This is a genomic window from Pseudomonas sp. SWRI179 (assembly GCF_014268705.1).
Taxonomy (GTDB): domain Bacteria; phylum Pseudomonadota; class Gammaproteobacteria; order Pseudomonadales; family Pseudomonadaceae; genus Aquipseudomonas; species Aquipseudomonas zanjanensis.
Genome location: NZ_JABWRA010000041.1, coordinates 1 through 57264 on the forward strand (window position 1 = coordinate 1; position 57264 = coordinate 57264).

At 61.0% G+C, this 57264-nt stretch carries 53 protein-coding genes, 1 tRNA gene and 1 pseudogene (1 of these 55 only partly in view); 33 read left to right on the forward strand and 22 right to left on the reverse strand.

The window, feature by feature from the left end:
• Positions 1-208: 208 nt before the first annotated feature.
• Both HU767_RS21080 and xthA read right to left on the reverse strand, forming a co-directional pair.
• Positions 209-1543 (reverse strand): phosphate ABC transporter substrate-binding/OmpA family protein, encoded by a 1335-nt coding sequence (locus tag HU767_RS21080; protein ID WP_186706613.1) that lies wholly within the window; start codon positions 1541-1543, stop codon positions 209-211.
• Between the two features lie 216 nt (positions 1544-1759).
• The gene (xthA, locus tag HU767_RS21085; protein ID WP_186706614.1) at positions 1760-2572 is read right to left on the reverse strand and encodes an exodeoxyribonuclease III; all 813 of its coding nucleotides are present in this window, start codon (positions 2570-2572) and stop codon (positions 1760-1762) included.
• Positions 2573-2749: 177 nt separating this feature from the next.
• Between xthA and HU767_RS21090 the strand changes: the two genes are divergently transcribed.
• The 7 genes from HU767_RS21090 to HU767_RS21120 all read left to right on the forward strand — a co-directional run bounded on the left by HU767_RS21090 (position 2750) and on the right by HU767_RS21120 (position 13980).
• Positions 2750-3394 carry a GNAT family N-acetyltransferase gene (locus HU767_RS21090; protein WP_186706615.1) on the forward strand — a complete coding sequence of 215 codons (645 nt, stop codon included), beginning with the start codon at positions 2750-2752 and terminating at the stop codon, positions 3392-3394.
• An 83-nt stretch (positions 3395-3477) separates the two neighbouring features.
• Positions 3478-5187, forward strand: coding sequence for an autotransporter assembly complex family protein (locus HU767_RS21095; RefSeq protein ID WP_186730405.1), 1710 nt, complete (start codon positions 3478-3480; stop codon positions 5185-5187).
• Complete coding sequence (locus HU767_RS21100) at positions 5184-8870, forward strand: translocation/assembly module TamB domain-containing protein (protein ID WP_186730382.1); 3687 nt, start codon at positions 5184-5186, stop codon at positions 8868-8870. The genes HU767_RS21095 and HU767_RS21100 overlap by 4 nt, the downstream gene beginning before the upstream one ends.
• Positions 8871-9102: 232 nt before the next feature.
• The gene (locus HU767_RS21105; RefSeq protein ID WP_186706617.1) at positions 9103-9576 is read left to right on the forward strand and encodes a MarR family transcriptional regulator; all 474 of its coding nucleotides are present in this window, start codon (positions 9103-9105) and stop codon (positions 9574-9576) included.
• Positions 9573-11042, forward strand: coding sequence for an efflux transporter outer membrane subunit (locus HU767_RS21110; protein WP_186730383.1), 1470 nt, complete (start codon positions 9573-9575; stop codon positions 11040-11042). The genes HU767_RS21105 and HU767_RS21110 overlap by 4 nt, the downstream gene beginning before the upstream one ends.
• Before the next feature lie 15 nt (positions 11043-11057).
• On the forward strand, positions 11058-12257 hold the full coding sequence (locus HU767_RS21115) for an HlyD family efflux transporter periplasmic adaptor subunit (RefSeq protein WP_186730384.1): 1200 nt from the start codon (positions 11058-11060) through the stop codon (positions 12255-12257).
• A 193-nt stretch (positions 12258-12450) separates the two neighbouring features.
• Positions 12451-13980, forward strand: coding sequence for a DHA2 family efflux MFS transporter permease subunit (locus HU767_RS21120; protein WP_186730385.1), 1530 nt, complete (start codon positions 12451-12453; stop codon positions 13978-13980).
• Positions 13981-14108: 128 nt separating this feature from the next.
• Here the strand turns inward: HU767_RS21120 and HU767_RS21125 are convergent, their stop codons facing one another.
• Together HU767_RS21125 and HU767_RS21130 are read right to left on the reverse strand one after the other, a co-directional pair.
• Positions 14109-14858: a UDP-2,3-diacylglucosamine diphosphatase gene (locus HU767_RS21125; protein WP_186706621.1), complete on the reverse strand. Its 750-nt coding sequence runs from the start codon at positions 14856-14858 to the stop codon at positions 14109-14111.
• Positions 14855-15358, reverse strand: coding sequence for a peptidylprolyl isomerase (locus HU767_RS21130; protein WP_053121103.1), 504 nt, complete (start codon positions 15356-15358; stop codon positions 14855-14857). Before HU767_RS21130 ends, HU767_RS21125 begins: the two co-directional genes overlap by 4 nt.
• 248 nt (positions 15359-15606) lie before the next feature.
• On the opposite strand from HU767_RS21130, the gene HU767_RS21135 reads away from it, so the two are divergent.
• The 3 genes from HU767_RS21135 (at position 15607) to HU767_RS21145 (ending at position 19476) form a co-directional block, all read left to right on the forward strand.
• Positions 15607-17304 carry a glutamine--tRNA ligase/YqeY domain fusion protein gene (locus HU767_RS21135; protein WP_186730386.1) on the forward strand — a complete coding sequence of 566 codons (1698 nt, stop codon included), beginning with the start codon at positions 15607-15609 and terminating at the stop codon, positions 17302-17304.
• Between the two features lie 21 nt (positions 17305-17325).
• The gene (gene cysS / locus HU767_RS21140) at positions 17326-18708 is read left to right on the forward strand and encodes a cysteine--tRNA ligase (protein WP_186730387.1); all 1383 of its coding nucleotides are present in this window, start codon (positions 17326-17328) and stop codon (positions 18706-18708) included.
• Positions 18709-19020: 312 nt separating this feature from the next.
• Positions 19021-19476, forward strand: coding sequence for a DUF2214 family protein (locus tag HU767_RS21145; RefSeq protein WP_186706624.1), 456 nt, complete (start codon positions 19021-19023; stop codon positions 19474-19476).
• Positions 19477-19669: 193 nt separating this feature from the next.
• On the opposite strand, the gene csrA is transcribed toward HU767_RS21145, so the two are convergent.
• The gene (gene csrA, locus HU767_RS21150) at positions 19670-19864 is read right to left on the reverse strand and encodes a carbon storage regulator CsrA (protein ID WP_003179932.1); all 195 of its coding nucleotides are present in this window, start codon (positions 19862-19864) and stop codon (positions 19670-19672) included.
• A gap of 247 nt (positions 19865-20111) precedes the next feature.
• Between csrA and HU767_RS21155 the strand changes: the two genes are divergently transcribed.
• Entirely contained in the window at positions 20112-20477 is a 366-nt protein-coding gene (locus HU767_RS21155) for an SPOR domain-containing protein (protein WP_186706625.1), read from the forward strand.
• 131 nt (positions 20478-20608) lie between these two features.
• Here the strand turns inward: HU767_RS21155 and HU767_RS21160 are convergent, their stop codons facing one another.
• Both HU767_RS21160 and HU767_RS21165 read right to left on the reverse strand, forming a co-directional pair.
• The gene (locus HU767_RS21160; protein ID WP_186706626.1) at positions 20609-21298 is read right to left on the reverse strand and encodes an endonuclease I family protein; all 690 of its coding nucleotides are present in this window, start codon (positions 21296-21298) and stop codon (positions 20609-20611) included.
• 5 nt (positions 21299-21303) lie between these two features.
• Positions 21304-21603, reverse strand: a complete 300-nt coding sequence (locus HU767_RS21165) for a DUF1654 domain-containing protein (RefSeq protein WP_186706627.1) — start codon at positions 21601-21603, stop codon at positions 21304-21306.
• A gap of 205 nt (positions 21604-21808) precedes the next feature.
• Here HU767_RS21165 and HU767_RS21170 point away from each other — a divergent pair, with 205 nt between their 5' ends.
• The 8 genes from HU767_RS21170 to HU767_RS21205 all read left to right on the forward strand — a co-directional run bounded on the left by HU767_RS21170 (position 21809) and on the right by HU767_RS21205 (position 29371).
• Positions 21809-22261: a hypothetical protein gene (locus tag HU767_RS21170; protein ID WP_186706628.1), complete on the forward strand. Its 453-nt coding sequence runs from the start codon at positions 21809-21811 to the stop codon at positions 22259-22261.
• 146 nt (positions 22262-22407) lie between these two features.
• On the forward strand, positions 22408-23367 hold the full coding sequence (locus HU767_RS21175; RefSeq protein WP_186730388.1) for a sugar ABC transporter substrate-binding protein: 960 nt from the start codon (positions 22408-22410) through the stop codon (positions 23365-23367).
• Positions 23368-23422: 55 nt separating this feature from the next.
• Entirely contained in the window at positions 23423-24976 is a 1554-nt protein-coding gene (locus HU767_RS21180) for a sugar ABC transporter ATP-binding protein (protein ID WP_186706630.1), read from the forward strand.
• Positions 24973-25950 (forward strand): ABC transporter permease, encoded by a 978-nt coding sequence (locus HU767_RS21185; protein WP_186706631.1) that lies wholly within the window; start codon positions 24973-24975, stop codon positions 25948-25950. Before HU767_RS21180 ends, HU767_RS21185 begins: the two co-directional genes overlap by 4 nt.
• A 3-nt stretch (positions 25951-25953) precedes the next feature.
• Positions 25954-26973: a LacI family DNA-binding transcriptional regulator gene (locus HU767_RS21190; protein ID WP_186706632.1), complete on the forward strand. Its 1020-nt coding sequence runs from the start codon at positions 25954-25956 to the stop codon at positions 26971-26973.
• 23 nt (positions 26974-26996) lie between these two features.
• On the forward strand, positions 26997-27911 hold the full coding sequence (rbsK, locus tag HU767_RS21195) for a ribokinase (RefSeq protein ID WP_186730389.1): 915 nt from the start codon (positions 26997-26999) through the stop codon (positions 27909-27911).
• A complete protein-coding gene (gene rbsD, locus HU767_RS21200; RefSeq protein ID WP_186730390.1) occupies positions 27908-28312 on the forward strand; it encodes a D-ribose pyranase in 405 nt (134 codons plus the stop codon). Before rbsK ends, rbsD begins: the two co-directional genes overlap by 4 nt.
• Before the next feature lie 30 nt (positions 28313-28342).
• Positions 28343-29371: a nucleoside hydrolase gene (locus HU767_RS21205; RefSeq protein ID WP_003203636.1), complete on the forward strand. Its 1029-nt coding sequence runs from the start codon at positions 28343-28345 to the stop codon at positions 29369-29371.
• A 46-nt stretch (positions 29372-29417) separates the two neighbouring features.
• Here HU767_RS21205 and HU767_RS21210 read toward each other — a convergent pair whose 3' ends face one another.
• Positions 29418-29615, reverse strand: coding sequence for a hypothetical protein (locus HU767_RS21210; protein ID WP_186706635.1), 198 nt, complete (start codon positions 29613-29615; stop codon positions 29418-29420).
• Positions 29616-29742: 127 nt separating this feature from the next.
• On the opposite strand from HU767_RS21210, the gene HU767_RS21215 reads away from it, so the two are divergent.
• On the forward strand, positions 29743-30048 hold the full coding sequence (locus tag HU767_RS21215; RefSeq protein ID WP_186706636.1) for a hypothetical protein: 306 nt from the start codon (positions 29743-29745) through the stop codon (positions 30046-30048).
• A 155-nt stretch (positions 30049-30203) separates the two neighbouring features.
• On the forward strand, positions 30204-30518 hold the full coding sequence (locus HU767_RS21220) for an I78 family peptidase inhibitor (RefSeq protein ID WP_186730391.1): 315 nt from the start codon (positions 30204-30206) through the stop codon (positions 30516-30518).
• Between the two features lie 68 nt (positions 30519-30586).
• Here the strand turns inward: HU767_RS21220 and HU767_RS21225 are convergent, their stop codons facing one another.
• On the reverse strand, positions 30587-30799 hold the full coding sequence (locus tag HU767_RS21225) for a cold-shock protein (protein WP_007905882.1): 213 nt from the start codon (positions 30797-30799) through the stop codon (positions 30587-30589).
• Between the two features lie 289 nt (positions 30800-31088).
• The gene (locus HU767_RS21230; protein WP_186706638.1) at positions 31089-31391 is read right to left on the reverse strand and encodes a hypothetical protein; all 303 of its coding nucleotides are present in this window, start codon (positions 31389-31391) and stop codon (positions 31089-31091) included.
• Between the two features lie 370 nt (positions 31392-31761).
• Here HU767_RS21230 and thrS point away from each other — a divergent pair, with 370 nt between their 5' ends.
• The 11 genes from thrS to HU767_RS21285 all read left to right on the forward strand — a co-directional run bounded on the left by thrS (position 31762) and on the right by HU767_RS21285 (position 40771).
• Positions 31762-33684, forward strand: coding sequence for a threonine--tRNA ligase (gene thrS / locus HU767_RS21235; protein WP_186730392.1), 1923 nt, complete (start codon positions 31762-31764; stop codon positions 33682-33684).
• Positions 33684-34235 carry a translation initiation factor IF-3 gene (gene infC, locus HU767_RS21240; RefSeq protein ID WP_169432615.1) on the forward strand — a complete coding sequence of 184 codons (552 nt, stop codon included), beginning with the start codon at positions 33684-33686 and terminating at the stop codon, positions 34233-34235. The genes thrS and infC overlap by 1 nt, the downstream gene beginning before the upstream one ends.
• A 60-nt stretch (positions 34236-34295) precedes the next feature.
• On the forward strand, positions 34296-34490 hold the full coding sequence (gene rpmI / locus HU767_RS21245; protein WP_002553160.1) for a 50S ribosomal protein L35: 195 nt from the start codon (positions 34296-34298) through the stop codon (positions 34488-34490).
• A 30-nt stretch (positions 34491-34520) separates the two neighbouring features.
• Positions 34521-34877: a 50S ribosomal protein L20 gene (gene rplT, locus HU767_RS21250; protein WP_002553161.1), complete on the forward strand. Its 357-nt coding sequence runs from the start codon at positions 34521-34523 to the stop codon at positions 34875-34877.
• Positions 34878-34986: 109 nt separating this feature from the next.
• Positions 34987-36003: a phenylalanine--tRNA ligase subunit alpha gene (gene pheS / locus HU767_RS21255; protein ID WP_186706639.1), complete on the forward strand. Its 1017-nt coding sequence runs from the start codon at positions 34987-34989 to the stop codon at positions 36001-36003.
• A 26-nt stretch (positions 36004-36029) separates the two neighbouring features.
• The gene (gene pheT, locus HU767_RS21260) at positions 36030-38408 is read left to right on the forward strand and encodes a phenylalanine--tRNA ligase subunit beta (protein ID WP_186730393.1); all 2379 of its coding nucleotides are present in this window, start codon (positions 36030-36032) and stop codon (positions 38406-38408) included.
• 3 nt (positions 38409-38411) lie between these two features.
• Positions 38412-38714, forward strand: coding sequence for an integration host factor subunit alpha (gene ihfA, locus HU767_RS21265; protein ID WP_002553164.1), 303 nt, complete (start codon positions 38412-38414; stop codon positions 38712-38714).
• Positions 38695-39051, forward strand: coding sequence for a MerR family transcriptional regulator (locus HU767_RS21270; protein ID WP_003179985.1), 357 nt, complete (start codon positions 38695-38697; stop codon positions 39049-39051). The genes ihfA and HU767_RS21270 overlap by 20 nt, the downstream gene beginning before the upstream one ends.
• Before the next feature lie 89 nt (positions 39052-39140).
• Positions 39141-39217 (forward strand) — tRNA-Pro (locus HU767_RS21275).
• Positions 39218-39371: 154 nt separating this feature from the next.
• Complete coding sequence (locus HU767_RS21280) at positions 39372-39611, forward strand: YceK/YidQ family lipoprotein (RefSeq protein ID WP_186706641.1); 240 nt, start codon at positions 39372-39374, stop codon at positions 39609-39611.
• 119 nt (positions 39612-39730) lie between these two features.
• The gene (locus tag HU767_RS21285) at positions 39731-40771 is read left to right on the forward strand and encodes a zinc-dependent alcohol dehydrogenase family protein (protein ID WP_186730394.1); all 1041 of its coding nucleotides are present in this window, start codon (positions 39731-39733) and stop codon (positions 40769-40771) included.
• Here HU767_RS21285 and HU767_RS21290 read toward each other — a convergent pair.
• The 12 genes from HU767_RS21290 to HU767_RS21345 all read right to left on the reverse strand — a co-directional run bounded on the left by HU767_RS21290 (position 40768) and on the right by HU767_RS21345 (position 56570).
• Positions 40768-42789 carry a DKNYY domain-containing protein gene (locus HU767_RS21290; RefSeq protein ID WP_186730395.1) on the reverse strand — a complete coding sequence of 674 codons (2022 nt, stop codon included), beginning with the start codon at positions 42787-42789 and terminating at the stop codon, positions 40768-40770. The two genes, HU767_RS21285 and HU767_RS21290, sit on opposite strands and share 4 nt — an antisense overlap.
• 229 nt (positions 42790-43018) lie before the next feature.
• Positions 43019-43282, reverse strand: a complete 264-nt coding sequence (locus tag HU767_RS21295) for a hypothetical protein (protein WP_186706645.1) — start codon at positions 43280-43282, stop codon at positions 43019-43021.
• A 60-nt stretch (positions 43283-43342) separates the two neighbouring features.
• A complete protein-coding gene (locus tag HU767_RS21300; RefSeq protein ID WP_186730396.1) occupies positions 43343-44449 on the reverse strand; it encodes a glycosyl transferase in 1107 nt (368 codons plus the stop codon).
• Positions 44440-45549: a UDP-N-acetylglucosamine 2-epimerase (non-hydrolyzing) gene (gene wecB, locus HU767_RS21305; RefSeq protein WP_186730397.1), complete on the reverse strand. Its 1110-nt coding sequence runs from the start codon at positions 45547-45549 to the stop codon at positions 44440-44442. Before wecB ends, HU767_RS21300 begins: the two co-directional genes overlap by 10 nt.
• Complete coding sequence (locus HU767_RS21310; protein WP_186730398.1) at positions 45546-47132, reverse strand: GMC oxidoreductase; 1587 nt, start codon at positions 47130-47132, stop codon at positions 45546-45548. The genes wecB and HU767_RS21310 overlap by 4 nt, the downstream gene beginning before the upstream one ends.
• Positions 47122-48405, reverse strand: a complete 1284-nt coding sequence (locus HU767_RS21315; protein ID WP_186730399.1) for an NAD-dependent epimerase/dehydratase family protein — start codon at positions 48403-48405, stop codon at positions 47122-47124. Before HU767_RS21315 ends, HU767_RS21310 begins: the two co-directional genes overlap by 11 nt.
• Positions 48406-48407: 2 nt before the next feature.
• On the reverse strand, positions 48408-48815 hold the full coding sequence (locus HU767_RS21320) for a GtrA family protein (RefSeq protein ID WP_186706650.1): 408 nt from the start codon (positions 48813-48815) through the stop codon (positions 48408-48410).
• The gene (locus tag HU767_RS21325) at positions 48812-49480 is read right to left on the reverse strand and encodes a methyltransferase domain-containing protein (RefSeq protein WP_346343478.1); all 669 of its coding nucleotides are present in this window, start codon (positions 49478-49480) and stop codon (positions 48812-48814) included. The genes HU767_RS21320 and HU767_RS21325 overlap by 4 nt, the downstream gene beginning before the upstream one ends.
• Positions 49481-49590: 110 nt before the next feature.
• Positions 49591-50613: a glycosyltransferase family 2 protein gene (locus HU767_RS21330; protein ID WP_186706652.1), complete on the reverse strand. Its 1023-nt coding sequence runs from the start codon at positions 50611-50613 to the stop codon at positions 49591-49593.
• Between the two features lie 12 nt (positions 50614-50625).
• Positions 50626-53034, reverse strand: a complete 2409-nt coding sequence (locus HU767_RS21335) for a phospholipid carrier-dependent glycosyltransferase (RefSeq protein WP_238349503.1) — start codon at positions 53032-53034, stop codon at positions 50626-50628.
• Positions 53035-53164: 130 nt separating this feature from the next.
• Positions 53165-55612, reverse strand: a complete 2448-nt coding sequence (locus tag HU767_RS21340; protein ID WP_186730401.1) for a glycosyltransferase — start codon at positions 55610-55612, stop codon at positions 53165-53167.
• Between the two features lie 139 nt (positions 55613-55751).
• Positions 55752-56570 carry an ABC transporter permease gene (locus tag HU767_RS21345; protein ID WP_186730402.1) on the reverse strand — a complete coding sequence of 273 codons (819 nt, stop codon included), beginning with the start codon at positions 56568-56570 and terminating at the stop codon, positions 55752-55754.
• A gap of 186 nt (positions 56571-56756) precedes the next feature.
• Between HU767_RS21345 and HU767_RS28905 the strand changes: the two are divergent.
• Positions 56757-57264 (forward strand): annotated as a pseudogene (locus HU767_RS28905) (ABC transporter ATP-binding protein); its annotated part runs 716 nt beyond the window's last position; the annotation flags it as partial.

A 57264-nucleotide genomic window follows, 5' to 3' on the forward strand; every position in this document is an offset into this window, starting at 1 on the left:
GCAATGGCGCAAGGTGAGGTCGTTCGGTCTTACGCCGAGATTAATGCGATAAACATAAGGCTTTTGTGGCGAGGGAGCTTGCTCCCGCTGGACTGCGTAGCAGGCCCAAGTTTTTGGTTCGACACACAATGCTTGGGGCGGCTGCGCCACCCAGCGGGAGCAAGCTCCCTCGCCACAAAAGCGGGTTAGGCGTTTGATGGCGTCGTTGCTAGTAAACCCAAACCTCCACCCGCCGATTCCTGACCCGTCCTTCATCCTCGCTGTTGGCCGCCACCGGCATCAACGCCCCGAACCCTCGCACTTCCCGCAGCGCCACGCCGTATTTGACCAATTCCCGTCGCACCGCCATGGCCCGCAGTTTGGACAACAGATCGGCCCGCGCCGGGTCGTCCTTGGCGTCGCCAAAGCCCACCAGGGTCACGCGTCGGTCGGCTTTGCCATGCTGCTTTATATAGTCGAGCACACGGCCCAGGTCCTGGTGGGCCTTGTTGTCCAGGCTGGCGCTGCCTTCTTCGAAACGAAAATTCACGGTCAAGCGTTGGGCATGGCGGCTCAGGGCCTGGTAGCCCTCGGGCATCAGTGCATTCGGTGCGACGGCCATGGCTTGGACGGTCTGGGCGATGAAACCGTTGGCGGCGACGATGGCCTGGCCTTTGTCGCTTTGGGTAAACGCCACCAACGCTTCGGCCCAGGGGTTGGTGCCCCAGGGCGGCAGATAGAAAAACAGGCGCCGGGAAAGCGGGTAGTCCTCGGTGGCGATCAGGTGGTTAAGCGGCAGCATGGGCTGGGATGCGCCGTCGACAATGGCCAGCGCCTTGGCCTGGCGCACGTAGGGCAAACCGATGAAACCGATGCCTTGCGGGTCCTGGCTGACCGCGTCGGACAACTGTTCGCTGGATTCGAAGCGTCGCGCTGTAGGATCCAGCCGTTTTCCCTGTCGGCTAAGGACCAGTTCCTTGAAGGTGTCGTAGGTGCCGGACTGCTCATCCCTGGCGTACAGATGAATCGGCCCGCCCGTGCCGCCGACGGCTTCCCAGGTTTTTGCCTCGCCGCTGAATATTCGAGCCAGCTGTACGGTATCGAGCTGGCGCAGTGGGTTGTGGGGATGAAGGATGATCGCCAGGCCATCGATGGCGATGACTTGTTCGGCGGCAGGACTTTTCAGGTCGCCCAGGGACGACAAGTCCTTCAGTTCGCTGTCCTTGATCGGCCGGGAGGATGCCGCCAGGTCGGTGCTGGCCTGTTTAAGGGCAGCAAAGCCGGTGCTGGAGCCGTGGGCCGCGATATCGACCTGCACCCGCCGGCCATCGGCAGTCTGGCCGACGATGCGCTGCTCATTGTCGCGCCCTGTGATTTCGCTGCTGACCCTGAGTAGCCCCTGGTCCTCCATCAATCCCCTGACCAGCGCCGGTCCCAGCGCCGCACCGATGGTATTGGAACCCTGCAGGCGCAAGGCTGGGCCGTGTTCGGGAATGGGCAAATTGCCGGCCCATGCCACGAACGGCAGCCAGAGGCCCATGAAAAAGACAACACACAGCCGCATGCCGACACCTGCTGAACCCGAGGAAGTGCCGGAAGATTAAGTCAGTCAGGTTACTGAAAGGTGACAGGGGTGCTACCTGTTAGCCCGACTCACCACAAATCTCCTGTGGGAGCGGGCTTGCTCGCGAAAGCGGTGTGTCAATCGACATAAATGTTGAATGTGCCGACGCCTTCGCGAGCAAGCCCGCTCCCACAGGGGGATGTGGATGCTTCGGACTTAGCCCAACTGCAACCAGATCGGCGCATGGTCCGAGGGTTTTTCCATGCCCCGCAGCTCGTAGTCCACGCCGGCATCCTTGACCCGTGGCAGCAGGCCGTGGGAGGTGAGGATCAGGTCGATGCGCAGGCCGCGCTTGGGCTCGTCCTCGAAACCGCGGCTGCGGTAGTCGAACCAGCTGAAACGGTCGGTGACGTCCGGGTTCAGGTGGCGGAAGCTGTCCACCAGGCCCCAGTTCTTCAGGCGGGCCATCCATTCGCGCTCTTCCGGCAGGAAGCTGCATTTGCCGGTCTTCAGCCAGCGCTTCATGTTGTCCGGGCCGATGCCGATGTCGCAGTCTTCCGGGGAAATGTTCACGTCACCCATTACCACCACCGGCTGGTCGTTGCTGAAGCGGCTTTCCAGCAGATGCTGCAGATCGCTGTAGAAACGTTCCTTGGCCGGGAATTTGGTCGGGTGGTCGCGGCTTTCACCCTGTGGGAAATAACCGTTCATGATGGTCACCGGCACGCCATTGGCATCGGCGAAGGTGCCCCAGATGAAGCGCCGCTGGGCGTCTTCGTCGTCACCTTCGAAGCCTTTGTACAGGCTCAGCGGCGCCTGGCGGGAGAGCAGGGCGACGCCGTAGTGGCCTTTTTGCCCGTGGTAATGCACGTGGTAGCCCAGGGCCTGCACTTCGGCCAGGGGAAACTGTTCGTCGTGGACCTTGGTTTCCTGCAGCCCGATCACATCCGGCTGATGCTTCTCGATCAGCGCCGCCAGCTGATGGGGGCGGGCGCGCAGCCCGTTGATGTTGAAGGAGACGATCTTCATGGTCGGCTGTCCTGGCAAAACTGCGATGCTAGCTGACATGTGGGAAGGGAGCTAGCGTGGCAGTAGGACAAATGCGCTGCTAATGTCCTTTGCACGTAGGAACGATCACGATCCTATCGAGCTCGTACTCAATAAGAGCAGGGCCTTACCGAGCCTCGCCCCAGGAGATCCAACGCCATGCCTGAAACCGCCATCGCCGACGTCCATATGCTCGACAGTGGTTATTCCCGTGAAGCCCGTTCGTTGCTGTACCAGGCCTATCGCCATGAGCCGACCTTCAGCTACCTGTTCGAATCCGAGCGTCCCGGTTATGAACAGCGGGTACGGGCCACGGTGCGTGAGCTGGTCAAGCAGCATTTTCTCCAGGACCTGCCGGCCATCGGCCTGCTGGTCAACGACCGCCTGATCGGCATCGCCCTGATCGCCCCGCCACAACGGCGCCTGGGCATCACCGAAAGCTGGGCCTGGCGCCTGCGCATGGTCTTGAGCACTGGTTTTCGTTGCACAAGGCGCTACTTGGACTATCACGCAGCGGTGCTGGCCTGCCTGCCGTCCGATGCGGTCCATGTACTGCCGCTGCTGGGGGTGCACCCACAGTTCCAGGGCAAGCATTTCGGCGAACAGTTGCTCACGGCGGTGCATAACTGGTGTGCGGTGGACGAACATTCCCGGGGCGTGGTGCTGGACACCGGTAACCCGCGTTACCTGGAGTTTTATAAACGCCAAGGTTACGAGGAAATCGGGGAAGTGGCGGTAGGACCGATCCGCGAGCATGTGTTCTTCCACGCCAACCCGCAGGTTCTGCAAAGCGCAACGGCATAGTCGGGCGAACTTTTAGGAAATGTCCGGCTCTATCAGGCACCTACGCTCGTGATAGCATCCGCGCCATGAACCGCTCAGGAAGAATGATCAGTGGCGCGCTCTTGCTGTCCCTCAGCTGCGTGGCCCTGGCAAAAAGTGAATTGGAAGTACGCGTCCAGCCGTCCAACGACGAACTAAAGGCCAACGTAGAAGGTTACATCGGTGGCTTGGGTGATCGTGACGAGGAGGCCTTGCTGCGCTTCAGTCGCGGCGCCGAGGAACAGGCGCGCAAGGCCGCCCAGGCGCTGGGCTACTACCAGCCGCAGATCGACAGTGAGGTCAAGGGCGGCAAGGACCCGCGCCTGGTGCTGACCATCGACCCCGGCGAGCCGGTGCACTTGCGCAATGTCACTGTGCGCATCGATGGCCCGGCGGCTTCGCTCAAGGCTTTTCGCGTACCCGGCAACGCCGGCCTGAAACCCGGCGCGGTGCTCAACCATGGCCGTTACGAAGATGCCAAGCGGGTCATCCAGAACCAGGCCTCGCGCTATGGCTATTTCAGTGGGCGCTTTACCCAGCAGAAACTCCTGGTAGACCCTCAGGCGGGCCTCGCCGACATCGAGCTGGTCTACGACAGCGGCCCGCGTTATGCCTTGGGTCCGGTCAGCTTCGAGGGCGACACGCCGTTCGACGAAGACTTGCTGCAACGCATGGTGCCGTTCAAGGCCGGCACGGCGTACGATTCCGAACTCATCGCAGAACTCAACCAGGCCCTGCAATCGAGCGGTTATTTCGAAGGCGTGCGCGTCGATGCCGCGCCCACCGCTGCCACCGATAACGTGATTCCGGTGGCGGTCAAGCTCGACACGCGCAAGCCGCGCACCATGGGCCTGGGCCTGGGCTTTTCCACCGACGTCGGTCCCCGGGCCAAAGCCAACTGGACGCGTCACTGGGTCAACCCCCAGGGCCACAGTTATGGCTGGGAAGCGGAAGTGTCGGCGCCCCGGCAGAACGTCGGCCTGTGGTACGACGTGCCGCTGGACCCGCCGCTGACCGACAAGATGCGCTACGCCGGCGGTTATCAATATGAAGAACTGGCCGGCACCGACAGCCTCAGCAAACTGCTCACCGTGGGCCCGGAATGGCACAGCAAGTTGCCCAGTGGCTGGCAGCGGGTGGTGTCGCTCAAGTGGCAGCGCGAGGAGTACCGCCTCGGCGACGATGCGGGCCTGAGCACGTTGTTGATGCCCGGCGTGAGTTATTCCTACCTGCGCAGCGACAACCGCATCGACCCGCACAACGGCTACCGTTTGCAGTTCGACACCAAGGTCGCCAAGGAAGGCCTGGGTTCGGACAACAACCTGTTATACGGCACCGCCATGGTCAAGGGCCTGACCACCGTGTTCGACAAGCATCGGCTGCTGGCTCGGGCGCAGATCGGCGGGAGCGCCACCAATGGCTATAAATCCATTCCGCCGTCCCTGCGCTTCTTCGCCGGTGGCGACCAGAGCGTGCGCGGTTACGACTACCAGAGCCTGTCTCCGGAGAACTCCGAGGGCGATCGTATCGGTGGTCGCTACATGGTCGCCGGCAGCCTGGAGTATCAATATTCCATCGCGGAAAAATGGCGGGTGGCGACGTTCATCGACCAGGGCAACTCCTTTAATAGCCTGGAGCTCCCGAGCCTGAAGACCGGCGTGGGTGTTGGCGTGCGTTGGGTGTCGCCGGTGGGGCCGATCCGCCTGGACCTGGCCCATGCGATGGACGACGAGGGCGGCATTCGATTGCACTTTTCCATGGGGCCTGAGCTGTGACGCGTGGTTTGAAGAAAACGCTGCTGGCGCTCGCCGGGGTATTGCTGGCGCTCGTGCTGGCCTTGAGCGTGGCGCTGGGCACGGCCTTTGGCAGCCGCTGGGCCCTTGGCCTGGTGCCTGGGCTGAGCGTGGAAAATTTCCAGGGCCGGCTGGGCGGGCAGTGGAGCGCCGATCGGCTGCTGTGGCAGCAGGGCGACAGTCGGGTGGAGGTGGATCGGCTGATATTCGCCTGGTCGCCGCTGTGCCTGGTGCGCATGACCCTGTGCATCGAGCAGCTCAAGGCCGACCAGATCGCGTTGCAATTGCCAGCCTCGGCCGATGAGCCAAGCAGCGGCCCGATCAGCTTGCCGGACCTGGACTTGCCGCTCGCGATCGAACTGGGCGATGTGCAAGTCGGCAGCCTGTCGTTCAACGGCAGCGAGCAGCTCAAGGGCTTGCAATTGGTTGCCCATTGGACCGCCGAGGGCCTGCGGATCGATTCGGTGCAATTACAGCGCGACGCGCTGGGTCTGCAGCTGTCCGGCTTGTTGAAGCCGGGCGGCGACTGGCCATTGAGCGCCGAAGGCCGATTGACCTTGCCGGCGCCAGGTGCGGCGCCCTGGGCCCTGGAGCTGAAAGTCGACGGCAACCTGCTCAAGACCCTCAACCTCAAGGCCGCCAGCAGCGGCTACCTGCAAGGCCAGTTGACCGGTGAGCTGCAACCGTTGGCGGACAACCTGCCGGCCAAGGTGCGCATCACTGCCGACGGCTTCAAGGCCAGCGGCGATCTGCCCGACACCTTGTTGCTCAACCAGCTGGAACTGACCGGCGCAGGCGATCTGAAAAACGGCTACCAACTGCTCGGCAAGGCGACCCTGCCGGCCGAGAAAGGACCGGTGGCGTTGCTGCTACAAGGCACCGTGGATGCCAATGGCGCACACATCGCCGGTTTGGACCTGGACGCTGGCGATCAGCAAAGCCTGAAGCTCAACGGGCAGTTGGACTGGCGCGAAGGCCTGAGCGCCGAGGCGAAAGTCGCCTGGCTGGATTTCCCCTGGCATCGCCTTTATCCGCTGATCGACGAGCCGCAGGTGACCTTGCGCAGCTTCAACGGCGAAGTCTCGTACACCGACGGTAAATACCTCGGCAACTTCCAAGCCGCCCTGGACGGACCGGCCGGAGCCTTCAGCCTGGACAGCCCCTTCAGCGGCGACCTGACGCAAATTCATCTGCCACAGCTCAAGCTCGCCGCGGGGCAGGGCAAGGCCGAAGGGCACCTGAGCCTGCAATTTGCCGACGGCATTGCCTGGGACACGGCGCTGCAACTGTCGGCTATCAACCCGGCGTACTGGCTGGGCGAACTGCCCGGGACCCTGGCCGGGCCGTTGCGCAGCAAAGGAGCGATGAAGAACGACCGCCTCGACCTCGACGCGGACCTGGACCTCAAGGGCAAGCTGCGCGGCCAACCGGCGCAATTCCAGGCCAAGGCCAGCGGTGCCGGCGAGCAGTGGAACCTCAGCGCGCTGGATATCCGCCTGGGAGACAACCGCATCAACGGCAGCGCCAGCCTGCAACAGAAACTCACCGGCCAGATCGACATCAAGCTCTCGCGCCTGGCCCAGCTCTGGCCGCAACTGCGCGGCCAAGTGGTCGGCCGGGTCGACATGGCCGGCACGCTCAAGGCGCCCCAAGGCAAGCTCGGCCTGCAAGGCACGCAGTTGGCGTTGCAGGACAATCGCCTGCAAAGCCTGAACCTCGATGCGACCCTCGACAGCGCCCAGCGCGGCAAGCTCGACCTCAAGGCCAGTGGCATCCGCGCCGGCGAAACGTCGTTAGGCGTGCTGACCGTCAGCGGGCAGGGCGACATCAAGCGGCAATCACTGAACCTGGATTTGCAGGGGCCGCAGCTCGACACGACCCTGGCACTCGACGGCGCCCTCGACCAGGGGAGTTGGCGCGGGCGCCTGGCCAGCGGCGAGGTGCAGGCCGGCGGCCAAGCCTGGCGCCTGCAAGCCCCGGCGAAACTCGAACGCCTGGCCGATGGCACGCTCAACGTCGGTGCCCATTGCTGGCGTTCCGGTGAAGCCAGCCTGTGCGGTGAAGACCAACGGCTGATGCCGGAGCCAAAGCTGCGCTATCACCTCAAGCAATTCCCCATCGAAAGCCTGGCCCAGTGGATGCCCAAGGATTTTGCCTGGCAGGGCCGGCTCAACGCGGACCTGCAATTGGACCTGCCGGCCAGCGGCCCGAATGGCCGCATCCTGGTGGATGCCAGTGGAGGCACCTTGCGGATTCGGGATAAGGCGAGTGATAAACCGCGATGGCTGGACTTCCCGTACCAGACCCTGACGCTCAACAGCCGCCTGACCCCCAAGCGCATCGACACCGACCTGAATTTCGTCGGTGCCAGGCTCGGCGAACTGATGCTCCAGGCGCAAATCAACCCGCTGCCGGCGAGCAAGCCCTTGAGCGGCTCATTCCGCCTGACCGGCCTGGACTTGTCCGTGGCCCGGCCGTTCGTGCCGATGGTGGAAACCCTCACCGGTCACCTGAACGGCAGCGGGACATTATCCGGTGGTTTGCTCGCGCCCCAGGTCAACGGCAACCTGGTGCTCAGCGACGGCGAAGTCTCCGGGCCGGAGCTGCCGGTCAGCCTCGAAGCCTTGCAAGTGCGGGCGATGATCGCCGGCGAAACGGTACGGCTCGACGGCGACTGGAAAAGTGGCAAGCGCGGGCAGGGCAGCCTGACCGGGAACATCGGCTGGGGCGAGGCCCTGTCCATGAACCTGGCCCTCAAGGGCTCGCAACTGCCGGTCACCGTTGAGCCTTATGCGGTGCTCGACGTGGCACCGGACCTGAACATCACGATGCAGGGCGAGCAGCTTTCCATTGCCGGCAAGGTCCTGGTGCCCAAAGGCGAGATCACTGTTCGCGAACTGCCACCGTCCACCGTCAAGGTCTCGGATGATACGGTGATCGTCGGCCACCAGACCGAAGAGGGCAAGGCGCCGCTGGCCATGGCGATGGACATCGACGTGATCGTCGGCCAGGACAAACTCGCATTCTCGGGTTTCGGCCTGACGGCCAACGTCCAGGGCCAGGTGCACATCGGCGACAACATGGACACCCGCGGTGAACTGTGGCTCAACGACGGCCGTTATCGCGCCTACGGGCAACGGCTGACGGTGCGCCGGGCACGGCTGCTGTTCGCCGGCCCCATCGACCAGCCCTACCTGGACATCGAAGCCATCCGCCAGACCGACGATGTGATTGCCGGCATTCGCTTGAGCGGCAGCGCCGAGCAACCGACCACGCAAATCTTTTCCGAACCGGCCATGAGCCAGGAGCAGGCATTGTCCTACCTGGTGCTGGGACGACCGCTGAGCACCACGGGCGAGGACAACAACATGCTCGCCCAGGCCGCCTTGGGCCTGGGGTTGATGGGCAGTTCGGGGGTGACCAGCAGCCTGGCCAATAACCTGGGCATCGATGATTTCCAGCTCGACACCCAGGGCAGCGGCAATACCACCAGCGTGGTCGCCAGCGGCAACCTCTCGGAAAAGCTCAGCCTGCGCTACGGCGTCGGCGTGTTCGAACCGGCCAACACCATCGCCCTGCGCTACAAGCTCAGCAAGAAGGTCTACCTCGAAGCCGCCAGCGGCGTCGCCAGCTCGCTGGATATCTTCTACAAGCGCGATTTCTAACCTCTTCCTGAATCCCCAGCGTCCAATGTGGGAGCGGGCTTGCTCGCGAATGCGGTGTATCAGTTAGCGATTTGTTGACTGACACGCCGCATTCGCGAGCAAGCCCGCTCCCACAGGTTTGTCTGCGTTTCGTCTGTTGGTGAATAGCACGCTAACGATTTGTTTGACATTTGCTGCCTAAGCAGTAATATTTCGACATACATTCACTGCCTAGGCAGCAAACGGTGCCCGGATGAAGCATTTCACCCCTGACGAATTTCACAATTGCCACCTCGGCATGCTGCTCGGCCGCGCCGCGCTGCTCAAGGACCGGATCATCGACACCCACATGGAACCCGTCGGCATCACCGCCGCGCAGTTCAAGGTGTTGATCATCATGGCCCAGCACGGCATCGACACGCCGGTCGAGCTGTGTCGCTACCTGTCCCTGGACAGCGGCTCGATGACGCGCATGCTCGATCGGCTGGAGCAGAAAGGTTTCCTGGTCCGCCAGCGCTCGGCAGAGGATCGGCGCCAGGTGCAATTGGTGTTGACCGAAGCTGGCCAGGCCCTCGCCGATCGCCTGCCGTTCATTGGTGCCGACGCCATGAATCAATTGGCCGGTGCCATCAGCCGCGAGGAGCTGCAAACCCTCGAAGACATCCTCAAGAAAATACTGCTCGCCGCCGGTGATCCCATCACCGTGTTGCGATTGGGGGAGAAATGAAACGTCAAACCTTGCGTACCCGCTTGAGCCTGGTGCTGTTGGCCATGAGCCTCGCCGGTTGTGCCAGCTACAGTGGCTTGAAGACCGAAGGCGTCAGCCTCGAGGCCAAGAGTCTCCAGGCTGGACAATCGTTGAATGGGGTCACGCTGTCGCCGGCCGCGTGGCCGAAAAACGATTGGTGGAAAAGCCTCGGCGACCCGCAACTCGACGGCCTGATCCGTGAAGCCTTGCGCGACAGCCCGGACATGCAAGTCGCCAGCGCCCGGGTCCACCAGGCCAGTGCCGTGGCCTATGCCGCCAACGCCGCACGCCTGCCGACCCTGGATGCCAGCGGCAGCGTCAGCCGTTCGCGCCTGGCCCGTGACCAGGACCCGCAAGGGCAGGGCGGGGCCTACAGCACCCTGCGTTCGCTGAGCGTGGACTTCAACTACAATTTCGACCTCTGGGGTGGCCAGCGTGCCGCCTGGGAAGCCGCCCTGGGCCAGGCCCGCGCCGCCGAGATCGATCGCCAGGCCGCGCAGCTGACCCTGGCCGCCGACGTGGCCCGGGCCTACAGCGACCTGGGCCAGGCCCACATCATTCATGACTTGGCCGCCGAGGACCTCAAGCGCACCCGGCAAATGCTCGATCTGGGCAAGCGCCGTCTCAGCGCCGGGATCGACAGCGAATATCAGTTCCAGCAAACCGAAAGCCTGGAAGCCAGCGCCGATGCGACCCTGATCGACGCCGAGAAACGCCTGCAGAGCGCCAAGATCGCCCTGGCCGTGCTGCTGGGCAAGGGGCCGGACCGTGGCAACGAAATCGCCCGGCCGAACGTGCTGCAAGCCAGCGCGGTCGCCTTGCCGTCGAACCTGCCGGCCGAGCTGCTGGGCCGCCGTCCCGACCTGGTCGCGGCGCGCTGGCGGGTGGAGGCGGCGAGCAAGAACATCGAGGCTGGCAAGACCCAGTTCTATCCCAACCTCAACCTGAGCGCGGCGGCGGGAGTGCAGTCGTTGCTGGGCGATGCGATGTTCGGTTCGCCCAGCCGTTTCTTCAACGTGGCGCCCACCGTGTCGCTGCCGATCTTCGACGGCGGCCGTTTGCGTGCGGACCTGGATGCCCGGGACGCCGATTACGACCTGGCGGTGGCGCAGTACAACAAGAGCCTGGTCACGGCCCTTGGCGATGTCAGCGACACCATCAACCAGTTGCGTGATATCGCTCGCCAGATCGGCGCCCAACAACATGCCACCGACATTGCGCAGAACTCCTACGACACCGTGGTCCAGCGCTACGGCTCGGGCATCGGCAATTACCTGGACGTGCTGAGCATCGAGCAGCAATTGCTTCAGGCCCAGCGCCAACTGGCGAACCTGAATGCCGAGCAGATCGATTTGTCGATCCAACTGATGCAGGCCCTGGGCGGTGGTTTCGAAGCCCAGACCCTGGCGGCGGCCACGCCGACCCCTGCCACGCCGACCCACTGATTCGAGGTACTTGTCATGGCGACTGCCGAAACGACTCAATCCGCACAAACCCAAGACAGCGGCAACCCACGCAAGCGCAAGGTCATGCTGTTGGCACTCACGCTGATCGTCATCCTCGCGGGCCTCGGGGTGTGGGGCTGGCATGAACTGTATGGTCGCTGGAGCGAAAGCACCGACGACGCCTATGTAAATGGCAACGTGGTGGAAATCACTCCGCAAGTCACCGGGACCGTGGTGAGCATCGGTGCCGATGACGGCGACCTGGTGCGTGAAGGCCAGGTGCTGGTGCAATTCGATCCGAACGATGCCGAAGTCGGGCTGCAAAGTGCCCAGGCCAACCTGGCCCGGACCGTGCGCCAGGTGCGTGGCTTGTACAGCAACGTCGACGGCATGCGGGCGCAGGTCAATGCCCAAGAGGCCGAAGTGCAGAAGGCCCAGGAAAACTACAGCCGACGCAAGAACCTGGCGGCCGGCGGGGCGATTTCCCAGGAAGAACTGTCCCACGCCCGGGATGACCTGACCTCGGCGCAGAACGCCCTGGCCAATGCCCGGCAACAGCTCAAGACGACCAGCGCGTTGGTGGACGATACCGTGGTGTCATCCCATCCCGATGTGCAAGCCGCGGCCGCGCAACTGCGCCAGGCCTTCCTGACCAATGCCCGCAGCACCTTGATCGCGCCAGTCACCGGCTATGTCGCCAAGCGCACCGTGCAGTTGGGCCAACGGGTGCAGCCGGGCACGGCGCTGATGGCGGTGATCCCGCTGGATCAACTGTGGATCGATGCCAACTTCAAGGAAACCCAACTGCGTGACATGCGCATCGGCCAGCCGGTGGACATCGAAACCGACCTGTACGGCAGCGATGTGAAGTACAGCGGCACCATCGACAGCCTGGGCGCCGGGACCGGCAGCGCGTTTGCCTTGCTGCCGGCGCAGAACGCCACCGGTAACTGGATCAAGATCGTCCAGCGGGTGCCGGTGCGGATTCACATCAATGCCCAGGAGCTGGCCAAGCATCCGCTGCGGGTCGGCTTGTCGACCCAGGTCAGCGTCAACCTGCACGACCAGAGCGGCCCGGTGCTGGCCCAGCAACCACCGCAGAAAGCCTCGTTCAGCACCCAGGTCTATGACCGACAACTGGCCGATGCCGACGCGATGATCACTCGCCTGATCCACGACAACAGCGCCGCGGCGAGCAAGACCGCGCAGCGCTGACCACTGTTGGCGGGCGATCTGTGCATTAGCAGGATGGTAAAAAAACCTGTGGGAGCGGGCTTGCTCGCGAATGCGCAGTATCAGCCAACACAGATGTTGAATGTGAAATCGTCTTCGCGAGCAAGCCCGCTCCCACAGGGAGGGCTTGCCGTCTCAAGGGATTTCGCCACCTCCGCTTCATAGGACTCTCGCAATGAGCAATAACGCGTCCTTCACGCCGCCCAGCCTGTTGCTCAGCACCATCGGGCTGTCGCTGGCGACGTTCATGCAAGTGCTCGACACCACCATCGCCAACGTCGCCTTGCCGACCATTTCCGGCAACCTGGGCGTCAGCTCGGAGCAGGGCACCTGGGTGATCACCTCGTTCGCGGTGAGCAACGCCATCGCCCTGCCGCTCACCGGCTGGCTGAGCCGGCGCTTTGGCGAGGTGAAGCTGTTTTTGTGGGCAACGATGCTGTTCGTGCTCGCTTCGTTCCTGTGTGGCATTTCCACTTCGATGCCGGAGCTGATTGGCTTTCGTGTGGTCCAGGGGCTGGTGGCCGGGCCGTTGTACCCGATGACCCAGACGCTGCTGATTGCCGTGTACCCGCCGGCCAGACGGGGCATGGCACTGGCGCTGCTGGCGATGGTCACGGTGGTGGCGCCGATTGCCGGGCCAATCCTCGGCGGCTGGATCACCGACAGCTACAGTTGGCCGTGGATCTTCTTCATCAACGTGCCGATTGGGATCTTTGCGGTGATGGTGGTGCGCCAGCAGCTCAAGGCCCGGCCTGTGGTCACCAGTCATCAACCGATGGACTACGTCGGGTTGATCACGTTGATCATCGGCGTCGGTGCACTCCAGGTGATCCTCGACAAGGGCAACGACCTGGATTGGTTCGAGTCGAGCTTCATCGTCATCGGAGCCTTGATTTCAGTCATTGCCCTGGCGGTGTTCGTGATCTGGGAAATGACCGATCGTCATCCGGTGGTCAACCTGCGGCTGTTCGCTTATCGCAACTTCCGTATCGGCACCATTGTGCTAGTGGGCGGCTATGCCGGGTTCTTCGGCATCAACCTGATCCTGCCACAATGGCTGCAGACGCAGATGGGCTACACCGCGACCTGGGCTGGGCTGGCGGTGGCGCCGATCGGCATCCTGCCGGTGCTGATGTCGCCCTTCGTCGGCAAGTACGCCCACAAGTTCGACCTGCGCTTGCTGGCCGGGCTGGCGTTCCTGGCCATCGGCCTGAGCTGCTTCATGCGCGCCGGCTTCACCAACGAAGTGGATTTCCAGCACATTGCGCTGGTGCAGTTGTTCATGGGTATTGGCGTGGCGCTGTTCTTCATGCCGACCTTGAGCATCCTGATGTCGGACCTGCCGCCGCACCAGATTGCCGACGGCGCGGGGCTGGCGACGTTCCTGCGGACCCTGGGCGGCAGCTTTGCCGCGTCGTTGACCACCTGGATCTGGATCCGCCGGGCGGACCAGCATCACGCCTACCTGAGCGAAAGCATCAGCACCTTCGAGCCCACCACCCGCGAAGCCCTCAACCAGCTCGGCGGCGCGAGTGCGCCGGCCTATGCCCAGCTCGACCAGATCCTCAACAGCCAGGCGTACATGCTCTCCACCGTGGATTACTTCACGTTGCTGGGGTGGGCGTTCATGGGGTTGATCGTGCTGGTGTGGCTGGCGAAGCCGCCGTTTGCGGCGAAGGCTGGGCCTGCATCGGCAGGACACTGATCCAAGGGTTGGATGCAATCCAATGTGGGAGCGGGCTTGCTCGCGAAAGGGGCATGACAGTCATTTTTTATGTTGACTGACACATCGCCTTCGCGAGCAAGCCCGCTCCCACAGGATCTATGTATGCTTCAGGTTCCTGGCAATGCCAACTGCGCGTTACCAAACCCGAACGGCGCCAACGCAAACCCCTGTTCATCCACCTGCAACGCCCAGCCTTGCTTGTCCCAATCCCCCAGCACGATGCGTCGGGCGGCGTGTTCGCCCAGTTGCAACTTGTGGATGGCGGGGCGGTGGGTGTGGCCGTGGACCAGGGTCTTCACGCCGTATTGCTGCATGATCCGTGGGATCTCTTCAGGCGTGACGTCGACGATGTCATTGGCTTTCATGCGTGTTTGCGTGCGGCTTTCGCTGCGCAGCTTGCGCGCCAGTTTCTGGCGGCTGCCTAGCGGCAGGTGACGCAGGATGAACAGCGTGACCGGGTTGCGCAGCCAGCGCCGCAGCTTCATGTAGCCTTCGTCGCGGGTGCAGAGGCTATCACCGTGCATCAGCAGCACCGGCTCACCATTGAACTGCACGACGCTTGGGTCCTTGAGCAGGGTGCAGCCGGCCGCTTTGCAGAAGGCCTGCCCCAGCATGAAATCGCGATTGCCGTGCATCAGGAAAATGGCCGTGCCGCTGTCGCTCAATTCGCGCAGGGCCTGGCAGATGGAACGCTGGAAGGGCGTCATCGCATCGTCGCCGATCCAGGCTTCGAAAAAGTCGCCCAGGATGTACAACGCTTGCGCCGAACGGGCGCGTGTGGCCAGTAAATCCAGAAACGCCCGGGTGATGTCCGGGCGCTCCTCTTCCAGATGCAAGTCTGAAATCAGCAGTATCACTCAATGATCTCGGCTTTCTCGATGATCACGTCTTCTGCCGGGACGTCCTGGTGGCCAGCCTTGGAAGTGGTGGCGACGCCCTTGATCTTGTCGACCACGTCGGTGCCAGCGGTGACTTTACCGAATACCGCGTAGCCCCAGCCCTGGACGTTCTTGCCACTGTGGTTCAGGAACGAGTTGTCGGCGACGTTGATGAAGAATTGCGCGGAGGCCGAATGCGGTTCCATGGTGCGGGCCATGGCGACGGTGTACTTGTCGTTGGAAAGACCGTTGTCGGCTTCGTTCTGGATGCTTGGGCGCTTGTCTTTCTTTTCCTTCATGCCCGGCTCGAAACCACCGCCTTGAATCATGAAGTTACCGATCACGCGGTGGAAAACGGTGTTCTCGTAATGGCCTGCCTTGACGTATTCAACGAAGTTGGCAACGGTGATCGGAGCCTTCTCGGCGTTCAGTTCCAGGACGATGTCGCCATGGTTGGTGGTCAGTTTGACTTGGGTCATGATTACTACTCTTTCAAGAAATTCGTGGGTTTCGGGGCGCGAACGCCCGCAACCGGTCCGGCTGCAATCGCCAGGTTGGGCAGTTTAGCGCGCCAGGCACGAAATTCGAGGCTGTTTTTCATCTGGCCGTCGATTAAATTCAATCGTTTGCTGGCCTGGCCTGTCAGGTGCTTGACAGCATCGGCTATGATACGGGCTTTGATTTATCAGGCCGCACCCGGCCGCGCACTTGTCTGTTCAAGGATCCTATGAGCAAGCCCACTGTCGACCCTACCTCGAATTCCAAGACCGGCCCGGCCGTGCCGGTCAATTTCCTGCGCCCGATCATCCAGGCGGACCTGGACTCGGGTAAGCACACACAGATCGTCACGCGTTTTCCACCGGAACCCAACGGCTACCTGCACATCGGCCACGCCAAGTCGATCTGCGTGAATTTCGGCCTGGCCCAGGAGTTCGGCGGCGTCACGCACCTGCGTTTCGACGACACCAACCCGGCCAAGGAAGACCAGGAATACATCGACGCAATCGAAAGCGACGTCAAGTGGCTGGGTTTCGAATGGTCCGGTGAGGTGCGCTACGCCTCGCAATATTTCGACCAGTTGCACGACTGGGCAGTGGAGCTGATCAAGTCCGGCAACGCCTACGTGTGCGACCTGACCCCCGAGCAGGCCAAGGAATACCGTGGCAGCCTGACCGAGCCGGGCAAGAACAGCCCGTTCCGTGAGCGCAGCGTGGAAGAGAACCTGGACCTGTTCGCCCGCATGCGCGCCGGTGAGTTCCCGGACGGTGCCCGGGTGTTGCGCGCCAAGATCGACATGGCCTCGCCGAACATGAACCTGCGCGATCCGATCATGTACCGCATCCGTCACGCCCATCACCACCAGACTGGCGACAAATGGTGCATCTACCCCAACTATGACTTCACCCATGGCCAGTCGGATGCCATCGAAGGCATCACTCACTCGATCTGCACCCTGGAGTTCGAAAGCCACCGTCCGTTGTACGAGTGGTTCCTCGAGCACCTGCCGGTGCCGGCTACTCCGCGCCAGTACGAATTCAGCCGCCTGAACCTGAACTACACCATCACCAGCAAGCGCAAGCTCAAGCAACTGGTGGACGAGAAGCACGTCAATGGCTGGGACGACCCGCGCATGTCGACGCTGTCGGGCTTCCGTCGTCGCGGCTACACACCCAAATCGATCCGCAATTTCTGCGAGATGGTCGGCACCAACCGTTCCGACGGCGTGGTGGACTTCGGCATGCTGGAATTCAGCATCCGTGACGACCTGGACCACAGCGCCCCCCGCGCCATGTGCGTGCTGCGTCCGCTGAAAGTCGTCATTACCAACTACCCGGAAGGCCAGGTCGAGAACCTCGAGCTGCCGCGCCACCCGAAAGAAGACATGGGCGTGCGCGTCCTGCCATTCGCCCGGGAAATCTACATCGACCGTGACGACTTCATGGAAGAGCCGCCAAAAGGCTACAAGCGCCTGGAGCCTGCCGGTGAAGTGCGCCTGCGTGGCAGCTACGTGATCCGCGCCGACGAAGCCATCAAGGACGCCGACGGCAACATCGTCGAACTGCGTTGCTCCTACGATCCCGACACCCTGGGCAAGAACCCGGAAGGTCGCAAGGTCAAGGGCGTGATCCACTGGGTGCCGGCCGCCGCCAGCGTCGAGTGCGAAGTGCGCCTGTACGATCGCCTGTTCCGTTCGCCGAACCCGGAGAAGGCCGAAGACAGCGCCAGCTTCCTGGACAACATCAACCCTGACTCCCTGCAAGTACTTACGGGTTGTCGTGCCGAGCCTTCGCTGGGCAACGCACAGCCGGAAGACCGTTTCCAGTTCGAGCGCGAAGGCTACTTCTGCGCGGATATCAAGGACTCGAAACCCGGTGCTCCGGTATTCAACCGTACCGTGACCTTGCGCGATTCCTGGGGTCAGTGATCAAGTCTTAAGGGAAACCCTGTGCTTACGATCTACAACACGCTCACCAAGAGCAAAGAAGTCTTCAAGCCGCTGGATGGCAACAAGGTCCGCATGTATGTCTGCGGCATGACCGTCTACGACTACTGCCACATCGGCCATGGTCGCAGCATGGTCGCCTTCGACCTGGTGACCCGCTGGTTGCGTTTCAGTGGCTACGACCTGACTTACGTGCGCAACATCACCGACATCGAAGACAAGATCATCAACCGTGCCCGTGAAAACGGCGAGCCTTACGATGCGCTGACCGAGCGCATGATCAAGGCCATGCACGAGGACGAGGCGCGCCTCAATATCCTCAAGCCGGACCTGGAGCCCCGTGCCACGGACCACATCCCAGGCATGCTGGCGATGATCCAGACCTTGATCGACAAAGGTTATGCCTACGCACCGGGCAATGGCGACGTGTACTACCGCGTCGCCAAGTTCATGGGCTACGGCAAGCTGTCGCGCAAGAAGATCGAAGACCTGCGCATCGGCGCACGCATCGAAGTCGACGAGTCGAAGCAAGACCCGCTGGACTTCGTGCTGTGGAAGGGCGCCAAGCCGGGCGAGCCGAGCTGGGAGTCGCCATGGGGCGCCGGGCGTCCGGGCTGGCACATCGAGTGCTCGGTGATGTCCACCTGCTGCCTGGGCGAGACCTTCGACATTCATGGTGGCGGCAGCGACCTGGAATTCCCGCACCACGAAAACGAAATCGCCCAGAGTGAAGCGGCCACCGGCAAGACCTACGCCAACGCATGGATGCATTGCGGCATGATTCGCATCAATGGCGAGAAGATGTCCAAGTCCTTGAACAACTTCTTCACCATCCGCGACGTGCTCGACAAGTACCACCCGGAAGTCGTGCGTTACCTGCTGGTATCCAGCCACTATCGCAGCGCCATCAACTACTCGGAAGATAACCTCAAGGACGCCAAGGGTGCCCTGGAGCGTTTCTACCACGCGTTGAAGGGCCTGCCTGCCGTGGCGCCCGCCGGTGGCGAAGGGTTCGTGGCGCGTTTCACCGAAGTGATGAACGACGACTTCGGCACGCCGGAAGCCTGCGCGGTGCTGTTCGAGATGGTGCGCGAAATCAACCGTCTGCGTGAGAGCGATCTCAATGCCGCGGCCGGTCTCGCGGCCCGCCTGAAAGAACTGGCCAGCGTGCTGGGTGTGTTGCAGCTCGAAGCCGATGACTTCCTGCAGGCCGGCGCCGAAGGCCGGGTGGACGCCGCCGAGGTCGAAGCCTTGATCCAGGCGCGCCTGACCGCCCGGGCCAACAAGGACTGGGCCGAATCCGACCGCATCCGCGACCAGCTCACCGCCATGGGCGTGGTGCTGGAAGACGGGAAGGGCGGGACGACCTGGCGACTGGCGGACTAAGATCTTTAAAGCCTGCAATACCCCCTGTGGGAGCGGGCTTGCTCGCGAATGCGGTGCCTCAGTTAATGATTTGTTGACTGACACACCGAATTCGCGAGCAAGCCCGCTCCCACATTTTTTTGCGCGGCTCACTGCCATCGCATACACCAAAAATCCCCTGTGGGAGCGAGCCTGCTCGCGAATGCGGTGTGTCAGGCAGCATTTTTGTCACTGATACCCCCCACAGTTTTTTGCATGCCAACCCTGGCAATCATTGCTTTATGAGCTAGTACTGTCAGGTCGATTCGACGTTCTCTCTGTCAGGAGTCTTCCATGTTGGCTCATTGGTCGCTTGCGGCAATCCATTTGCTGGCGTTCGCCCTCGGGTTCTGGGCGGTGCTGACGCGCGGCACGGCGCTACGACGCCTGGCGGGCGGCGTGGATGCGGTGCGGGGTGTCTTGGTCGCCGACAACGTGTGGGGCTTGTCGGCGCTGGTGCTGTTGGTGACCGGAGGGATGCGAGCGTTCGGCGGGTTCGAAAAAGGCACGGACTATTATCTGCACCAACCGCTGTTTCACCTGAAGATGACCTTGCTGCTGCTGATCCTGCTGCTGGAGATCGTGCCGATGATCGCCCTGATCAAATGGCGGATGGCGCTGGGCAAAGGGACGGCGATCGATCCTTCGAAAGCCGGCCGACTTGCGCGGATCAGCCACATCGAAGCCTTGTTGCTGATCTTGATGGTGGTCGCCGCCACAGGCATGGCGCGCGGCGTGGGCCTGGGCTGACCGGCCGCGAACGCCTGCTTCGTCATCATTAAAACGAAACGTCTGACAGCCATGCTAGAGGCCATGCCATTAGTATCGGTTCACGGGAGGGACGAAAAAAGGCGAGGAGGGCAGGGTACGGCGCGGTCGACCAGAATCTTTAGCCAGCCATTGCGACGATGCAAACGGGCTGGCTGCGGACTGCTTGCAAGGCTCAGGGAGTTTGCGGCTTGTCGGGCGCGGTGAGGCCGGCCTGAATGCGCTGATAAATCTCTTCGCGATGCACCGCAACGTTCTTCGGGGCGTTGATGCCGATCCGGACCTGTTGGCCGCTAACGCCCAGAATGGTGATCGTGATGTCGTCACCAATGTTTATGCTTTCACCGACTTTGCGGGTGAGTATCAGCATGGTGTTCTCCTTGATTGCTTTATAGGGCACCTGATTCAGACAGTGCAGTTGTCGGTACTGCTTATAGATTAGTGCTAAGTGTCACAATGTGGGTGCCTCTTTCTGACGTGCAGATGCTGCATTAATTCCCAGGGTGCGACTATACAGAGACGCCGGGCAGGATTCTCGTGTTTTGAGCATTGTTTGCGGCGATCTAGATGGGCACGGGTGCTAAAATCCGTGCCTCATGTCTTCCAGGGGAAACGTTGTGCGCAAATTGGCTTGGGTAATTGCGGTATTGGCACTGGCAGGATGCGGGGAAGGGCGTGACGTCGAGGCACCGAAGCCGAAACCCGCCGTGACCTCCGCACCGGCCGCCGCTGCCGCACCGCAGTGGGCCGTCGAGGTTCGCGGGCAGACACCGCAGGCTGTCAGCGACCTGACCGGTTGGCTCATCGAGCACAGCTTCATGTCGACCGTGGTGCGGGAAAACGGCAAGGAACGCGTCCTGGTCGGCCCTTTGAGCTCCGAGGCTGAAGCCAAAGCCAAGCAGGAACAGGTCACGGCCGCGTTGGTTCGGGCGAAGAAACGCAACATCGAGGCGTTGGTAGTGGATTACCCGGTCACTCAATAACCGGACAGAACAAAACCTGTGGGAGCGAGCCTGCTCGCGATAGCGGTGTATCAGTCGACAAACTGTTGTCTGTTACTCCGCTATCGCGAGCAAGCTCCCACAGTGGGTTTGTGGTGTTTACAAAGGGGAGGTCAACCGCAGGCCTTCATGTCCACCGGCCCCACGAACTCGTTCCCACGTCCCATGACGCACGCCACGCTCTGGTTGCGCTGGCGTTCCCAGCTTTCGACCGGGTAGGTCTTGTCCCAGGCTTCATACAGGCGTCGGTCCTGTTTCGACAGGCGCAGGCCATATTGCTTGCTCATGTAGAAATAGGTCCGAGCGATCATCCCTCGGATGGAAGGGCGGGGCATGACCTTCTTGGCCTTGAAATCCACTTGGGTCAGGCATGAGCCGTATTGGCCCTTTTGCTCCGGCAGCCAGCCGAAACTGAAATTGCTGCGGTCGCCATTCACTTCCCCGATGCTCGGCACCAGGTTGTGCAGGTCGGCCTCGGCCCGTTGATAGACCGGATCATAGCGGGTGCAGTTCTTGCGACCGCCTGCTTGCCAGCATTGACGCTGATGGCCGATCTGCCACGCCGGAACGATATGCTCCCACTCGATACGAGCGGCGCGGCTGGCATTCTTGCGCGGTACATAACCGCAGGCGGCCAGGTTCACGCGGTTGCCGGTGTATTTGCAGCCACAATAGAACTCCGTGGATTGCGGGGCGTAGAGTTTCCAGGCGATTTTCTTGGCTTCGTTGAAGGTGCGTGGGGCACCGGCCTGTGCGCCCGTGGCGATAAACACAAGCAGTAAAGCTAAACAGCGAACACTCATCACGCTCAATCTTCCTTCGGCACAACCCAGAAAACCTGCACGCCACCGTCGTCGCGATAGGCGAGGGTCACGTTGTCGTTCTCGTCGATTTCTTCCAGGAGGCGCTCCCACTCATCCACAGGCTCGTCGGGAAGGCGGAAGAGCAGTGCGGCCTTGGCTTTTTGCGCGGTGGGGGCGTTGATGATTTTCGAGACCCGAAGGCCGAGTCGCGTATAGGAATCTAAGGGGGTGGTTGCAGCGGAGGGAGTGGCCACAGGATTATCCTTATTAAGCTGTACGGGCATACAGTATTTAACCGTAGGCATTTACGCAACTACTTAAAATTCAAGAAGATCGTCTGACAGCACTTTTTTCGTTTTGGTGTAGGAGAAAGGATTTTTTTCTCGGCTTGCATAAACAGGTGTCACCCGTTCAGGGTGGCGAAGCTATCGATTGATCTCAGCGGGCGCTAAAGAAAATGTTTCGGCGGGCGATGTCCTTCGTAGGAATCCCCCTTCATGGAGTTTTGATATGGCCTTTTCCATCGGCTTTCCCAGTGCGGCAGCCGTGACCATCGGCGGCAAATCCGCAGCCACCCTGACGGCGCTGAGCGAGGCAGAAGCCCAGGCCGCCGATGAGGCCTTGGGTACGACGCGAGCCTCGGGCAAGGTCCGCACGGGCATGGGGGCCAGCGCCGAAGCAACCGACCAGGCGCAGGAGGGTGGTAGCACCGAGAGCGTTGCCGTCCAGGTGCTGCTCAAGCGGATGCAAGAGCTGCAGCAACAGCTTCGTGAGCAGCAACAGCAACTGGCCGTCGCCCAGGCGCGCAACTATCCGACGCCGGAAGGTAAGACCTCGGCGGTCATGGCGATCCAGGGGCAAATCGCCGATACCAGTGGCGCGTTGCTGGAAGTCACCGGCCATTTGGTCACGGAGCTGGCCAAGGGCGCCGGTTCGGGTACGGTGGTCAACACGACGGCCTGAGTCTCTACGTTGAGCGGCGACGTTGCCGATGAAACCGCAACGTTGACAAATCCCCGAAGCCTTACCATAGTTCACTTCACGCAAACGTTTGCGCGGCGTTCCGTGCACTGATTTGCTCACAATAATCATAAGATCGGAGTGAACCCATGAAGTTGCCATTCGCTGGACGCCTTCTCGCTGTTGCCATGCTCGCGGCCGCCTCCGCTGCGCTGCCTCTCTCCTCGGCATTCGCCCAGACCGCAGAAAAACCCAAGGTCGCCCTGGTCATGAAATCCCTGGCCAACGAATTCTTCCTGACCATGGAAGACGGCGCCAAGGCTTATCAGAAGGAACACTCCGCCGATTTCGACCTGATCTCCAACGGGATCAAGGATGAAACCGACACCGCCAACCAGATCCGTATCGTCGAGCAGATGATCGTGTCCAAGGTCGATGCCCTGATCATCGCGCCCGCGGATTCCAAGGCGATGGTGCCGGTGATCAAGAAAGCCGTGGATGCCGGCATCACAGTCATCAACATCGATAACCAGCTCGATCCGGCCGTGGTCAAGAGCAAGAACATCACCGTGCCGTTCGTAGGCCCTGACAACCGCAAGGGCGCGCGTCTGGTGGGCGAATACCTGGCCAAGCAACTCAAGGCCGGTGACGAAGTCGGCATCATCGAAGGCGTCTCCACCACCACCAACGCCCAGGCCCGCACCGCGGGCTTCAAGGATGCGATGGAAGCGGCGCGGGTCAAGGTCGTGTCCCTGCAATCCGGCGATTGGGAAATCAACAAGGGCAACCAGGTGGCCGCGTCGATGCTCAGCGAATACCCGAACATCAAGGCACTGCTGGCCGGTAACGACAGCATGGCGGTCGGTGCCGTATCGGCCGTGCGCGCGGCGGGCAAGGCCGGCAAGGTGCAGGTGGTCGGCTACGACAACATCAACGCCATCAAGCCGATGCTCAAGGACGGTCGTGTCCTGGCGACTGCCGACCAGTTCGCCGCCAAGCAGGCAGTGTTCGGCATCGAAACAGCGCTGAAGATGCTCAAGGGCGAAAAAGTCGACAGCGGCACCAACGGCGTTATCGAAACTCCGGTCGAGCTGGTGACCAAGCCGTAATCCTGGCGACACAACGGTGCTCGCCCATCCGGGCGAGCGCATTGGAGAGTTTGTTATGTCCGTTCGCGACCCGAACGCTGTCCTGTGCGTCAGCGGTATCGGCAAGACCTATGCCCAGCCGGTACTGACCGATATCACTTTGACGTTGATGCGCGGTGAAGTGCTGGCGCTGACCGGTGAAAATGGCGCCGGCAAAAGCACCTTGTCCAAGATCATCGGTGGGCTGGTGACGCCGACGACCGGGCAGATGCAATTTCAAGGTCAGGATTATCGCCCTGGCAGCCGGACCCAGGCTGAAGAGCTGGGCGTGCGCATGGTGATGCAGGAACTCAACCTGCTGCCGACCCTGTCCGTGGCTGAAAACCTGTTTCTCGACAACCTGCCCAGCCACGGTGGCTGGATCAGCCGCAAGCAGTTGCGCAAGGCGGCGATCGAGGCCATGGCCCAGGTGGGGCTCGATGCCATCGATCCCGACACGCTGGTCGGCGAGCTGGGGATCGGTCACCAGCAGATGGTCGAGATAGCCCGCAACCTGATCGGCGATTGCCATGTGCTGATTCTCGATGAGCCGACCGCCATGCTCACGGCGCGCGAAGTCGAGATGCTTTTTGAGCAGATCACTCGCTTGCAGGCGCGCGGCGTGTCGATCATCTACATTTCCCATCGCCTCGAAGAACTGGCGCGAGTCGCCCAGCGCATTGCCGTGCTGCGCGATGGCAACCTGGTCTGTGTCGAGCCGATGGCCAACTACGACAGTGAGCAACTGGTGACCCTGATGGTCGGTCGGGAGCTGGGCGAGCATATCGACCTTGGTCCACGCCAGATCGGCGCACCGGCGTTGACGGTTAAAGGCCTGACCCGTTCCGACAAGGTCCGTGACGTGTCCTTCGAAGTGCGCAGTGGCGAGATCTTTGGCATCTCCGGCCTGATCGGGGCCGGGCGCACCGAGTTGTTGCGGCTGATCTTCGGTGCCGACCCGGCCGACAGTGGCACGGTGGCGCTGGGTTCGCCGGCCCAGGTCGTGAGCATTCGCTCGCCGGCCGATGCGGTGGCCCATGGCATTGCGTTGATCACCGAAGACCGCAAGGGCGAAGGCCTGCTGCTGACCCAATCCATCGCCGCCAACATTGCCCTGGGCAACATGCCGGAGATTTCCAGCGCCGGCCTGGTCAATGGCGATGCCGAATTGGCCTTGGCCCAGCGGCAGGTCGATGCCATGCGCATCCGCAGTTCCAGCCCAACCCAATTGGTGTCCGAATTGTCGGGCGGCAACCAGCAGAAAGTCGTGATCGGTCGTTGGCTCGAACGCGACTGTGCGGTCATGCTGTTCGACGAGCCGACCCGTGGCATCGACGTCGGCGCCAAATTCGACATTTATGCACTGCTCGGCGAGCTGACTCGCCAGGGCAAGGCGCTGGTCGTGGTGTCCAGTGACCTGCGGGAATTGATGTTGATCTGTGACCGGATCGGCGTGCTGTCCGCCGGACGCTTGATCGACACCTTCGAGCGCGACAGCTGGACCCAGGATGACTTGCTTGCCGCCGCATTCGCCGGCTACCAGAAACGTGATGCGTTGCTCAACGAAGCAGCGCCTAGGGATTTTTCATGAAAACCGCATCTGCCGTCGGCAAATCGAGTGGCAACTTCTATGGCCTCGGGACTTACCTGGGCCTGGCCGGCGCGCTGCTGGCCATGGTCGCGCTGTTCTCGGTCCTGAGCAGCCATTTTCTGTCCTATGACACGTTCAGCACCTTGGCCAACCAGATTCCCGACCTCATGGTGCTGGCGGTCGGCATGACCTTCATCCTGATCATCGGCGGCATCGACCTGTCGGTGGGCTCGGTGCTCGCACTGGCGGCCTCGACGGTCAGCGTGGCCGTGCTCGGCTGGGGCTGGAGCGTCTGGCCATCGGCCTTGCTCGGCATGGCCGTGGCGGCGCTGGCGGGCACGGTCACCGGTTCGATCACCGTGGCATGGCGGATTCCATCGTTCATCGTCTCCCTCGGCGTGCTGGAAATGGCCCGAGGCCTGGCGTACCAGATGACCGGTTCCCGGACCGCCTACATCGGCGACTCGTTCGCCTGGCTGTCCAACCCCATCGCCTTTGGCATCTCGCCTTCGTTCATCATCGCCTTGCTGGTGATCTTCATTGCCCAAGCGGTGCTGACCCGCACGGTGTTCGGTCGCTACCTGATCGGCATCGGCACCAATGAAGAAGCCGTGCGCCTGGCCGGCATCAACCCAAAGCCTTACAAGATCCTGGTGTTCAGCCTGATGGGTCTGCTGGCCGGTGTGGCGGCGCTGTTCCAGATTTCTCGCCTGGAGGCCGCGGATCCGAACGCCGGTTCGGGGCTCGAGCTGCAAGTGATCGCTGCAGTCGTCATTGGCGGCACCAGCCTGATGGGTGGGCGCGGCTCGGTCATCAGCACCTTCTTTGGCGTGCTGATCATCTCCGTGCTCGCGGCGGGCCTGGCGCAGATTGGCGCCACCGAGCCGACCAAGCGCATCATTACCGGCGCGGTGATCGTGGTGGCGGTCGTGCTCGATACCTACCGCAGCCAGCGCGCCAGTCGGCGGGCTTGAACCATGGCGACGATCAAGGATGTAGCGGCGCTCGCGGGTATTTCCTACACCACCGTGTCCCACGTGGTGAACAAGACGCGACCGGTCAGCGAGGAGGTGCGGCTCAAGGTCGAGGCGGCCATCGAGCGCCTGGACTACGTGCCCAGCGCCGTGGCCCGGTCGCTCAAGGCCAAGACCACGGCGACCATCGGCCTGCTGGTGCCCAACAGCCTCAACCCTTACTTTGCCGAACTGGCCCGGGGCATCGAGGATTACTGTGAGCGCAACGGCTATTGCGTGATCCTGTGCAACTCCGACGACAACCCGGACAAGCAACGCAGCTACCTGCGGGTATTGCTGGAAAAACGTATCGATGGGCTGATCTTCGCGTCCACCGGCGGTGATGTCGGCCTGGCCGAGGGGCTGGCCAACGTGCGCACGCCCATGGTGATCGTCGACCGCGGGCTCGAGGGTGTCGATGCGGACCTGGTGCGCATCGATCATGAATACGGCGCCTACCTGGCGACCCGGCATCTGTTGGAGCTGGGGCACCGCGATATTGCCTTCATTGGCGGCCCGGCCAATACCAGCGTGGCGCAAATGCGCTTGGCCGGTTACTGCCGAGCGCTGAAAGAGGCGGGGATCGAGTTGCCCGTCGAGCGCATGCTCGAAAGCGACTTCACCAGTACCGGCGGCTACCGCGCCGCTGCGCAACTGCTTGAGCGGCAGCCGCCCAGCGCGATCTTTGCGGCCAACGACATGATCGGCATCGGTGTGCTGCGTGCCGCCGCCGAACGCAACGTGCGCGTGCCCAGCGAACTGTCGGTCATCGGTTTCGACGACATCCAGATGAGCCGTTATGTCTATCCGGCGTTGACCACGGTGGGGCAGTCGATCCTGCAGCTTGGCGAGATGGCGGCCGAAGTGCTGCTGCTGCGTATCGCGACGCCGAGCCTTGCCACCGATCAGCGGATCGTGACGCCGAGTATTGTCCTGCGAGAGTCGACTGCACCGCTGTCCGGTACATTCGCCCAATACCGCTGAACCGAATTGATGAGTAGTGATGTATGCCAGCAAAAGTAGTGGTAATAGGCAGCCTGAACATGGACCTGGTGACCCGGGCGCCGCGCCTGCCCCGTGGCGGTGAAACGCTGATTGGTCATTCGTTCGCCACCATCCCGGGCGGCAAGGGCGCCAACCAGGCGGTCGCCGCCGCGCGCCTGGGGGCGCAAGTGTCGATGGTGGGTTGCGTGGGCAGCGATGCCTACGGCGAGCAATTGCGCGGCGCGCTGCTGGTCGAGGGCATCGACTGCCAGGCGGTGCGCGTGGTGGAGGATTCAAGTGGCGTGGCGCTGATTGTCGTCGATGACAACAGCCAGAATGCCATCGTCATCGTCGCCGGCGCCAACGGAGCACTCACCGCCGAGGTCTTGGACAGTGTCGATGCAGTGCTGCAAAGCGCCGATGTCATCATCTGCCAGTTGGAAGTGCCGGACGCCACCGTCGGCCATGCCCTCAAGCGCGGCCGTGAGTTGGGCAAAATCGTCATTCTCAACCCCGCACCGGCTTCCCATGCGTTGCCGGCCGACTGGTATGCCTGTGTCGATTATCTGATTCCCAATGAAAGCGAAGCCGCGGTGCTGAGCGGGCTGGCGGTGGAATCGTTGGAAACCGCCGAAGCCGCCGCAGCGCATCTGATCGCCGCCGGTGCCGGCAAGGTGATCGTGACCCTGGGGGCCCAGGGCTTGATGTTCGCCAACGGTGCCAGCTTCGAACATTTCCCGGCCCCGCGGGTCAAGGCGGTGGACACCACGGCGGCCGGAGACACCTTTGTCGGCGGCTTCGCGGCAGCCCTGGCCGGCGGCAAGAACGAAGTCGAAGCGATTCGTTTCGGTCAGGCCGCCGCCGCGCTGTCGGTCACCCGATCCGGCGCGCAACCTTCAATTCCCACATTGCTGGACGTACAGGCTTTCAAATCATGAAAAAGACGCCGTTGTTGAATGTGGCACTGTCCCGACTGATCGCCTCCCTCGGCCACGGAGACAAGGTGGTCATCGGCGATGCCGGTCTGCCTGTGCCGCCCCAGGTCGAATTGATCGACCTGGCCCTGACCCATGGCATTCCTGACTTTGTCAGCACCTTGAAGGTGGTGCTCAGCGAAATGCAGGTGGAAAGCCATGTGTTGGCCGAGGAAATCCTCGACAAGCAACCGTCGGCCCTGACGACCCTGCAAGCGCTGAATGCAGAGGGTGCGCTGGGTGAGCGGACGCTGGTCAGTCATGAGCAATTCAAGGTCATCAGCCGACAGGCGCGGGCGATCATTCGCACCGGCGAGTGCTCGCCATACTGCAATATCGTGCTGGTCGCTGGAGTGACGTTCTAATCCCGTTCAACCCTGCACAAGGAGTGCGCCATGCACCGCTATGCTCAGAAAATGCATCAACTGATCCGGAGTCTGCTGCTTTTGTCACTGATCACCGCAACGAGCGCCCAGGCGGCGGAAAAAATTGACTTGATCATCGACACCGATCCAGGCGCTGACGACGTGGTGGCGCTGCTGTTCGCCCTGGCATCGCCCGAGGAACTGCATATCCGTGCGCTGACCACCGTCGCCGGCAATGTGCGCCTGGACAAGACCTCGCGCAACGCTCGCCTGGCCCGTGAATGGGCGGGGCGCGAAGACGTGCCGGTCTATGCCGGTGCGCCGAAACCGTTGATGCGCACGCCCATCTACGCGGAAAACATCCATGGCAAGGAAGGCCTGTCGGGTGTCACGGTACATGAGCCGAAGAAGGGGTTGGCCGAGGGCAATGCCGTCAACTACCTGATCGACACGCTAAAGGCCGCCAAGCCCCACAGCATCACCATTGCGATGCTGGGTCCGCAGACCAACCTGGCGCTGGCCTTGGTCCAGGAGCCCGATATCGTCCAGGGCATCAAGGAAGTGGTGATCATGGGCGGCGCGCACTTCAACGGCGGTAATATCACGCCGGTGGCCGAGTTCAATCTGTTCGCCGACCCGCAGGCGGCCGAGGTGGTGGCCAAGAGCGGCGTGAAGCTGACCTACCTGCCGTTGGACGTGACCCACAAGATCCTCACCAGCGAAGCGCGCCTGAAGCAGATCGCGGCGTTGAACAATAACGCCAGCAAGCTGGTGGGCGATATTCTCAACGAATACGTCAAGGGCGACATGGAGCACTACGGCATGACGGGCGGGCCGGTGCATGACGCGACGGTGATTGCCTACCTGCTCAAGCCGCAATTGTTCACCGGCCGTTCGGTCAATGTCGTCGTGGACAGCCGCGAGGGGCCAACGTTCGGGCAGACCATCGTTGACTGGTACGACGGCTTGAAGGCACCGAAGAACGCGTTCTGGGTGGAAAACGGTGATGCCCAGGGCTTCTTCGATCTGCTGACCGAGCGCCTGGCGCGCCTGAAGTAACTTGCCTGACATGTGCCCGCAGGCCGGAGCTGCGGGTGCATGAGCCTCAATCCACGGCGTCGACGATGCTCGGGTAGCGTTCGAAGGCTTGCTGGATGAAATCGCGTGCGACCTCCGTTCCCAGCTCCTTCACCAACAATTCTATACCGATGAGCGCCAGTTCCTCCGGGCTGCCCGGGCTATAGGAGCTGTGGCCCTGCGACCATTTGGCATTGATGGTGGCTTCGATGCTGACGGTGCTCATGGTCGGGCTCGCGAGTTGGAGGTCTGTAGGCTGAGTTAACCATTTTTGCCGAGGATTTGGCACTGCGACTTAGGCATTGGGGGAGGGCTGTGCGACACTTGGTCTTTTATTTTTAAGGAGCCCCACCGTGCAGATCGATTTGAACGCTCCTGATGGCCTGACCGTCGAGGCGGTTCGTCAGTTGCTGGCCTCGGCCAGTGATGACGAGCATACCCAGCTGCGCGTGACCAAAGGCGGCATCGCCTATTTGTCCTCGGGCGTGGTCGGCGGCACCGACATCGACGGTTTACGGTTTCGCCTCGAGACCTGGGCGAAGGGTTCGGGCTACGTCGGGCGTGTCGCTGCCAGTGACGAGGTTTGGGTCATGCAGATCTACAACGCGCTGAAGGACAACTGGCCCAATCCGCCCTTCGATTACATCGACGTTTATTGAGTCGCGTTCATATCCAGTCACGATTCAAGCCTGAACAGCGGGAGCGGGCTCAGGCAAACTGCCAGCTTTCCCAGTCTGATGGCTGCGGTGTTGCAACCAAGCGCCGTTTAGGTTGTCGCACGCTCACTGTTTATTCATCGAAAAAAGGAGGCTTCATGCCTTGGAAGCTCGCGTCATTGAGTACTTTGCTGGCCGCCATGATCTTGAGCGGTTGCAGCAACACCTCTGAATCGACCCCTGAACCTGTGGCGGCCGAGACCGGTCACAGCCGCTGCGAAGCAAAGGCCGCCGAGTTCGCCATTGGAAAGAAAGCTTCGCCAGAGCTGCTGGAGCAGGCCCGTACCCGTGCCGGCGCGCAGAATGCGCGGATCCTCAAGCCCAACGACATGGTGACGCTTGAATATCGCTCCGATCGCCTGAACCTCAACACCGATGCCAACCTGGTGATCAATCGAGTGAACTGCGGCTGATCGACGCTTTTCAATCGCCCATAAAAAACCCCGTCACATGGACGGGGTTTTTTTAGTACGCGGAGAAATTACTCAGCGCGAACCTGTGCAGCTTGCATACCCTTTTGGCCTTTCTCAGCCACGAAGGAAACGGTCTGGCCTTCTTTCAGGCTTTTGAAACCGTCGCTTTCGATAGCTTTGAAGTGTACGAACAGGTCGTCACCGCCACCTTGAGGAGTGATGAAGCCGAAGCCTTTTTCATCGTTGAACCATTTAACGGTGCCGGTTTGGCGATTAGACATGGTGTATCTCCAAGAAACATATATTTTCAGTGTACTGTGCTGCTCAGGCCAACTGGGCACACCCGGGTATCATAGTCGAAATGTTCGATTTGGGAGCCCCCCGCAGGCGTTGTTTGCCAATCAGTCGTGTTTACTTTATCGCCTTTACCCGCTGAAAGGCCCGGTTTTAAAGGCTTTCAGCCGAAAGTAAAGACGATAAAAAAAGCTGAAAAACCTGCATAAATCAAAGAAAAAAGCCTTTATTCGAGCCTTTTTATCCCTGTCGGGCGCCTCGCAAGGCTCCGATTATTCATTTTTTCGCGGGCGGGTTGGCCTTGCATTTGGCGATCTGCCCCAATGCCTTTTGCTGCAGCTCCGGGGTGGCCTTGTTGTCCATCAAGGCCTGGATGTCCGAGGCAGGGTAGGACTTGATCGCATCGGCGCCACAGGCACAATGGGACTTGGCCGCGGCCGCGCCGATCTGGGGTGTTGCCGCCTCCGTGCATTGGGCCATGTATTTTTCGCGCTCGCCCTTGGGCCAGTCGGCATGGGCGGTCAGTGGAAGCAGCAGGGCGAGGGGGGCGACTACTGCGAACAATGTATTCAGACGCATGCGAAGATGCTCCTTTCGGGTCGATGTCTTGTTATCTGAGGCGTTGCGCTCGCTTCAGTTCAGCACTCTGGCATAAAAACCCTGGATTTACGTCTGCTTCAATTCCCACGCGGCGATGACCGTTCATCTGTGCTAGCATGCCGGGCTCGGCTATTTCCAGGCTGCGGATGATCGTTCGTCCCGGTGGCAAATAACCCGAATAACCCTGATTTGAATCCCAGTCACTCTGGTTCGGTTTCCCGGTTGGCCGCAAGGCTCCTGCCGCTGTAAGGCAGGCGTTCGTCATTGAATGGCCTGGACTGGATCTTGTACTGGCTCATCCCAACCCACGTGACCTTTGGTAGGGGTCACCACTAGGAGAGGAGGCGCCATGCCAACTATTACTCTTCCCGACGGCAGTCAACGTTCGTTCGATCACCCGGTTTCCGTAGCCGAGGTCGCCGCATCCATCGGTGCTGGCCTGGCCAAGGCCACCCTGGCCGGCAAGGTCAATGGCAAACTGGTCGACGCCAGTGACGTCATCGACAGCGACGCCACGCTGCAAATCATCACGCCCAAGGATGAAGAGGGGCTGGAGATCATTCGCCACTCTTGCGCGCACCTGGTCGGCCATGCGGTCAAGCAGCTGTACCCGAGCGCGAAGATGGTCATCGGGCCGGTCATCGATGAAGGCTTCTATTACGACATCGCCTTCGAACGTCCTTTCACCCCGGACGACATGGCGGCCATCGAACAGCGCATGCAGCAGCTGATCGAGAAAGATTACGACGTCATCAAGAAAGTCACCCCGCGCGCCGAAGTCATCGAAGTCTTCAAGGCCCGTGGCGAGGACTACAAGCTGCGTCTGGTGGAAGACATGCCGGACGAGCAGGCCATGGGCCTGTACTACCACGAAGAATACGTCGACATGTGCCGCGGCCCGCACGTGCCGAACACGCGCTTCCTGAAATCCTTCAAGCTGACCAAGCTGTCCGGCGCCTACTGGCGTGGCGACGCGAAGAACGAGCAGTTGCAGCGCGTCTACGGCACCGCCTGGGCGGACAAGAAGCAACTGTCGGCCTATATCCAGCGCATCGAAGAAGCCGAAAAGCGCGATCACCGCAAGATCGGCAAGCGCCTGGGCCTGTTCCATACCCAGGAAGAGTCCCCGGGCATGGTGTTCTGGCACCCGAACGGCTGGACCCTGTACCAGGTGCTCGAGCAGTACATGCGCCAGGTTCAGCGTGAGAACGGCTACTTGGAGATCAAGACGCCGCAAGTGGTCGACCGCAGCCTGTGGGAGAAATCCGGGCACTGGGCCAACTACGCCGACAACATGTTCACCACCCAGTCGGAAAACCGCGACTACGCCATCAAGCCGATGAACTGCCCGTGCCACGTGCAGGTGTTCAACCAGGGCTTGAAGAGCTACCGCGAACTGCCAATGCGCCTGGCCGAGTTCGGTGCCTGCCACCGCAACGAGCCGTCGGGTGCGCTGCACGGCATCATGCGCGTGCGTGCGTTCACCCAGGACGATGCGCACATCTTCTGCACCGAAGAGCAGATGCAGGCCGAATCCGCCGCGTTCATCAAGCTGACCATGGACGTCTATCGCGACTTCGGGTTCACCGAGGTCGAGATGAAGCTGTCCACTCGTCCGGAAAAACGCGTCGGCTCCGATGAGCTGTGGGATCGCGCCGAAGCGGCCCTGGCCGCCGCCCTTGATAGCGCGGGGCTTGCGTACGACCTTCAGCCAGGCGAGGGCGCCTTCTACGGTCCGAAGATCGAATTTTCGCTGAAAGATTGCCTCGGTCGCGTGTGGCAGTGTGGTACCTTGCAGCTCGATTTCAACCTGCCGATCCGTCTGGGCGCTGAATATGTGTCCGAAGACAACAGCCGCAAGCACCCGGTCATGCTTCACCGCGCGATCCTCGGTTCGTTCGAGCGTTTCGTCGGGATTCTGATCGAACACTACGAGGGCGCGTTCCCTGCGTGGCTGGCGCCGACCCAGGCAGTGATCATGAATATCACTGATAAACAGGCAGATTTTGCCGCTGAAGTCGAAAAAACTCTCAACCAAAGCGGATTTCGTGCCAAGTCCGACTTGAGAAATGAAAAGATCGGCTTTAAAATCCGCGAGCATACTTTGCTCAAGGTTCCCTTTCTCTTGGTTATTGGAGATCGGGAGGTCGAGATGCAGACTGTCGCTGTGCGTACTCGTGAAGGTGCTGACCTGGGCTCGATGCCCGTCGCCGAATTCGCTGAGTTCCTCGCGCAAGCGGTTTCCCGGCGTGGTCGCCCAGATTTGGAGTAATTATTATTAAGCGTGAAATGAGACAAGATAAACGAGCTGCACCGAAAGCCCCGATCAACGAGAATATCTCGGCACGCGAGGTTCGGTTAATTGGCGCTGACGGCGAGCAGATTGGCATCGTCTCGATTGATGAAGCGCTTCGTATTGCTGAAGAAGCCAAGCTTGATCTGGTAGAAATCTCCGCGGACGCAGTCCCACCGGTTTGCCGGGTGATGGACTACGGCAAGTCGATCTTCGAAAAGAAGAAGCAGATTGCCGCGGCGAAGAAAAACCAGAAGCAGATTCAGGTAAAAGAAATCAAGTTTCGTCCAGGGACGGAGGAAGGGGATTACCAGGTAAAACTGCGCAACCTGGTACGTTTCCTGAGTGATGGGGACAGGGCCAAGGTATCCTTGCGATTCCGCGGCCGTGAGATGGCCCACCAGGAGCTGGGGATGGAACTCCTCAAGCGGGTTGAACAAGACCTGCTCGAGTACGGTTCGGTCGAACAGCATCCTAAGATGGAAGGACGCCAGCTGATCATGGTCATCGCCCCGAAAAAGAAGAAGTAATCACCAGGGCACGGCAGGCCTTGCGATTATGTTTATCAACTGAATGCGGAGTATCCGAACATGCCAAAGATGAAGACCAAAAGTGGTGCTGCTAAGCGGTTTCTGAAAACTGCTAACGGTATCAAGCACAAGCACGCTTTCAAGAGCCACATCCTGACCAAAATGTCGACCAAGCGTAAGCGTCAACTGCGCGGTAGCAGCTTGCTGCATCCGTCTGACGTGGCAAAAGTCGAGCGCATGCTGCGCCTTCGTTAATTTTTGGATCAAGAATAGAGGAAGTAACTCATGGCTCGTGTAAAGCGTGGCGTCATTGCCCGTAAACGTCACAAAAAAATTCTGAAACTTGCTAAAGGCTACTACGGCGCGCGTTCCCGCGTATTCCGTGTTGCCAAGCAAGCGGTAATCAAGGCAGGCCAATACGCCTACCGTGACCGTCGTCAGAAAAAACGTCAGTTCCGCGCTCTGTGGATCGCTCGTATCAACGCTGGTGCTCGTGTTAACGGTCTGTCCTACAGCCGTTTCATCGCTGGCCTGAAAAAAGCGTCCATCGAGATCGACCGTAAGGTTCTGGCTGATCTGGCAGTGAACGAAAAAGCGGCGTTTGCTGCGATTGTCGAGAAAGCTAAAGCCACCTTGGCTTAAGTACCCCCGGCAGTCACCGGGGTCCACCTCTGTGGGCCCGGGTGTCAAACGTCATAAATAGGGGAAGAGCCTTAAAGCTCTTCCCCTATTTTGTATCTGGAGTCTGTACATGGAAAACCTGGACGCGCTGGTCGCTCAAGCACTAGAGGCTGTGCAAAGCGCTGAAGATATCAATGCCCTGGAGCAAATCCGGGTTCACTACCTTGGCAAGAAGGGCGAGTTGACTCAGGTGATGAAGACCCTGGGGAACCTGCCAGCCGAAGAGCGTCCGCAGGTCGGTGCGCTGATCAACGTTGCCAAGGAGCGTGTCACAGAGGTCCTCAATGCGCGCAAGGCGTTGTTCGAGGAGGCGGACCTGGCTGCCAAGCTCGCCGCCGAGTCCATCGACGTGACCCTGCCTGGCCGTGGCCAGACTTCTGGTGGCCTGCATCCGGTCACCCGGACCCTGGAACGCATCGAGCAGTTCTTCACCCACATCGGCTACGGCATTGCCGAAGGCCCCGAGGTCGAAGACGACTATCACAACTTCGAGGCGCTCAACATCCCAGGCCATCACCCGGCCCGGTCGATGCACGACACCTTCTATTTCAACGCGAACATGCTGTTGCGCACCCATACCTCGCCGGTACAGGTCCGCACCATGGAATCGCAGCGGCCGCCGATCCGCATCGTCTGCCCAGGCCGTGTGTATCGCAGCGACTCCGATATCACCCACTCGCCGATGTTCCATCAGGTCGAAGGCTTGCTGGTTGATCGCGACATCAATTTCGCCGACCTCAAAGGCACTATCGAAGAGTTCCTGCGGGTGTTCTTCGAAAAAGAGCTGGCCGTGCGTTTCCGCCCTTCGTACTTCCCGTTCACCGAGCCCTCGGCGGAAGTCGACATGGAATGCGTGATGTGCAGCGGCAAAGGCTGCCGCGTCTGTAAGCAGACGGGCTGGCTGGAAGTCATGGGCTGCGGCATGGTTCACCCGAACGTGCTGCGCATGTCCGGAATCGATCCGGAAGAATTCTCGGGCTTTGCCTTCGGCATGGGCGTGGAACGCCTGGCCATGCTGCGTTACGGCGTGAACGACTTGCGTCTGTTCTTCGACAACGACTTGCGGTTCCTCGCGCAATTTCGCTAGTCGTAACGAACCTTTAGGAGAGCAGGATGAAATTCAGTGAACAATGGCTGCGCGGCTGGGTAAGCCCGCAGGTAAGCCAGGACGAGCTGGTTGCTCGCCTGTCGATGGCCGGCCTCGAGGTCGATAGCGTGACGCCGGCCGCCGGTGCATTCAGCGGTGTGGTGGTGGGCGAGGTGCTGGGCACCGAGCAGCACCCTGACGCCGACAAGCTGCGGGTTTGCCAGGTCAGCAATGGCGCGGAAACCTTCCAGGTCGTCTGTGGCGCGCCCAACGTGCGCCCGGGCCTGAAGATCCCGTTCGCCATGATCGGCGCCGAACTGCCGGGCGACTTCAAGATCAAGAAAGCCAAGCTGCGCGGCGTCGAGTCCAACGGCATGTTGTGCTCCCAGGCCGAACTGCAGATTGGCGAAGGCAACGATGGCCTGATGGAGCTTCCGGCGGATGCGCCGGTGGGTCAGGACATTCGTGAATACCTGGGCCTGGACGACGCGAGCATCGAGGTCGACCTGACGCCGAACCGTGGCGACTGCCTGTCCCTCGCGGGTCTGGCCCGTGAAGTCGGCGCGTTGTATGCCGCTCCTGTGACGCGTCCGACGGTTGCGACCGTGCCGGCCGTGCATGACGAAGTGCGTTCGATTGAAGTCCTGGCGCCGGCGGCATGTCCGCGGTACCTGGGCCGCGTCATCCGTAACGTCGACCTGTCCAAGCCGACGCCGCTGTGGATGGTCGAGCGCCTGCGTCGCGCCGACGTGCGCAGCATCGACGCCGCCGTCGACATCACCAACTATGTCATGCTGGAGCTGGGTCAGCCGCTGCATGCGTTCGATCTCGCCGAAATCAACGGTGGCATCCGCGTACGCATGGCCGAAGAAGGCGAGAAGCTGGTGCTGCTCGACGGCCAGGAAGTGACCCTGCGCAGCGACACCCTGGTGATTGCCGACCACGCCCGCGCCCTGGCGATTGCCGGCGTGATGGGTGGCGAGCACAGTGGCGTATCCGCCACCACCCGCGATGTATTCCTGGAAAGCGCGTTCTTCGACCAGATCGCCGTCGCTGGCAAGGCTCGTTCCTATGGCCTGCACACCGACGCCTCGCACCGCTACGAGCGAGGCGTGGACTGGCAGCTGGCCCGTGAAGCCATGGAGCGCGCCACCGGCCTGCTGCTGGATATCACCGGTGGCGAAGCCGGGCCGGTCATCGAGACTGTCAGCGAACAGCACCTGCCCAAGATTGCACCGATCACCCTGCGTGCCCAGCGCATCACCCAGATGCTGGGCATGGAAATGGATTCGGCCGAAGTCGAACGCCTGCTCAGCGCCCTGGGCCTGAACATCAGCGCCGATGGGGCAGGGCAGTGGCGCGTCGAAGTGCCAAGCCATCGCTTCGATATCAGCCTGGAAGTCGACCTGATCGAAGAATTGGCCCGCCTGTACGGCTACAACCGCCTGCCGGTTCGCTACCCGCAAGCCCGCCTGGCGCCACAAGCCAAGGCTGAAGCCCGCAGCGACCTGCCGGAACTGCGCCGCCTGCTGGTGGCCCGTGGGTATCAGGAAGCGATCACCTACAGCTTCATCGATCCACGCCAGTTCGAGCTGTTCAGCCCGGGCGTCGAGCCGCTGTTGCTGGCCAACCCGATCTCCAACGACATGGCCGCCATGCGTTCGTCCCTGTGGCCGGGCCTGGTCAAGTCGCTCCAGCACAACCTGAACCGCCAGCAGGATCGCGTGCGCCTGTTCGAAAGCGGCCTGCGTTTTGTCGGTCAGTTGGAAGGCTTGAAGCAAGAGCCGATGTTGGCCGGTGTCGTCTGTGGCAGTCGCTTGCCGGAAGGCTGGGCGCAAGGTCGCGATGTCGTCGACTTCTTCGACGTCAAGGCTGACGTGGAAGCGGTGCTGGGCTTCGCCGGCGCGCTCGACGCATTCACTTTCGTACCGGGCAAGCACCCGGCGCTGCATCCGGGGCAGACTGCGCGGATCGAGCGAGACGGGCGTGAAGTCGGCTATGTCGGTGCCATTCACCCGGAACTGTCGAAAACCTTGGGCCTTGATCGTCCTGTCTTCGTTTTCGAGCTGGTCCTGGCCGAAGTGGCACAGGGGAAAATGCCGAAATTCCAGGAGTTATCGCGCTTTCCTGAAGTACGCCGTGACCTTGCGCTGCTGGCCGACCGTGAGGTCGCTTCCAGTGCTGTACTGGAGGTAATTCGTGAAAATGCAGGCGAATGGCTAACGGACCTCAGGCTATTTGACGTGTATCAGGGTAAAGGTATTGATCCGCATAGAAAAAGCCTTGCAGTCGGCTTGACCTGGCAGCATCCATCGCGCACTCTTAATGACGATGAGGTGAATACCGCAACGCAAAATATCCTCACCTCGCTCGAAACCAGGTTGAACGCCACGTTAAGGAAGTGACGTATGGGGGCTCTGACGAAAGCTGAGATGGCGGAACGTCTGTATGAGGAGCTGGGCCTGAATAAACGGGAGGCCAAAGAATTGGTCGAACTGTTTTTCGAAGAAATCAGGCACGCTCTGGAAGACAACGAACAGGTCAAGTTGTCCGGTTTCGGCAATTTCGACCTTCGGGACAAACGCCAGCGGCCTGGCCGCAATCCGAAAACGGGAGAAGAAATCCCGATCACGGCTCGCCGTGTGGTCACCTTTCGTCCAGGGCAGAAGTTGAAGGCCCGAGTTGAGGCTTATGCTGGAACCAAGTCATAACGACGAACTACCCGTCATCCCGGGCAAACGCTACTTCACCATTGGTGAAGTCAGCGAGCTGTGTGCGGTAAAACCACACGTGCTGCGCTACTGGGAGCAGGAGTTTCCTCAACTCAACCCGGTCAAGCGCCGCGGAAACCGCCGGTATTATCAGCGACAAGACGTGCTGATGATCCGGCAGATCCGCGCGCTGCTGTACGACCAGGGGTTCACCATCGGCGGCGCACGCCTGCGCCTCTCCGGTGATGAGGCCAAGGACGATACAACCCAGTACAAACAGATGATCCGCCAGATGATCGCCGAGCTTGAAGATGTGCTGGTGGTGCTCAAGAAATAATTTCTGCTTTTAAATACTTCCAGTTTTCAAAAGCTTGCGTTATATTCCTGAGCGTTCCGCTGAGAAGCGGAACAAGATTCACGCCTAGTCGGGGCGTAGCGCAGTCCGGTAGCGCACTAGCATGGGGTGCTAGGGGTCGAGTGTTCGAATCACTCCGTCCCGACCATATTTACTGAGTAAAATCAGACAGTTAAGCCGATCATATAGATCGGCTTTTTTGTGCCTGCGAAAAATTTGTGGCCATGTTCCTTCGCATCCGGTGCTGAAGATTCGACTAAGCCTGCCTGCGCAGCCGGGCAAAAGCATAATAAGGACACTACGTGCTACGGAAAGCGGTTCTACTGGTGCTGATCACCAGCCTAAGCGGCTGCATGGCCACCGCGATGCGAATGGACTACGACAAGCACCGATGCCCCTACATCGGCCTGCGCTTTGATTGGTGGCTGGTGGGCACGTCCAAAGGAAAGCTGATCCCTTTCCTGCTGATCGACGCACCGTTCTCCTTGGTGGTCGATACCGTATTCTTCCCTTTCGAATATCAATACAGCTGCAACCTCTAAGCGACAGAGGCTCTTACGTGCAGGGGCGTTTGTGGCTACTGTTGACGTTTGTGTGTGCCCAGGCCAGTCCGCGAGCCAGGGTTCAGGCATAGCGCTTTTCCAAAGTAGAGGGATCCTGCATGAAAGCCGTCGTTTACGAAGCCTTTTCCCAACCTCCACATGTGATGACCGTCGAAGATCCAACCCCCGAGCGTCACGGTGTGGTTGTCCAGGTCCTCGGCACGGGCGTATGCCGAAGCGACTGGCATGGCTGGAAAGGCCATGACCCTGACATTCAGCTGCCCCATGTGCCCGGTCACGAGTTGGCCGGGATCGTGGCGGAGGTGGGCAAGGACGTCACCCGATGGAAGGTGGGCGATCGCATTACCGTGCCTTTTGTTGGTGGCTGTGGCGCGTGCCCGGAATGCAATAGCGGCAACCAGCAGGTGTGCCACAGCCAGTTTCAGCCGGGGTTCACCCATTGGGGCTCTTTCGCCGAGTATGTGGGGATTCACCAGGCGGATTTGAACCTGGTTGCGCTACCGGACAACATGGACTTCGCCACGGCGGCGAGCCTGGGTTGTCGGTTCGTCACGTCGTTCCGTGCGGTGGTCGATCAAGGCAAGGTCACGGCGGGCCAGTGGGTGGCGGTTCATGGTTGTGGTGGTGTGGGGCTGTCAGCGGTGATGATCGCCCACGCTGTCGGGGCGAACGTTATCGCGATTGATATCTCCGACGATAAGCTCAAGCTTGCCCAGTCGCTTGGTGCCGTTGCGACGGTCAATGCCAGCCGTGTGGCGGATGTGACCGAGGCGGTGCTTGAGATGACGAAGGGCGGCGCTCATGTTTCGTTGGATGCGCTCGGTCATCCAACGACCTGCTTCAACTCCATCAACAATCTGAGACGGCGTGGCCGGCATGTCCAGGTCGGTTTGATGCTGGCCGATCACAGCACGCCGGCGATCCCGATGAGCAAAGTCATTGCCTATGAGCTGGAAATCTGTGGCAGCCATGGCATGCAGGCTCACCGTTACGGCGCGATGATGGACATGATCACGTCCGGCAAGCTGGCGCCTGAAAAACTGGTGGGCAAGACCATCAGCCTCGAACAATCCATTGATGCGCTTATGAACATGGACCGGTTCGACACGGCAGGGGTGACGGTGGTGACGCAGTTCTAGACGCTTGCCACCGGCTGGCCGAGAGACTCCCGATACTGTGCTTCATCGACCTCGGTCAGGGTTGCATAACCGTCGTAGTAGTACATTCGGTTCCTGTCCCGAGCATAGCGCTCACTCAGGAATTCCAGGGTGGCCAGGTCGATACGCTTGGCGCTGACGGGCCGTCGGTGACAGAACAACTTGCGCGTTCCCAGTTGCAGGAAATCGGGGTGGGGCACGCGGACTTCATCGGGGTCGAACGGTACATCCAGCGGCTTGCCTTCCGAGAGGATCAGGGTAGGGCTGACGGCATAGGTGCCGAGAATGCGGGTATCCGAGGGATGTAGGCGTTTTTTCGCCTCGCCGTAGTAATAGACCGCATTTTGATCCTGGGCCCAGCCATGGCCGCAGGACTCGAAGGTGGCCACATGGGCCTTACGAATCGGTTCGGGAGGATGGTAGAAAACCCGGTGGCAGAACACGGTTTTGCCGTCGGTCAGGTAGGGCCCACCGAGCGCGCGGAAATGCTCCGCGGGTTCTTGGGAAAACCGTTCGGGCACTTGCGTTTCGGCGTTATGAAACGGGATCAAATACAAGCCCTGGGCATCGCCGCACAGGTGCGTGTCGAGCAATTTGAAACTCGCTGCGTCCAGCCCGTTGATCACGCGGCCATGGAAATACACTTGGTCGCCTAGTTCGAAACCTTGACCGATGGCCTGTAGCGACTGCGTTTGCGTGTGGGTTTGCGCGGCCTCGGTTGTTGCCCGCAAACGGTGCCACCAATAGCCCTCCAACTGCGGATGAGCCGCGAAATAAGGTGCCCAGGCCTCTTGCATGGCCGTATCGATGATCCCGTCTGAGCCCAGCGGGCCGTGCTTGTCGCCTGCCAGCACGGGGGAGTAATCCTGGTCATTGCGACAGAGTTGGGTCACGACGAAGCTTTGCGCGTCGACATCGAGGCGTTTCTGGCGCCTGTAGATGTGCCGGTGATCACGGTAATAGTCGAACCCCAAATGGCGAAAGCTCGGACCGTGGGCGTCACGCACGCGGGTCCCGGCGGCGTAGACGAAACTGTCGTCCACGGCAAAATAATCATCCTCGTATTCGTTGGCGCTGACCACGCGGCCGCACTCATCGAACGTCGGCTGCCAGCACTTGAGCAGGTGGAAATCGCCAACGTAGCGGATGCTCTTGCCGGTCAGGTAATAGGCGCGTTGCTTGTCCTTGGCGTAGCGTTCATTCAGCACGGTGAAGGTTGCCAGGTCGGCATTGTCGATGCGGTAGAAGTATTCATAGGAAATGCTTGAACCTTGCTGCGCTTGCACGATGATCGACTGTCCGTCGGTTCCCCAGCGTTGGGCGAGCATCTGGAAGTCGTCCGGGCTTGCCACCGGCAGCGGCGTGCCGTTCTTCTGGTGCAAGGGCTTGAAGCCCTTGTAGACCTGATCGTCGATCACTCGATAGGACGGGTGATTGCAATACCGCACCCGCGCCGTGGCGCTGACGAAAAGTTGCCCTTGCAGAAAGAGATGCACACCGTCGCTGAACAGGGCAGACGCTGAAGTCACCGAGGCGGGCGACTCTGGCAACAGGGCCAGGCTGTCGGGTCGGGCCTCGGGAATCTGGCTGATCGCGTACTCGCCGAACCAATAGGCGCCGGCTGCGTCACGCCAGTACTGGTGGCCGAGGCTTTCCAGGCCGTTGTCGAACCGAAACGGCAAGGTTTGGAGCGCGTGGTAGCCGTGGCGTGCCCGGTAGGCTGGAAGCAGGTAGTAATCGCGCAGGACGTCGCGCAAGACCCAAGGGCTGCGTCGATGCCGCCAAACCGGCTGACCGGCCAGCAAGGGCGAGGGCGGATAGTGCCCGGCGCTGGCAGATTGTGCCAACTCGCCGGGGCGTGCACCTTCAGGGCTGAGCATGATGTACACATCAGGCACTTGCCCGTCGCCCAGCAGCACGCCGTCCATGAACGCGAAGCCTTGATGCCATTCAAGGTTAAGCGGTTCCCAGTCAGCCTTATCCGTCCCTGTGATTGTCATGTCAGTGCGATCTGCCCTCCAGATAGGTGGAACACCAAACCAAAGACCGCCGCCGCCACGCTCAAAAAATGAACTTGAACAGCGCAATCACCACGATCAGGCCAATCAGGAAAATGATGCCTACGGTGCCGCCAAGGAATTTCAACATAAGAACGCTCTCATCGGATGGGCTTAATCGTCTAGACCGCCACCGATCACGCGCGTTTCGTCGAATATTCAGCCGTGATGATCAATGGACCGCAAAAGACCTCGGCACTGGCACATGCTCGAATTTCGAGATGGTCTTGATCCAGTAGCGACGATAGTCCGTCTGGTCCGGCGCCAGCGGTGCGTGGCTGGACCACGGATGTTTCTCCTTCAGGCTGGCGCGGTACGCTTCCCATTCTTTCTGTTCGGCCACTTCCCGGGCTTTGCTCCGGTCGTCGAACCAGCCCAGCACGTAAGCTTCGCCCTGATCCGTGCCGTGCGCTATCAGCAAATAAATTTCTGTCATGACTGACCTACCGTTCCGTCCTGCGCCCCAGTGGTGGGGGCTTATCCGGGGTATCGGCCGTTATGGCGCGTGTTTGAGGTTGATCGCAGAAAAACGCTGGGCCCAATGATGGGCGTCACGAAACTGCTGAACAGCCGAACAATCGCTTTGACTGGCGAGCGCTTCGACGGCGGTTTTGCGCAAATCGGTGCCTTCCTCCACGATCCAGACGCCCGGCTCCCGGTCGCGCAGGGCCATTTCACCGAAGCGGGTGGAAATGACGGGCAGGCCGAGGGCGCGGTATTCGTAGTATTTGATCGGATCGACCGAGGCGGTCAGGCGATTGCGCTTGAACGGGATCAAACCCACCGAAAACCTTGCCATGGCCGCGATTGCACTGGCATGGGAGCACTCGGGGAGCAGCTCGATGTTGGCCGGCAGCATGTAAGGCGCGGGTGTGAAGACGGGGCCGATCAGCCGGACGAGATTGCCAGGATTGGCCCGTGCCAGCGCGATAACCAGGTTCCAGTCGAACCAACGACCCAGCGTGCCGACATAACCCAGCACCTGCTGCTTGGCACCCAGGTCCAGGCGCTCGACCGGCACCAGTCCATGCAGGTCACAGGCGTTGAGGGCCAGTGCTACCGGGGCGGTGATGCCCAGGAGTTTGTCGCGAAGCGGGTTGGACGACGCCAGTACCGTGCCCACCCGTCGAATGAGCTGCGCCTGGCGACGTTCCATGGACCTGCGTGACAGGCCCCGGTAAAAGGCCGGGAAATCGTCCATGGCATCGTAGACGGCGGGGCTTTGGGGAATCAGCGCCAGCAACTGCAAGGCCAGTTCGGAAGGTTTTCCCACACAGATCATGCAGGGCCCATGGGCAGCAAATGCCACGGCCTCGCTGAACAGGTTACGCCACAGTCGCTTGAGCAGCATGGCTGAGCCTGGCAGGGGCTCGATGGGTAAGCTACGGGGTTTGCGGACCTGCAACCAGGGTGGAACGCTGGCGCTTTGCTGATCGGCGACGGGCGGCTTGCCCCTGAAATCGTTCAGCGTGGGTAAGCGTGTCGGGTACGGATCGATCCAGAGCACCGGCGCCCCAGTCTGGTGGTGATACCAATCGACGAAGTGATGGGGGCGCTGGCTGAAGCTGGCCCATGGCAGCGGCGACAGGTAAATCATGCGCATGGCTGGAAGTACTGCCTTAACACATCGACGATACGTGCTGCGGCCTTGCCGTCGCCATAGGGAGAAACCCCACGTGCCATGACTTGGTAAGCCTCGGGATCATCGAGCAGGCGCTGCGCCTGTTCGACGATGGTGTCCCGGTTGGCGCCCACCAGCTTGACCACGCCGAGGTCGACCGCCTCCGGGCGTTCGGTTTCCTCCCGCAGCACCAGCACGGGTTTGCCCAGGGCCGGGGCTTCTTCCTGCACCCCCCCGGAGTCACTGATGATCAGGTACGAGCGCTTCATTGCCGCGATAAACGGCGCGTAATCCAGGGGTGCGCAGAGGAGGATGTTCGGGGTCTGGCCGAGCAGTTGGTGCGCGACCTCCTTGACGTTCGGGTTGGGATGGACGGGATAGAGGACCTGGATGCCCGGGTTCCGTTCGGCCAGGTGCTTGAGGGCCTGGCAGATATTCTGGAACGGTTCACCGAAATTCTCCCGCCGATGGGAGGTGACCAGCACCAGGCGCTTGCTCGCGTCCAATGGGACAGCCAAGGCGCAGTCCTGTGCCGCGGTCATCAGCAGGGCATCGATCACGGTATTGCCGGTCAGGGTGATATCGCTGGCGCTGACGCCTTCGCGCAGCAGGTTGTCCACGGCGCCCTGGGTGGGCGCGAAATGCCAGCGAGTCAGCTTGCCGGCGATGACCCGGTTGGCTTCCTCGGGGAACGGATTGCGGAGGTCCCCGGTACGCAGGCCCGCTTCGACATGGCCGAAGGGAATCTGTCGGTAGAAACACGCCAAGGCGGCACTCATGACCGTGGTCGTGTCGCCTTGAGCCAGGACGACGTCGGGCTGCTCGGCTTGCAAGACGCTGTCGAGTTCGAGCAGCAGGCGAGAGGTCAGGGCCGCCAATGACTGGTTGGGACGCATGATGTCCAGGTCCAGGTCGGCCGTGATTGCGAAGCCGTCCAGGATCTGGTCCAACAGGCCTCGGTGCTGGGCGGTGGCGAGCACCCGGCAAGCGATATTCCTTTCGGCCTGGAGCGCCTTGATCACGGGCGCCATCTTGATGGCTTCCGGACGCGTACCAACGATGCAAAGTACCTTGTGGGTCATGCCTTTTGATGTCCTATCGTGGTGGCAAGTGAGCGGGCTATCCGGTCCGCATTGGCCATGAGGGTCAGCGTGTGGGACTTTTCGGTGAGCCTGGGCAAGCAGGCACCGTCGACAACATGCACACCGGGCAAGCCGGCGACTTCGCCAAGGCGATCGGTCTGGCCGATCCGGGGCGTCGCGTGCATGGGCAGCGTGCCCGCATAGTGGATATCTGCCCCCGGCCTGCCGACGGTGAAGCTCATGGGCATCAACAGCGCGCCCATTTTCCAATAGATCCGGCGCAGTTTTGTCTCGGCAGTCTTCATGAGGCCGGGGAGTTCGGGATGCACGTGGCCGTTGATGCTCAACGAGCCATCGGGGCGCAAGGCCGCCGTGTTGTGGGACAGGTGCCCGGGCAGGAAGAGGTTCCCGACGACGCAGGCACTGAGCAGGTTTTTCAGCAACTCGATGCTGTGGCGTTTGCTCAGGGGGAGCCGGCTGACAAACTCGGTCATGGGCAAGCCTGTGGTGCTGAACGTCGAGCCGAAAGCCGTGGCACTGGACGATAGCTGAAGGGCGAACGATAGCTGGCCCAGGCCAAAGGCCGGCGCCCTCGGCGTTCCGAGCATTGTTGGCAGCCACAACAGGAAGGCCGCTGTCGGCGATGACAGCAGCGGTATCGGGGCCGAATGATTCAGGCCCTTGAGGGCGAGCCGGGTCGAGGCCAGGGTGCCCGCCGCCAACAACAGGCGTGTACCGCAGAAGCGCCGGGAGGAGCGATGATCGGTGACCGCCCACGAACCGTCCTGTCTCTGCAGATCCTCCACGAGGAAATCCTGGACGTGCTGGAATCCCGGGTACTGCTTGAGTTTTTGCAGTTCTTGCGACGCGCTATACAAGGCCTGGTTGTGACAGCCCCACAAGCAGTTTCCCGACAGGTCGCAGGCCTTGCGCGCGTCCAGGGGCTGGCTCAAGACGGCCACCCGGGAGCGGCCAAGGCGAAACCCCTGCTCGGGAAACGCCGAACGCCGCCGGGCGTACTGATCGAGCAGGCGTTGGTGCAGGGCATCCAGCGGCAGCGGCGGTTGCGACCATTCATCGAGGCCGAAATAGCTTGAAAGGTCATCGTCGATCCGGCCGCTGATGCCGATCCGGCGGGCGACGGTTTCGTAGGACGCTTGCATCTCGGCATGATCGATGGGCAGCCCGGCTAAGTCGCGGGCACCCAGCGTTGCCACGCCGCAGCCCCAGGCATTGGACAAGCCTCCGGTGGCCAGGGAGCCGATGCCGATAAAGTTGTCGGTCTCGATGCGATTGCCGGCGCTGAACCCTTCGAAGACATGGGCGTGGGTCGGTGTCTTCAGCTTGGGCGATACCGCGTCCAGTTGGTTCAAGGCGTGGAAGTTATCGCCGATCATCCATTTCCACTGATGCGCGTCGTTGGCCCTGGCGCTGAGGAACGGGCGGGTTGGCAGCACCGATGAACCGATGCTGGCCTGGGCATCGACCATGAGGACTTTCAGGCCCGCCTTGACCAACGGATAGGCAACCGACGTCCCGGCCGGGCCACTGCCGACAATGATCACATCGAATTCAGGCTTCACGCTGGGCTTCACTTTCACGCAGCAGTTGACGGGCAAAGGGCCGGCCTAACATCGCCGCTAGTTTCCACGTCAACGCTTTGATCGCGGTGAGTCCCAGTGCTACCAGCGTGGCAACAGGGCTGCGCGATTGTTGGACGTCCAGAAACACCTGGGCGCCCTGGGGGCTGGCTTCGGCGATAGCGAGTGCAACCTGCAGGCGCCAGGCCAGCGCCTGGCCGTCGGGCTTGCCCAGGACGCCGGGGGTGTCCAGCAGCGTCAGCAGTATCGGCCAGCTCATCAGCAAGCGTGAGCTAATGACGGGGCGGGTTTTCCCCCCACGCTCCAGTGCCCTGACATAGCGACTGACCAGGCTTCTTTGCGGTGGGCATTTGAGCAGATAGTTCAAGAGAACCGTGGCTTCCTGGAGAAGCCCCCGACGTTGCCCACGGCCGGAGCGATGCATGCCGTGGGCGAGCGGGCGTAGTTGAACGCCGAGTTTTTGCAGGGAACGCTCACTGTCCATGGGCGGCAGGTGGACGAGGGAAAAAATCCGCTCCAGGCCCAGCTTCGCGCCCAAGGAGTGTCCCAGCAACCGACGCAACAGCCTGAGCAATGCCACCGGCAGGGGAATTGGCAGGCGAACGGCACGGACCCGGTGCGCTGCTATCGCCCCCAGGAAGCGGTCGAAGGCAATCGGCTGCACGGCGCCCAGGTTGAGGATTTCGGCACGAATGTCGTCCCGCTCGACGACGGCCAATATCGAGGCCGCGAGGTCATCGACATGGATGGGTTGTACGCAAGGCGCTGGCCAGAGAATCGGAATGAACGGACTTCGGCGAACCAGCCCCGACAACAGGCCAAAGAGCCCGCGTTCGGGACCACCGTAGACTTGCCCGGGGCGGATCACGGTGCCCCCGGCGGCCAGCACATGCTGTTCGATGCGCCACTTGGTCCGGCCATAAACGCTCGGGGCCGTGGGCTCGGCGGTTTGGCTGGAGATGAAGATGAACCTGGCCGAGCCTTGTTGGGCGCATCGGATCAGCGCCAGGGCCGCGTTGACTTCATCGTCCGCGTCGTTGTCGGCACCGGTCGAGGTGTCGGCCGCCAAATGGATCAGCGCCTGAGTGCCGGCCGGGCATTCCGGCGCCGGACCCCGCAGGTCATAGGGAAGCCAGGCATAGGGGGCAGGGCCCGGGTGGCGGGTGGCGCAAATGACCTCGTATCCCCTTGCCGTCGCGAGGGCGGACAAACGTTGCCCGATGTAGCCTGTCGCGCCGGTTATCAATAGCTTCATGGTCATGCGCCTTCGGCGCGGTCAGTGGGGACCGGCGGGGGTGTAGTGGAATGAAACACGAACAGTTTGCTGATCCAGTAGGTCAGGGCCACGCAGATCACGTCGCAGACAAATTTCACCGGGGCAGGGCTGTCGACGACATACAGCCCCACGCTGAACAGCGCTGAAGCGACCGGGATATTGATGGCGAGCAACGAGAAATAACGCAGTGCTTGGGCCTTGCTGCTGCCGTGGGTCGACTGGAACGTGAAGTGTCGATGCAAAAAGAACGCGAACACTCCGGCCACGCCTTTGCCGGCAATGTTGGCCAGGACGGGGTGACCGTCGACCAGTGCGATCAACAGCAAAAAGGCGCCCATGTCCAATGCATAGGCCATGACCTGGATGGCGCCATAGCGGATAAAGGTCAAGACGTCCTCCGGATCACCACGATGTGATGCAGCGCCAACAGTCGCCTCAACGGATGCAGCAGTTTCTCCACGACCTTGAGCACGGGGATCAGCGCGTCAGGCAACAACTGGCGAAAGTTCAGGCCGCCGGAAACCAGGTAGCGCAGATAGTTGCCGCAGATTTCCTGGTGGACGATTTCCAGGCCTGGGTGCTTGCGCTCGAACGCCTGTCTGTCGCGCACGAAGACGATGTAGCTGAGGGCCTGGTTGGCGCCGTTCATGGGGCCGGTCGAGGGTGTCTCCCAAGACGGGAAGTGCATGTCGAAGCCTTCGGACTTGAACAGGCGTTTATAGAGAAAAGCGGCAAAGGGACCGTGAAAGGGCTCGATCAAAATGGCGCCGCCGCCGACCTTGAGCGTTCTTTCCAGCTCCGTGAAAAATTGCTCGGGATGAGGAAAGTGATGAAAACAGTTCTGGCCATAAAAGGCCCTGACCGAATGATCGTCCAGGCTCATTGCTTCGGCATTGAGCGCCATGTCCAGTTGCTCGGTGGCGACAATGTCCGTGGCCAATACTTCTGGGTACGAATCGCGCATGGGCGCGATGCCCGCTCCCAACTCCACCTCAAGGCCTTCGACCTTGAAGTAGCGGTCTGCCAGGCGATGAAACCCGTGGTGAAATTCCACGAAGACTTCCCGCAGCATTCGCTTGCGTTCAAGCACTTTGCCGTGAAGTGCGAGGCGTTCAAGGCCGTCGACATCCAATGCCTTGAGCGACGGGTCCGATAAAAAATCCCTTAGCGCTTTGATGAGTTTTCTTCCCGCAATGACGTTGCTTTACCGCGCCTGGATTGCCGTGGCCGGCTGGGTACCGAGGCGATGTCGTAACCGAGGAACGCCATGATCAACTGCAACCCCATGAGCATGGGCAGGGCGCTGAGCATCACGGTACCGGCGGGCGTCGCGACGCTATTCTGCGCCGATTCATACCAGTGATAACTGCCGAAGAAGATGCCGAACAACAACATGAGGATGCCGATCGGCAGCTCGATCGACGCCAGGGACATGTCGCGCAAATAGTAGTTGTAGAGCACGCGCTTGGTGAAATTGCGCAGGTGCTTGAAAAGAAATTCGCCCACGATCTTCGAAATCTTGAGGTGGCTGACCTCGTCGCCGTAGCGGGCCTCCATGGGAATGTCCACCACGACGGCGCGCACCGTGTTCAGGCGGAACAGAATGTCGGTCTCGAAAAAATAGCGCTGGCTGACCTTGTCCAGGGGTAACAGCCGGGCGACGTCACGGTGGATCGCCGTGTAGCCATTGGTGGGGTCGAACAGATCCCAGTACCCCGTCGACAGTTTGGCCATCAGCGATAACACGGCGTTGCCGAACAGGCGCAGCCGCGGCATCGATTGCACTTCTTCCAGGTTGAAGAATCGATTGCCCTTGGTGTAGTCGGCTTCACCCGCCAGGATCGGCTCGATGAACAGCGGGATCAGCGTCGGGTCCATCTGACCATCCCCGTCGACTTTGACGATGATACTGGCACCGTCGGCGAGGGCTGCCCGATAGCCGGTCATGACCGCACCACCGACGCCTTTGTTGACGTCATGGGGCAGCACGTTGACCCGGGAGTCGTTACAGGAGGCCTGGACATGCCCGCCTGATCCGTCCGGGCAGGCATCGTCGATGACATAGATGCGCCAGACCTCCGGCCCTATGGCGTCGATGACGCCGACAATGTGCGCGGTGACCCGATAGCTGGGGATGACGACGGCGACTCGCTGTTCATCCGTGAAAAGCTCGGTTTTTGAGTTCATCGATATCGCCCACTATTGCCTGAATGAAAGTGACCTGAATGCCACGGGAGTGTCGGTATGCCCGGACGCATAGATGATCGCGGACGTGGCATTTGCAGGGGCAACGACGCTCATTTCATGGGTCTCCCATTGCGTGGTGCAGTCAAATGTCTCGATGCTGGCGGTGATGAAATCGCCTTGGTCGTCCATCCAATTGGCCTGGATTCTGCCGGTGGTGGCCGTTGTTGCGCAGCGTGCGGACACGCTGTTGATGTACGTCAGTCCCGGTGTCACTTCGACCCGCTGCGTGGCCGGTGTGTTGACGTTGACGGTCAGGATCTTGCGCGCCGCGTCATACGCCGAGGGTGACGTCAGGCTCCAGCCTTCGAGGCTGGACAGCTCCGGGTTGAGCAGGTGTTCATCCTGCGTGACGTTGAGCTTGCGCAGGTCCAGGTCACCCAATCTGGCAGACGACGTGGACACAGCGAGCAGCCGATCGAGAGGCGCCTGGGGAAGGGATTTGAGGTCGATCAGCAGCCAGTTCACCTGACGCCGGCGCAAGCGCTGGGTGAGCGCCGAGGGTGAGGCCGCCGCATCGAATTCGTTTTTCCACTTCAGGTTGTACCAGGATGCGTAAAGGGCATCGCCGTGCAAACCGGCCATCAGCGGCGACGCAAAGACCGCCACGGGCTGACCACCGCTGTTCAAGGCGTTGACGGTGTCGACCATTTTCCGGATAGGCAGGCGTTCCAACAGATAGGCCTCCCGACCTGCCTGGCTCAACAGTGCCGAGGGGTTGATGTCGCCGTAATAAGTCGCGGCCTGAATGAAACGGGTATTGGCCAGGACCAGCAGGGCACCGGCGACGATGGCGAGGCTGCGGGGGAAAACCCTGGCGTCGGAGAAGGGCAGGGCCAGGATCACCGAAAACAGCGCGAAGGACGGGAACACATAACGCAGGTAGGCCGTTGAGTGGAACGTCGTGAACATCGCGCCGGCGCCAACCAGCAGAATGCACAGGGCTTTTCTGTTGCCGCTCAACAGCACGGCGACGGCGGCCGTGGGCAGCAACAGCCACTGGAAGCCGGCCGCACCGACGCGCCCCTCGATGAACTGGGGCGACTTGAAGACCATTCGATAGAGGGTATCCCAGGTCATCCCGGTACCGAACGTGGCCGGCGGTTCGAAATTGATGTCGGGCCAGAGCGGCGAATGGAAGATGGCGTTGAAAAACGGGAACACTGGGTTGCCGGTCAAGAACCCGGCGCAGAGGTAGGGAGTGGCGCCGGCCAGTATCAGGCCGGCACTGCCCAGCAGGAGCGTCTTGACGATGCCTGGCACTACCCAGGCCTTGAAGTGCACCAGCAGGATCACCAGCAGGACCGGCAGGACGCTGAGGGTCACGGCCTTGGTCGCGAGGGCGAAGCCCAGCAAGACGCCGGCCAGGAGCAGTTGCGACAGGCGCTCCCTGGGATCCGGCGTGAAGCTTGCGACCTTCAGGATCGCCAGGGTGCCGGCGAGCATGAAGGCGGTCCACGCCGACTCGATATGCAGGCTGCTGCTTTCGGCGAAGGCGAGGGGCGTCGACAAAAAGATCAGGCTTGCCCAGCGGGCACTGGTGGCAGAGCCTCCGGCCCAGAGGGTCATGTTGCGGATCTGCCACGCCAGCAGCAAGGTGAATGCGCTATTGCTCAGGCGCGCTGCCGTTTCGCCGGCCAGCATATAGACGATGCTGTAGATCCAGTCGGCCAGCATGGGCATGACGGCCCACACATAGGTGCTGGCATCGAACGACCATTGATGTCGCTGGGCCAGGTGTGAAGGGACGAACAGGTGCATGGCCAGCGCGTCATGCCCGACCTCGGGCATGAAGGCGACCAGCACGTAAAGGCAGGCAAAGCCGCCGATCAGGACGTCGAGCCCGGTCTGGAGGTGTGTGTGTGCTGAGCGGGTGGCCTGGATGTGCCGCGGCAGTTCACGCCATAACCCGGTGACGTGTTTGTACCCCAGTAGCAGCGGCAGCGACAGCATCGCGCCATATAGCCAGGGGTAGTTGATCGGCCAATACGCGGCCAGGCCCGTTAGCGTGCCGAACGTACCGGCACCTACCAGCAGATGGACACTCCAGTCGGCAGAGGCTGCTTGCCCGAGCATCCACCTGCCGAGCACCGTGGCAGACAGCGCGAAGACTACGACCACTATCACCGGCCAAGCTTGCGCGCAGGCAACGGCCAGGCACGCCAGTAAACCCAGGCAAAGCATGAACGGTGGCTTGCGAGTGAAGACGGTGAGGACGGCGAGGACTGCCACTGACAGCAATATCGTCCGGCTACTGCTGTTCATGGACGCCAGTTCAAGCGTCGAAAAACCGTACACACCGACCACCGCACTTGCCAGCAGAACCAACAGCACCACTGCGTATTTCAGGCTGAATCTGGGCAAAATATCGTCTCGGTTAAAGGGACAACGCTGTCCAATAAGGCAAACCAAAGATTCGTGGCGCGGGAGCAAGCTCCCTCGCCACACATTTCATCTGCTCCCTTCAGTAAATCGCTTTGCATGCGAAGGACGTTTAGGCGTCTCGGTACGTGTGCGGGACCCAGGATCCCCACTTGCTTTCGTAGATCGCCCGGTTCTTTTCGAAAAGTGCCTGTTTTTTCCTGGCGCCCAAGGTGTTGAACGACGCAGACAAATGGTGATGAACGAAAACATCTTCGGCACAGGCCGCGCGCATGCCACGACGCTGTACGCGGCGGCAGTAGTCGTCATCCTCGAAAAAACCCAGGCCGTACTCTTCGCACAGGCCACCGATCTGCTCGTAGGTCGAGCGCGGGAACATCACGCAGAAAAACGCCAGGGTGTTGATCTCGAACCACTCGCCCATGCGGGCGCGGGTCATTTGCGCGGCTTCGGCGGGCATGTCTTCTATCCGCTCATAGCGGGTGCTGACTTTGGCCTCATTGCCGATGTTGTTGGTGATCGGGCCAATGATGCCGATCTCCTTGTGGTCTTGCAGGTGGCGGATCAAGCCTTTGATCCAGCCGGCGGTGACGACTGTGTCGTTGTTGAGGATAACCAGGTAGTCGCCGCTGGCCGCTGCGAGGCCCAGGTTGTTGCCGGCGGCGAATCCTTTGTTGTCCTGGTTGAGGATCACGATCCGGTCTGGATGGCCGTCGGCCCAGGCAGTGAGAAACGCCGGGGTCTGGTCGCTGGAGTGGTTGTCGACGACGATGATTTCAAGGTTCGGGTACTGGCTCTGGGTCAACAGGCTGTCGAGGCAGGCCTTGGTCAGTTCGAGGTTGTTGTAGGTCAACACCACGACGCTGACTTTGGGCACGGGCAAGGTTGCAATGGCCTCGCGCAGGCTGGCGGCCCGATGCTGCCAGGTCTGGCCCCGGGCGAACGATTGACGGGCCGCCAGCGTGGCGCTGTCCTCCGGCAGTGCGCCCAGGACACTGCGCAGGGTCGAGATGAACTCAGTCGGCTCTTCAACCGCCCAGACCAGTTTGCCAAACTGGCTCAACTCCGGCAGTTTCACCGACACCACCGGTTTCCCCGCGCTCAGGTATTCATAGACCTTGACCGGGTTGGTGGCGAGGGTCAACGGCATGACCTTGAACGGAAGCAGGCAAACGTCCATGGCGTGGAGGTAGTAAGGCAGGGAGGCATACGGGACTTCACCCTCCAGGACCACATTCGGGAAGGCCTTGAAGTGCCTTTTTGCCTGGACGATATCACTGCCGATCAACAGGATCAGGTGCTGCGGGAAGGACTGGGCGACCCGCTTGACCAAGTCCAGGTCGAACCATTCGGCAATGACGCCGTAGTAACCGATGATCTTTCTGTTGCCGGGGGCCCGGTAGACCTTGTCGGGACGTCGGCTGAAAAAACTGAACTCGCAAGCGTTGCGGATCACCTCAACGTTACGGTTTTCCCGCTTGCCGTGTTGTTCGATCCAGTCGGATGTCGCCACCAGCAGATCGGCCCGGCGCATCAGGGCGATTTCCAGGTCGAGCAGTTCCTGGGCCACGTTGCCGAAGCCTTCGTGGTGATCCATGCAGTCATAGACCAGCGTGGCGTTTGGCACTCGCCTGGCCAGCGGGAACCAGTAGGCGTGCTGGACAATGCAATCCGCCGCGTTGACGTTCGCCGATTGCAGGAGCATGGCCAGGCCTTCGCACAACTGGCGGATCGCGGCCGCTGACGGCGGGGCATGATAAATGGCCGGTGCACCGAGCACCTTGAAACGGATCTGGAACAGCCGGTTGGAACCTTCCAAGGGCTCTGCTTCGAAGCCGGGGGCCTCGTCGTCGATGAAATTGTTCGAGATATAAAAAGTCGTCTGTCCGGCCCGGGCGAGTTCCTTTGCCAGGTTTTGTGGGCGTTGGATGCGAAAGTGCCAGTCGATCACGCCGAACATCAGGATCGTGGGCTGCCCGAGGCTGGACGGTACTGCAAGGTTTACCGGCGGTGGTAGAGATTGCAGCGCAGAACTGGCGTCTGCCGATGATTCGCCCGGTGTTGCCTTGCCGGGTTTCAACCAACTTCGAAGCCGACGCGCCAGCTTGCTTTTCTGCTGTGCGGTGAGTGGCAACCAGGCGTAGACCCGACGCGATAATTTATACAGTTGCTTGCGTATCGAATAACGCAGCGGTGCACGTTCGATGGCGTTGCCCCAGTCAGAAAGCTTGAACAGCTCGGCTTGCTTGGCCGCCAGTTGGGCACGCAGATCCACCGCCCAATCGGAGAGCACGACAGCCTCTTTTTCCTTGGTCTGGATTAATGCCTCGGCGTCCTTGAGGCGCTGTTCGGCCACCCGCAGTTGCTCGCGCAGTCGCCCGGTCTTGCCTTCTTGGAGCGACAGACGGGTGCGAAGCGCTTTCGAACCAAGGTTCAGTTGTTCGATAAGCCGGTCTCGATTCTCGATTTCCTTGACCAACTGCAAGGTTTCAATGGTTCTGGATTGTGTTGAGCGAGTCAGTTGGTCAATGCAATCAACAAGACGGTTGATCTGGTCCATGCGGTTTTCTGGTCCTTTGGTCAATACGGCGACGCACACTCGGTCTTTCAGTAACGATGTGTGCGTCAATCACCAGCCAGGCTCCAGCCGTGGCATGAATCAGCATAGCGGGTGCTGAGCGGGGCGCCACGCAACAATGTCATATGACGTCGGCAAAACCTTTGCGGGTCCGCTGGAACCAGGCAAACCCGGCGCAGGCAATCAGCACGGAAATGGCCGAATAAGCCGCCAGGTAGGCCCATTGCGGCGGCCGGCCCCAGAACAGCACATCGCGAACCATTTCCACCGGCAGCGTCAGCGGGTTTGCCTGCAACGCGGCCTGATAACTCTGCGGAAGCGTCGAGAGGGGATAGAAAATCGGCGAGAGAAACAGCATCGCCGTGATGATGATGCCGATGAACTGGCCGATATCACGCAGGTAGACGCTGATCGAGGCGAGAAACCAGGAGAGCCCCAGCGTCATCAGCACCAAGGGGAAAAGCACCAATGGCAATAGAAGGGCGGTTACCGGTGGCGTTCCGAACAGGACGATATAAAAGATCAGCCAGGCCAGGACGCTGACAGCCATGTGGAACAGCGCTGCGCCGAGCGACACCAGGGGTAGGGTTTCCAGTGGGAACACGATCTTCTTGACGTAGTTGGTATTGGCCAGCACCAGGCCCGGCGCACGGCTCACGCATTCGGAAAACAGGTTGAAGACCAACAGGCCCGCGAAGAGTACCAGGGCGAATTCGCTCTTGGATTCCCCGCCGCCCGACCAGCGGGCCTTGAAGACGACACTGAACACGAATGTGTAGACCACCAGCATGAAAACCGGAGTGAAGAACGACCACAAGACGCCGAGCATCGAACCCTTGTAGCGCCCGATGACTTCTCTGCGGATCAATACGTAGATCAGGATTCGATTGACCAGGACACTCTTGATCATGGCGATGGGGGACATGCTGAACGACTGCATTGGTGCTTGATCCTTAAGGCAAAATCCGGATGCTCCCTGTGTCGCGTCCTCATTGGAGGGTAGACCACGTGCAGGTTCATTCGAAGTTTTTTTCCCCATCTGTGCTTAACTCATCCGCAGTGCCCAGCGAAGGACTGATTGAGTAGCGCCGCAATAATGGCCGTGATTCATGGAAGGGTTTTGTCGATGTCGTTTGAAGTGGCCATTCGTGCCGAAAACCTGAGCAAGTGTTATCAGATTTATGATGCGCCCAAGGACCGTCTATTGCAGATGCTGGTGCGCGGCAGGAAGCGTTTCTATCGCGAGTTCTGGGCCTTGGACGATGTTTCGCTGACCATCGCAAGGGGGGAGACCGTCGGTATCATCGGCCGTAACGGCAGCGGCAAATCCACCTTGTTGCAACTGATCTGCGGGACGTTGATGCCGACCCGGGGCAGTGTCCAAGGCAATGGTCGGATTGCGGCGTTGCTCGAGCTGGGGTCTGGTTTCAACCCGGAGTTCACCGGTCGCGAAAACGTCTATGTGAATGCGGCGGTGCTGGGCTTGGATCGCTCGGAAATCGACGCTCGTTTCGATGACATCATCGGCTTCGCCAATATCGGCGACTTCATCGACCAGCCCACCAAGATCTATTCCAGCGGGATGCTGGTACGGTTGGCCTTCGCCGTTTCGGTCTGTGTCGAACCGGAGATCC

What these genes read in the sequence shown, in the direction of transcription:
- HU767_RS21225 (WP_007905882.1), bottom strand. Translation starts at nt 30,799, where the DNA reads ATGTCTAATCGCCAAACCGGCACCGTTAAATGGTTCAACGATGAAAAA.
- HU767_RS21145 (WP_186706624.1), top strand. Translation starts at nt 19,021, where the DNA reads ATGTTGGCTCATTGGTCGCTTGCGGCAATCCATTTGCTGGCGTTCGCC.
- HU767_RS21300 (WP_186730396.1), bottom strand. Translation starts at nt 44,449, where the DNA reads ATGCGCATGATTTACCTGTCGCCGCTGCCATGGGCCAGCTTCAGCCAG.
- ihfA (WP_002553164.1), top strand. Translation starts at nt 38,412, where the DNA reads ATGGGGGCTCTGACGAAAGCTGAGATGGCGGAACGTCTGTATGAGGAG.
- pheT (WP_186730393.1), top strand. Translation starts at nt 36,030, where the DNA reads ATGAAATTCAGTGAACAATGGCTGCGCGGCTGGGTAAGCCCGCAGGTA.
- wecB (WP_186730397.1), bottom strand. Translation starts at nt 45,549, where the DNA reads ATGACCCACAAGGTACTTTGCATCGTTGGTACGCGTCCGGAAGCCATC.
- thrS (WP_186730392.1), top strand. Translation starts at nt 31,762, where the DNA reads ATGCCAACTATTACTCTTCCCGACGGCAGTCAACGTTCGTTCGATCAC.
- HU767_RS21160 (WP_186706626.1), bottom strand. Translation starts at nt 21,298, where the DNA reads ATGAGTGTTCGCTGTTTAGCTTTACTGCTTGTGTTTATCGCCACGGGC.
- HU767_RS21095 (WP_186730405.1), top strand. Translation starts at nt 3,478, where the DNA reads ATGATCAGTGGCGCGCTCTTGCTGTCCCTCAGCTGCGTGGCCCTGGCA.
- HU767_RS21295 (WP_186706645.1), bottom strand. Translation starts at nt 43,282, where the DNA reads ATGACAGAAATTTATTTGCTGATAGCGCACGGCACGGATCAGGGCGAA.
- HU767_RS21290 (WP_186730395.1), bottom strand. Translation starts at nt 42,789, where the DNA reads ATGACAATCACAGGGACGGATAAGGCTGACTGGGAACCGCTTAACCTT.
- HU767_RS21080 (WP_186706613.1), bottom strand. Translation starts at nt 1,543, where the DNA reads ATGCGGCTGTGTGTTGTCTTTTTCATGGGCCTCTGGCTGCCGTTCGTG.
- HU767_RS21205 (WP_003203636.1), top strand. Translation starts at nt 28,343, where the DNA reads ATGCACCGCTATGCTCAGAAAATGCATCAACTGATCCGGAGTCTGCTG.
- rbsK (WP_186730389.1), top strand. Translation starts at nt 26,997, where the DNA reads ATGCCAGCAAAAGTAGTGGTAATAGGCAGCCTGAACATGGACCTGGTG.
- HU767_RS21115 (WP_186730384.1), top strand. Translation starts at nt 11,058, where the DNA reads ATGGCGACTGCCGAAACGACTCAATCCGCACAAACCCAAGACAGCGGC.
- rbsD (WP_186730390.1), top strand. Translation starts at nt 27,908, where the DNA reads ATGAAAAAGACGCCGTTGTTGAATGTGGCACTGTCCCGACTGATCGCC.
- HU767_RS21090 (WP_186706615.1), top strand. Translation starts at nt 2,750, where the DNA reads ATGCCTGAAACCGCCATCGCCGACGTCCATATGCTCGACAGTGGTTAT.
- rpmI (WP_002553160.1), top strand. Translation starts at nt 34,296, where the DNA reads ATGCCAAAGATGAAGACCAAAAGTGGTGCTGCTAAGCGGTTTCTGAAA.
- HU767_RS21120 (WP_186730385.1), top strand. Translation starts at nt 12,451, where the DNA reads ATGAGCAATAACGCGTCCTTCACGCCGCCCAGCCTGTTGCTCAGCACC.
- HU767_RS21105 (WP_186706617.1), top strand. Translation starts at nt 9,103, where the DNA reads ATGAAGCATTTCACCCCTGACGAATTTCACAATTGCCACCTCGGCATG.
- HU767_RS21210 (WP_186706635.1), bottom strand. Translation starts at nt 29,615, where the DNA reads ATGAGCACCGTCAGCATCGAAGCCACCATCAATGCCAAATGGTCGCAG.
- HU767_RS21165 (WP_186706627.1), bottom strand. Translation starts at nt 21,603, where the DNA reads ATGCCTACGGTTAAATACTGTATGCCCGTACAGCTTAATAAGGATAAT.
- HU767_RS21185 (WP_186706631.1), top strand. Translation starts at nt 24,973, where the DNA reads ATGAAAACCGCATCTGCCGTCGGCAAATCGAGTGGCAACTTCTATGGC.
- HU767_RS21170 (WP_186706628.1), top strand. Translation starts at nt 21,809, where the DNA reads ATGGCCTTTTCCATCGGCTTTCCCAGTGCGGCAGCCGTGACCATCGGC.
- HU767_RS21340 (WP_186730401.1), bottom strand. Translation starts at nt 55,612, where the DNA reads ATGGACCAGATCAACCGTCTTGTTGATTGCATTGACCAACTGACTCGC.
- HU767_RS21315 (WP_186730399.1), bottom strand. Translation starts at nt 48,405, where the DNA reads ATGAAGCTATTGATAACCGGCGCGACAGGCTACATCGGGCAACGTTTG.
- HU767_RS21345 (WP_186730402.1), bottom strand. Translation starts at nt 56,570, where the DNA reads ATGCAGTCGTTCAGCATGTCCCCCATCGCCATGATCAAGAGTGTCCTG.
- HU767_RS21330 (WP_186706652.1), bottom strand. Translation starts at nt 50,613, where the DNA reads ATGAACTCAAAAACCGAGCTTTTCACGGATGAACAGCGAGTCGCCGTC.
- HU767_RS21190 (WP_186706632.1), top strand. Translation starts at nt 25,954, where the DNA reads ATGGCGACGATCAAGGATGTAGCGGCGCTCGCGGGTATTTCCTACACC.
- rplT (WP_002553161.1), top strand. Translation starts at nt 34,521, where the DNA reads ATGGCTCGTGTAAAGCGTGGCGTCATTGCCCGTAAACGTCACAAAAAA.
- csrA (WP_003179932.1), bottom strand. Translation starts at nt 19,864, where the DNA reads ATGCTGATACTCACCCGCAAAGTCGGTGAAAGCATAAACATTGGTGAC.
- HU767_RS21175 (WP_186730388.1), top strand. Translation starts at nt 22,408, where the DNA reads ATGAAGTTGCCATTCGCTGGACGCCTTCTCGCTGTTGCCATGCTCGCG.
- HU767_RS21230 (WP_186706638.1), bottom strand. Translation starts at nt 31,391, where the DNA reads ATGCGTCTGAATACATTGTTCGCAGTAGTCGCCCCCCTCGCCCTGCTG.
- pheS (WP_186706639.1), top strand. Translation starts at nt 34,987, where the DNA reads ATGGAAAACCTGGACGCGCTGGTCGCTCAAGCACTAGAGGCTGTGCAA.
- HU767_RS21135 (WP_186730386.1), top strand. Translation starts at nt 15,607, where the DNA reads ATGAGCAAGCCCACTGTCGACCCTACCTCGAATTCCAAGACCGGCCCG.
- xthA (WP_186706614.1), bottom strand. Translation starts at nt 2,572, where the DNA reads ATGAAGATCGTCTCCTTCAACATCAACGGGCTGCGCGCCCGCCCCCAT.
- HU767_RS21130 (WP_053121103.1), bottom strand. Translation starts at nt 15,358, where the DNA reads ATGACCCAAGTCAAACTGACCACCAACCATGGCGACATCGTCCTGGAA.
- HU767_RS21285 (WP_186730394.1), top strand. Translation starts at nt 39,731, where the DNA reads ATGAAAGCCGTCGTTTACGAAGCCTTTTCCCAACCTCCACATGTGATG.
- HU767_RS21180 (WP_186706630.1), top strand. Translation starts at nt 23,423, where the DNA reads ATGTCCGTTCGCGACCCGAACGCTGTCCTGTGCGTCAGCGGTATCGGC.
- HU767_RS21220 (WP_186730391.1), top strand. Translation starts at nt 30,204, where the DNA reads ATGCCTTGGAAGCTCGCGTCATTGAGTACTTTGCTGGCCGCCATGATC.
- HU767_RS21270 (WP_003179985.1), top strand. Translation starts at nt 38,695, where the DNA reads ATGCTGGAACCAAGTCATAACGACGAACTACCCGTCATCCCGGGCAAA.
- HU767_RS21110 (WP_186730383.1), top strand. Translation starts at nt 9,573, where the DNA reads ATGAAACGTCAAACCTTGCGTACCCGCTTGAGCCTGGTGCTGTTGGCC.